47 protein-coding genes and 4 tRNA genes (2 of these 51 only partly in view) are annotated in these 57,671 nt (G+C 49.9%); 34 read left to right on the top strand and 17 right to left on the bottom strand.

Features of this window, described 5'->3' with window-relative positions:
- The 3 genes from HRU73_RS08685 to HRU73_RS08675 form a co-directional block, all read right to left on the bottom strand.
- Positions 1-8 (bottom strand): IS3 family transposase gene (locus tag HRU73_RS08685; RefSeq protein ID WP_502709290.1); it reaches 1,221 nt to the left of the window's first position. Within the gene, positions 1-8 belong to an annotated coding region that runs on past the window's edge; the region does not span the whole gene.
- Positions 9-38: 30 nt separating this feature from the next.
- A complete protein-coding gene (locus tag HRU73_RS08680; protein ID WP_287398426.1) occupies positions 39-773 on the bottom strand; it encodes a restriction endonuclease subunit S in 735 nt (244 codons plus the stop codon).
- Positions 763-1,308 carry an N-6 DNA methylase gene (locus HRU73_RS08675; RefSeq protein WP_287398425.1) on the bottom strand — a complete coding sequence of 182 codons (546 nt, stop codon included), beginning with the start codon at positions 1,306-1,308 and terminating at the stop codon, positions 763-765. The genes HRU73_RS08680 and HRU73_RS08675 overlap by 11 nt, the downstream gene beginning before the upstream one ends.
- 45 nt (positions 1,309-1,353) lie before the next feature.
- Here HRU73_RS08675 and HRU73_RS08670 point away from each other — a divergent pair.
- Positions 1,354-2,117 (top strand): IS5 family transposase gene (locus HRU73_RS08670; protein WP_144039592.1). Its coding sequence is split into 2 segments (ribosomal slippage): positions 1,354-1,714 and positions 1,714-2,117, totalling 765 coding nucleotides; the frame shifts between segments, so codons are not numbered across the junction.
- 5 nt (positions 2,118-2,122) lie between these two features.
- Here the strand turns inward: HRU73_RS08670 and HRU73_RS08665 are convergent.
- The 6 genes from HRU73_RS08665 to rpmH all read right to left on the bottom strand — a co-directional run bounded on the left by HRU73_RS08665 (position 2,123) and on the right by rpmH (position 7,565).
- Entirely contained in the window at positions 2,123-3,313 is a 1,191-nt protein-coding gene (locus HRU73_RS08665; RefSeq protein WP_287398424.1) for a class I SAM-dependent DNA methyltransferase, read from the bottom strand.
- A 161-nt stretch (positions 3,314-3,474) separates the two neighbouring features.
- Positions 3,475-4,830, bottom strand: coding sequence for a tRNA uridine-5-carboxymethylaminomethyl(34) synthesis GTPase MnmE (gene mnmE / locus HRU73_RS08660; RefSeq protein WP_287398423.1), 1,356 nt, complete (start codon positions 4,828-4,830; stop codon positions 3,475-3,477).
- Positions 4,831-4,888: 58 nt separating this feature from the next.
- Positions 4,889-6,733, bottom strand: a complete 1,845-nt coding sequence (gene yidC / locus HRU73_RS08655; protein WP_281870490.1) for a membrane protein insertase YidC — start codon at positions 6,731-6,733, stop codon at positions 4,889-4,891.
- A 92-nt stretch (positions 6,734-6,825) separates the two neighbouring features.
- Positions 6,826-7,035: a membrane protein insertion efficiency factor YidD gene (gene yidD / locus HRU73_RS08650; protein ID WP_276677313.1), complete on the bottom strand. Its 210-nt coding sequence runs from the start codon at positions 7,033-7,035 to the stop codon at positions 6,826-6,828.
- Positions 7,032-7,322 carry a ribonuclease P protein component gene (rnpA, locus tag HRU73_RS08645; protein WP_347889052.1) on the bottom strand — a complete coding sequence of 97 codons (291 nt, stop codon included), beginning with the start codon at positions 7,320-7,322 and terminating at the stop codon, positions 7,032-7,034. Before rnpA ends, yidD begins: the two co-directional genes overlap by 4 nt.
- Before the next feature lie 108 nt (positions 7,323-7,430).
- Positions 7,431-7,565, bottom strand: a complete 135-nt coding sequence (gene rpmH / locus HRU73_RS08640; protein WP_011111025.1) for a 50S ribosomal protein L34 — start codon at positions 7,563-7,565, stop codon at positions 7,431-7,433.
- 283 nt (positions 7,566-7,848) lie between these two features.
- Here rpmH and HRU73_RS08635 point away from each other — a divergent pair, with 283 nt between their 5' ends.
- From HRU73_RS08635 to HRU73_RS08490, 30 genes are all read left to right on the top strand, one after another.
- On the top strand, positions 7,849-8,310 hold the full coding sequence (locus HRU73_RS08635) for a DUF5658 family protein (protein ID WP_276818629.1): 462 nt from the start codon (positions 7,849-7,851) through the stop codon (positions 8,308-8,310).
- Positions 8,311-8,349: 39 nt separating this feature from the next.
- Positions 8,350-8,565 (top strand): DUF2905 domain-containing protein, encoded by a 216-nt coding sequence (locus tag HRU73_RS08630; protein WP_011111027.1) that lies wholly within the window; start codon positions 8,350-8,352, stop codon positions 8,563-8,565.
- Between the two features lie 76 nt (positions 8,566-8,641).
- Positions 8,642-9,454, top strand: coding sequence for a pyrroline-5-carboxylate reductase (gene proC / locus HRU73_RS08625; RefSeq protein WP_287398421.1), 813 nt, complete (start codon positions 8,642-8,644; stop codon positions 9,452-9,454).
- A gap of 57 nt (positions 9,455-9,511) precedes the next feature.
- On the top strand, positions 9,512-10,072 hold the full coding sequence (locus HRU73_RS08620) for a YggT family protein (protein ID WP_276677315.1): 561 nt from the start codon (positions 9,512-9,514) through the stop codon (positions 10,070-10,072).
- Positions 10,072-10,374, top strand: coding sequence for a DUF167 domain-containing protein (locus HRU73_RS08615; RefSeq protein ID WP_011111030.1), 303 nt, complete (start codon positions 10,072-10,074; stop codon positions 10,372-10,374). The genes HRU73_RS08620 and HRU73_RS08615 overlap by 1 nt, the downstream gene beginning before the upstream one ends.
- 114 nt (positions 10,375-10,488) lie before the next feature.
- The gene (locus tag HRU73_RS08610) at positions 10,489-11,571 is read left to right on the top strand and encodes an ADP-ribosylglycohydrolase family protein (protein ID WP_287398420.1); all 1,083 of its coding nucleotides are present in this window, start codon (positions 10,489-10,491) and stop codon (positions 11,569-11,571) included.
- A gap of 79 nt (positions 11,572-11,650) precedes the next feature.
- Entirely contained in the window at positions 11,651-12,565 is a 915-nt protein-coding gene (gnd, locus tag HRU73_RS08605) for a phosphogluconate dehydrogenase (NAD(+)-dependent, decarboxylating) (RefSeq protein WP_287398419.1), read from the top strand.
- The gene (zwf, locus tag HRU73_RS08600; protein WP_287398418.1) at positions 12,562-14,052 is read left to right on the top strand and encodes a glucose-6-phosphate dehydrogenase; all 1,491 of its coding nucleotides are present in this window, start codon (positions 12,562-12,564) and stop codon (positions 14,050-14,052) included. Before gnd ends, zwf begins: the two co-directional genes overlap by 4 nt.
- 107 nt (positions 14,053-14,159) lie before the next feature.
- Positions 14,160-14,244, top strand: a tRNA-Tyr gene (locus HRU73_RS08595).
- A 77-nt stretch (positions 14,245-14,321) separates the two neighbouring features.
- Positions 14,322-14,395 (top strand) — tRNA-Gly (locus HRU73_RS08590).
- 45 nt (positions 14,396-14,440) lie between these two features.
- Positions 14,441-14,515: transfer RNA gene (locus tag HRU73_RS08585), tRNA-Thr, on the top strand.
- Positions 14,516-14,565: 50 nt separating this feature from the next.
- Positions 14,566-15,756, top strand: a complete 1,191-nt coding sequence (tuf, locus tag HRU73_RS08580; RefSeq protein ID WP_287398415.1) for an elongation factor Tu — start codon at positions 14,566-14,568, stop codon at positions 15,754-15,756.
- A gap of 65 nt (positions 15,757-15,821) precedes the next feature.
- Positions 15,822-15,897 (top strand) — tRNA-Trp (locus HRU73_RS08575).
- 101 nt (positions 15,898-15,998) lie between these two features.
- Positions 15,999-16,343 carry a preprotein translocase subunit SecE gene (secE, locus tag HRU73_RS08570; RefSeq protein ID WP_041356828.1) on the top strand — a complete coding sequence of 115 codons (345 nt, stop codon included), beginning with the start codon at positions 15,999-16,001 and terminating at the stop codon, positions 16,341-16,343.
- Between the two features lie 18 nt (positions 16,344-16,361).
- Complete coding sequence (gene nusG / locus HRU73_RS08565) at positions 16,362-16,895, top strand: transcription termination/antitermination protein NusG (protein WP_011112564.1); 534 nt, start codon at positions 16,362-16,364, stop codon at positions 16,893-16,895.
- Between the two features lie 124 nt (positions 16,896-17,019).
- Positions 17,020-17,451, top strand: a complete 432-nt coding sequence (gene rplK, locus HRU73_RS08560) for a 50S ribosomal protein L11 (protein WP_011112563.1) — start codon at positions 17,020-17,022, stop codon at positions 17,449-17,451.
- A 1-nt stretch (position 17,452) separates the two neighbouring features.
- The gene (gene rplA / locus HRU73_RS08555; RefSeq protein WP_011112562.1) at positions 17,453-18,145 is read left to right on the top strand and encodes a 50S ribosomal protein L1; all 693 of its coding nucleotides are present in this window, start codon (positions 17,453-17,455) and stop codon (positions 18,143-18,145) included.
- 304 nt (positions 18,146-18,449) lie between these two features.
- Positions 18,450-18,965: a 50S ribosomal protein L10 gene (rplJ, locus tag HRU73_RS08550; protein ID WP_011112561.1), complete on the top strand. Its 516-nt coding sequence runs from the start codon at positions 18,450-18,452 to the stop codon at positions 18,963-18,965.
- 70 nt (positions 18,966-19,035) lie between these two features.
- Positions 19,036-19,410 carry a 50S ribosomal protein L7/L12 gene (gene rplL / locus HRU73_RS08545; protein WP_011112560.1) on the top strand — a complete coding sequence of 125 codons (375 nt, stop codon included), beginning with the start codon at positions 19,036-19,038 and terminating at the stop codon, positions 19,408-19,410.
- A 335-nt stretch (positions 19,411-19,745) separates the two neighbouring features.
- Positions 19,746-23,819 (top strand): DNA-directed RNA polymerase subunit beta, encoded by a 4,074-nt coding sequence (gene rpoB, locus HRU73_RS08540; protein ID WP_287398413.1) that lies wholly within the window; start codon positions 19,746-19,748, stop codon positions 23,817-23,819.
- 146 nt (positions 23,820-23,965) lie between these two features.
- Positions 23,966-28,180 (top strand): DNA-directed RNA polymerase subunit beta', encoded by a 4,215-nt coding sequence (gene rpoC, locus HRU73_RS08535; protein WP_287398412.1) that lies wholly within the window; start codon positions 23,966-23,968, stop codon positions 28,178-28,180.
- Positions 28,181-28,395: 215 nt separating this feature from the next.
- Entirely contained in the window at positions 28,396-30,108 is a 1,713-nt protein-coding gene (locus HRU73_RS08530; protein WP_287398411.1) for a multiheme c-type cytochrome, read from the top strand.
- Positions 30,105-31,214, top strand: coding sequence for a hydroxylamine oxidation protein HaoB (gene haoB / locus HRU73_RS08525; RefSeq protein WP_287398410.1), 1,110 nt, complete (start codon positions 30,105-30,107; stop codon positions 31,212-31,214). Before HRU73_RS08530 ends, haoB begins: the two co-directional genes overlap by 4 nt.
- A 55-nt stretch (positions 31,215-31,269) precedes the next feature.
- Positions 31,270-31,977 (top strand): cytochrome c-550 CycA, encoded by a 708-nt coding sequence (gene cycA, locus HRU73_RS08520; RefSeq protein ID WP_011111569.1) that lies wholly within the window; start codon positions 31,270-31,272, stop codon positions 31,975-31,977.
- A gap of 253 nt (positions 31,978-32,230) precedes the next feature.
- Complete coding sequence (locus HRU73_RS08515) at positions 32,231-33,028, top strand: hypothetical protein (protein WP_276678691.1); 798 nt, start codon at positions 32,231-32,233, stop codon at positions 33,026-33,028.
- Between the two features lie 157 nt (positions 33,029-33,185).
- Positions 33,186-34,682, top strand: coding sequence for a DEAD/DEAH box helicase (locus HRU73_RS08510; RefSeq protein ID WP_276678689.1), 1,497 nt, complete (start codon positions 33,186-33,188; stop codon positions 34,680-34,682).
- Between the two features lie 480 nt (positions 34,683-35,162).
- Complete coding sequence (locus HRU73_RS08505; protein ID WP_287398409.1) at positions 35,163-36,677, top strand: peroxidase family protein; 1,515 nt, start codon at positions 35,163-35,165, stop codon at positions 36,675-36,677.
- 323 nt (positions 36,678-37,000) lie between these two features.
- On the top strand, positions 37,001-37,129 hold the full coding sequence (locus HRU73_RS08500) for a hypothetical protein (protein ID WP_256335824.1): 129 nt from the start codon (positions 37,001-37,003) through the stop codon (positions 37,127-37,129).
- Positions 37,130-37,512: 383 nt separating this feature from the next.
- A complete protein-coding gene (locus HRU73_RS08495) occupies positions 37,513-38,607 on the top strand; it encodes an efflux RND transporter periplasmic adaptor subunit (protein WP_276677765.1) in 1,095 nt (364 codons plus the stop codon).
- Positions 38,604-41,690 carry an efflux RND transporter permease subunit gene (locus tag HRU73_RS08490; protein WP_287398408.1) on the top strand — a complete coding sequence of 1,029 codons (3,087 nt, stop codon included), beginning with the start codon at positions 38,604-38,606 and terminating at the stop codon, positions 41,688-41,690. The genes HRU73_RS08495 and HRU73_RS08490 overlap by 4 nt, the downstream gene beginning before the upstream one ends.
- An 87-nt stretch (positions 41,691-41,777) precedes the next feature.
- Here the strand turns inward: HRU73_RS08490 and yedF are convergent, their stop codons facing one another.
- The 6 genes from yedF to glgC all read right to left on the bottom strand — a co-directional run bounded on the left by yedF (position 41,778) and on the right by glgC (position 51,449).
- Positions 41,778-42,020, bottom strand: a complete 243-nt coding sequence (gene yedF, locus HRU73_RS08485) for a sulfurtransferase-like selenium metabolism protein YedF (protein WP_011112551.1) — start codon at positions 42,018-42,020, stop codon at positions 41,778-41,780.
- On the bottom strand, positions 42,017-43,249 hold the full coding sequence (gene yedE, locus HRU73_RS08480) for a selenium metabolism membrane protein YedE/FdhT (RefSeq protein WP_287400049.1): 1,233 nt from the start codon (positions 43,247-43,249) through the stop codon (positions 42,017-42,019). The genes yedF and yedE overlap by 4 nt, the downstream gene beginning before the upstream one ends.
- 203 nt (positions 43,250-43,452) lie before the next feature.
- Positions 43,453-46,149, bottom strand: coding sequence for an MGH1-like glycoside hydrolase domain-containing protein (locus HRU73_RS08475; RefSeq protein ID WP_287398407.1), 2,697 nt, complete (start codon positions 46,147-46,149; stop codon positions 43,453-43,455).
- Positions 46,150-46,276: 127 nt separating this feature from the next.
- Positions 46,277-48,289, bottom strand: a complete 2,013-nt coding sequence (locus tag HRU73_RS08470) for an alpha-amylase/4-alpha-glucanotransferase domain-containing protein (RefSeq protein ID WP_287398406.1) — start codon at positions 48,287-48,289, stop codon at positions 46,277-46,279.
- Between the two features lie 70 nt (positions 48,290-48,359).
- Positions 48,360-50,081 carry a glycoside hydrolase family 57 protein gene (locus HRU73_RS08465; RefSeq protein WP_011112547.1) on the bottom strand — a complete coding sequence of 574 codons (1,722 nt, stop codon included), beginning with the start codon at positions 50,079-50,081 and terminating at the stop codon, positions 48,360-48,362.
- Between the two features lie 66 nt (positions 50,082-50,147).
- Positions 50,148-51,449: a glucose-1-phosphate adenylyltransferase gene (glgC, locus tag HRU73_RS08460; protein ID WP_287398405.1), complete on the bottom strand. Its 1,302-nt coding sequence runs from the start codon at positions 51,447-51,449 to the stop codon at positions 50,148-50,150.
- 116 nt (positions 51,450-51,565) lie between these two features.
- On the opposite strand from glgC, the gene glgB reads away from it, so the two are divergent.
- From glgB to HRU73_RS08445, 3 genes are all read left to right on the top strand, one after another.
- Positions 51,566-53,770, top strand: coding sequence for a 1,4-alpha-glucan branching protein GlgB (glgB, locus tag HRU73_RS08455; protein WP_287398404.1), 2,205 nt, complete (start codon positions 51,566-51,568; stop codon positions 53,768-53,770).
- A 372-nt stretch (positions 53,771-54,142) separates the two neighbouring features.
- A complete protein-coding gene (locus HRU73_RS08450; RefSeq protein WP_287398403.1) occupies positions 54,143-54,946 on the top strand; it encodes an NF038132 family protein in 804 nt (267 codons plus the stop codon).
- 300 nt (positions 54,947-55,246) lie between these two features.
- Complete coding sequence (locus tag HRU73_RS08445) at positions 55,247-55,495, top strand: type II toxin-antitoxin system Phd/YefM family antitoxin (RefSeq protein ID WP_287398401.1); 249 nt, start codon at positions 55,247-55,249, stop codon at positions 55,493-55,495.
- 129 nt (positions 55,496-55,624) lie between these two features.
- Here HRU73_RS08445 and HRU73_RS08440 read toward each other — a convergent pair whose 3' ends face one another.
- Both HRU73_RS08440 and HRU73_RS08435 read right to left on the bottom strand, forming a co-directional pair.
- The gene (locus HRU73_RS08440; protein WP_287398400.1) at positions 55,625-57,577 is read right to left on the bottom strand and encodes a nitric oxide reductase activation protein NorD; all 1,953 of its coding nucleotides are present in this window, start codon (positions 57,575-57,577) and stop codon (positions 55,625-55,627) included.
- 5 nt (positions 57,578-57,582) lie between these two features.
- Positions 57,583-57,671, bottom strand: the end of a protein-coding gene (locus tag HRU73_RS08435) for a CbbQ/NirQ/NorQ/GpvN family protein (protein ID WP_287398399.1). The gene runs 694 nt beyond the window's last position; 89 of the gene's 783 nt are visible here — the last part of the coding sequence; the start codon falls outside the window, past its right edge; its stop codon occupies positions 57,583-57,585.

The following is a 57,671-nucleotide window of genomic DNA, read 5'->3' as shown; positions in this document are numbered from 1 at the left end:
TTGCTCATGGCTCCATTCTCTCAAAAGTTGGAGCCTCCTCAAAACCCGGGGCGATTCATGCCGCTGATGGCGCGCATGGCGGCGCGCAGCGGGTCTTCGCCTTGCTCGATGGCTGCGATCCTGGCCTTGACCGGGTCGAAATCGACAAACCAAGACTTGAAGATAGCTTGCGCCATGGCTTCGAGGGTTTGGTTGATGCGGCGGTTGAGTGAGATTTTTTTGTCCAGCGAGGAAAGCACGCTAACGATTTGATTGCGGCATATCTCTGGCGGTAATGGAACACCAAGCTCACGAATATCTTTGAGGTTGAGTGTTTTTTGAACAGTTGTGTTCAATCTCGCACCAACCAAGTGTTTGGCCGGCGCACTCAGCAAAACAAATCGCAACCAAGGCCGCAAATCTGGATTTTTCAACTTCAAAATAGCCACGGCACGCGCCGCATTCCACCCGGCCATTTCATCTGTAGCGATTGCGCAATCTCCCGGTTCCCCAACTAAAGTAATTAGTAATTCGTCTCCACGAAGACGTGTTCGCTTGTACTCCTCATCGACCTCGCGACTGATGCAGAAGGAAGGTTTTCCTTGAACTTCGCCATTCTTGATATCAGAAACCTTAATGAGCGGCACACCATCAGCCGTATCCGATCCGGGATACATGACACCAACAGCGATTGATTTCGGATGTTCCAGTAAACTTTCGATCGTTTGAAAGTGCCAATTCTCTGGAACGCTACCTCCCGCAGCCCTCCACATAGAGCGCAGATCAGACCCCATATCCCAACCCCGCCAAACTCTTCCTGATCTCCGCTTCCAGCTTCTCACTCTCCGCAAACTGCTCGGCCAGTTGCGCCGTCAGCCGCTGCATCTTCTCGGCAAAGGGCTCGCCGTCTTCTTCCTGCTCCGCCGCGCCCACGTAGCGCCCGGGCGTCAGTACATGCTCGTGCTTGCGCACATCGTCCAGCTTGGCGGAATGGCAAAATCCCGGTACATCTTCATAGCCCTCGCCCTGCTGCCAGGCATGGAAGGTGTCGGCGATTTTCTCGATGTCGTCCGCAGTGAAGTCGCGCAGCACGCGGTCTTTCATGTAGCCCATCTGGCGGGCGTCAATGAACAGGAATTCGCCGCGCCGATCACGCTTCTTCTTGTCCAACGCAAAGCCGTTCTGCTTGTCGCGGGTCAGGAACCAGATACAGGCCGGTATCTGGGTGTTGGTAAACAACTGACCGGGCAGCGCAACCATGCACTCTACGTAGTCGTCCTCGATCAGCCGCTTGCGGATTTCGCCTTCGTTGTTAGATAGTGTAGTCATGAGATAAGAAATATGAGATCCTTTTAAGAAATTAAAGGGACTCGCATGACACATTCACATCGCAGGCATGATATTTCAGATAGGATATGGTCGCTACTTGAGGGGCATTTACCAGGCCGAGAAGGGGCATGGGGAGGGGTAGCCACAGATAATCGTCAGTTTATCAATGCTGTTTTCTGGATTATACGGACAGGAGCCCCATGGAGGGATTTACCGCCGGACTACGGGGGTTGGAGCAATACTCATCGCCGTTTCATTCGCTGGCGTGACAAAGGTATCTGGGAAAAATTGCTGGAAATCCTGATTGATGATCCAGATTATGAATGGCTGATAATGGATGCCAGTCACTGTAAAGTTCATCCACACGCCAGTGGAGCCAGAGGAGGTAATCAGGATATGAATCGGACAAAAGGGGGCTCAACACCAAGATACATCTGGCCGTGGATGCGCATGGTATGCCGGTCAGAATCCTTGTTACACAAGGTACCACTGCTGATTGCACGCAGGCTGGCCGCCTGATCGAAGGGATTGATGCAGATCATCTGCTGGCAGATCGTGGCTATGACAGTAATGCCATTGTTGAACAGGCGGAAAAACAGGGAATGGAAGCTGTTATCCCGCCAAAAAAGAATCGAAAAATACAAAGACCTTACGATAAAGAACTGTATAAGCTGAGGCATCTCGTCGAAAATGCTTTTCTTCATCTCAAAAGATGGCGTGGCATCGCTACAAGATACGCCAAAAACACCTCTTCTTTCCTTGCTGTCGTGCAAATTAGATGTATCGCCCTCTGGGCTGATATCTTGTGACTACGCTATATAGTGTTGGAACTCATGGAACCGTTGGCCAGCAGCAGCGCCATGCTGCCGGTGGGCGCCAGATGCCAGAGCATGTGCTGCAGCCAGGCGAAGTTGGCGTTGCCCTGCGGCGGCGTGCCGGCGATCCAGCGCGGGTCGGCGGCCAGTTTTTCGTTCCACCACTCCTTCATATTGAAGGGCGGGTTGGCCATCACGAAATCGGCGCGCAGGTCCGGGTGCAGGTCGTTCAGCAAGGTATCCGCCGGGCCGGTGCCGAAGTTGAAGTCGATACCGCGAATGGCCATGTTCATCGCCGCTAGCCGCCAAGTGGTGGGATTGCTCTCCTGTCCGTAGACGCTGATCTGTCCGATCTTGCCGTTCGCGGCCTTACCGCCGTGCTGTTCGATGAATTCCTCGCTTTGCACGAAGAAACCGCCGGAACCCATGGCCGGGTCATAGACGCGGCCCTTGAACGGCTGGAGCATTTCCACGATCAGGGTGACGATGCTCTTGGGCGTGTAGTACTGGCCGCCCTTCTTGCCTTCGGCCAGGGCGAACTGGCCGAGGAAGTATTCGTAGACATGGCCGAGGATGTCCCTGGATTTCAGGTCCAGCGGCTGGCCCTTGTATTCGCGGGCAGCGAAGTCGGTATCCGAGAAGTGGCTGATCAACCCGGCCAGCTTGCTGGAGTCGAGCTGGACGCGGGCGAAGTCCTTGTTGAGCACGTTCTTCAGGCGGGCGTTCTCACGCTCGACAGCTTCCATGGCGTTGTCGATCAGCCAGCCGACCGAGCGCATTTCCTCGGGCTCGTCCTTGCCAGGCTTGTTCCATGGTAGCGCCGCTTTTGGCGGCAGTTGCGCGCAGTCGCGCAGGATTTGCCAGCGTGCTTCGACCGGCACCCAGAACACGTTTTTCTCGGTGTAGTAGTCGCGGACTTCCAGCTCGGCGGTGATGTTTTCCTCGTATTCCTGCGTGCCTGCGCCACCGTATTCTTCCGGGTCCATGGTGTAGTCATGATTCGGATCGGTGAACTGCGCGCGCAGCTCTCTCTGCCGTTCTTCGAAAGCATCGGAGACGTACTTCAAAAAGATCAGCCCGAGCACGACGTGCTTGTACACGGCGGCGTCGAGGTTGGAGCGCAGCTTGTCGGCGGCGGTCCAGAGTTTTTTTTCCAGATCGTTGAAGAATTGCTGTTCGATAGATTTCATACCAGGAGAATGATGAATTTATGCAGTTTGAATGAGGCGGTGGCTATCATTAACCTTATCACACGGGCCTGATTTCATATTTTTCTTTATGCCTGTGATTTTCCCACTTTTTATCCGGTTGATCCGGATTCGAGGTACTTCGATACCGCCAGGAAGGCTTGTTATTTTCCGATGCAGAAACTGGAAAAAATCTCGCCTAGCAGGTCATCGCTGGTAAATTCGCCAGTGATGGAGGATAGGGCTTGTTGCGCGAGGCGTAATTCTTCGGCCAGTATTTCCAGCTGATCTGCACGATGCAGCCAGGCGGCTGCTCTTTCCAGCAGTTCTTTTGCCTGTAGCAATGCCTGCAGGTGGCGCTGGCGAGCCATGTAGGCACCTTCTCCGGCAATGTTGGCCTGCCAGCCGGCAGTTTTGAGCAGTGCAGTCCGTAACAGCTCCATTCCTTCCCCGCTTCTGGCTGAAAGGTAAATGGTTGTTCCTGATGTGTTTTCTTCCAGGCGGGGAGGCTGGGCTGACAGATCGATCTTGTTGTGGACGGTCAGTACCGGCAACCGTTCCGGCAGGCGCGCCAGCACAGAGCGATCTTCTTCTGTTACACCGTGGCGGCTGTCCACCAGTAACAATACCAGATCAGCCTGTTCGATTGCAGCGTAGGTGCGGGCAATTCCATGTTGCTCAACAATGTCGCTGGTTTCTCTCAGTCCTGCGGTATCGATCAAGTGCAGTGGAATTCCTTCGATTTCGATTGATTGCCGGACAGTGTCTCTTGTCGTACCGGGAATATCAGTGACAATGGCAACCTCGTCTCCGGCAAGACGGTTGAGCAGGCTGGATTTGCCTACGTTGGGCTGACCGACCAGTACGACTTTGATGCCTTCCTGCAGCAGATTGCCCTGGCGAGATGCAACCAGTACCTGTTCCAGTTTGGCTCGGATCGTCGCCAGTTGTTCTGCGGCATGGGCTGACTGGAGAAAATCGATTTCTTCTTCCGGAAAATCGAGTGTTGCTTCGACCAGTACACGCAGATCGATCAGAGCACTGACGAGCTGGTGAATCGTTAATGAGAATTCTCCGTGCAATGAGCGTACTGCACAGCGCGCGGCATTGGCGGTGCTGGCTGTGATCAGATCAGCGACGCCTTCTGCCTGTGCGAGATCGAGTTTATCGTTGAGAAAGGCTCGTAACGTAAATTCACCCGGTTCCGCCAGGCGGGCACCCAATTGAAGGCAGCGATCCAGTAGCAGATTCATGACGGCGGGGCCGCCATGCCCCTGCAGTTCCAGCACCTCTTCGCCGGTGTAGGAATGGGGAGAAGGAAAGTAAAGTGCGATTCCCTGATCGATGATCTGACTATTCTGATCAAGGAAGCTGAATAACCCGGCATGACGCGGGTCGGGAAGCTTGCCCAGGATTTTCCGGGCAAGCGATTCCAGATTTGTTCCGGAAATCCGGATGATGCCTATTCCGCCACGACCGGGAGGCGTGGCAATTGCCGCGATGGTGTCATTACTTGTCACCAGAGAGGGCAGGGTTTTTTGATCCAAAAGGACAAAGAGCGATTAAAGCGATAAATATCTATTTCTTTCTCGTTCTTTTGTACATTTTCCTTGGATTATTGGCAGGAGTTTGAGGCTGTTTAGGGCTATCAGCCGGACTGCTGGCAGTTGTTTCAGGATTTTCTGAACTATTTACCTGTTTACTGACGGGTGGTTCAGGCGTGTCCTTGCTGGGGGCAGTCCCGTACATTTTTGTAATCTTCCATTGCTGTGCAATCGACAGAATATTGTTGACCAGCGAATACAGAACCAGGCCGGCCGGGAAGAAGAAGAAAATGGCGCTGAAGGCAACAGGCATAATTTGCATTATTTTTGCCTGGAGCGGATCTGTCGGCGTCGGGTTAAGCTTGGTCTGCACAAACATGGAAATACCCATCAGCAGCGGCAGCATGTAGAAGGGATCTGGAGAGGATAAGTCATCGATCCAGAGCGCCAAAGGAGCATAACGCAGCTCTACCGCTGCAAGAATAGTCCAGTACAGAGCGATGAAAACCGGAATTTGCACCAATATAGGAAAACATCCTCCCATCGGGTTGATTTTTTCCTCTTTGTAGAATTCCATCATGGCCTGGTGCATACGCTGCCGATCACCTTTATATTGATCCTGAATACGCTTCAGTTTGGGTGTTACCAGGCGCAACTTGGCCATGGATCGATAGCCGGCTGCAGATAGCGGGAAGAACAGAAGTTTGACGGTCATTGTCAACAGGATGATTGCCACCCCCCAATTGTCCGTCCATGAATGATAGAACGAAAGCAGGCGGAATAGCGGTTTGGCAATCACTGTCAGCCAGCCGTAATCAACTGTGAGATCCAGACCGGGAGCCAATCCTTCCAGATTATCCTGCTCTTCGGGGCCTGCATAAAATGGCATGGTGGTGGCTGCAATTTCACCAGGCGCGATGACACCAGCGGGTACAATCACCCCGGCACTGTAGAGATTGTCACTCTGCCGTTTGGCAAAAAATTCACGTGGTGTCTGCTGTTGTGGCAGCCAGGCAGTCAGGAAATAATGTTCCAGCATGGCAATCCAGCCATTGTTCGCATTGGCCGGATAATCTGCCTTGTTCTTGTCCAGATCGGAAAAAGGAATTTTCTGATATTTACCTTCCTCAGTGTAAACGGCTGCCCCCAGGAATGTGGGGATCATCATGGTCTTGGCGGGTGGCGGATTACCGTCACGCAGCATCTGGAAATAGGCAAACGGGCGAACTGTGGCGTCACCTTTGTTTTCCACTTCGAAACCGACATCGATCACATAGCTGTCACGGTGGAAAGTATAGGTTTTGATGACCTGAACACCTTGGGCCTCAGGTGCCAGCAGGCGGATGACGATTTTATCCTCGCCCGAGGAGAGCTCGTAGTTGCGTATATCCGACTCTGCCCGGAAAGTTGTTTTATGGTTGGGCAGGCCTTCTCCAACCAGGCCGGATTGTGCAATATAGGTACGCGCAGCCTCGCTGTACAGCAGAGCGTAAGGTGTGTCTTTGTCTTCTGACGAAGGTTGCTGCAGCAACTCCAGACGCCGTAAATCGCCGCCGATCGTATCGATTTCTGCAATGACCTTGTCGGTGACGACACGTATCTGTTCTCCTGATGGCAGGAGGCGTGGAGTAACCGAGTCTCCATTACCACCGCTTGCAGGTATTCCATTTGTATCCGGACTTGCTTGTGATGATGTCAGCTCACTGCCAGGAACAGGGAGGCTGTCGTCATTTCTGGATTGTGTCGATCCGGCTGAAGAATCAGCCTGGGTAATGGCGGGAGGATTGTTGAACTTTTCCTGCTCCTTTATCCATGCATCCCATAAAAACAGCAATGATGTCGAAAAAATGATAAGCAGTACGATTTTTTTATTGTCCATTTCTTTGGAGCTCGGAAAAGCAGAAAATTTTTAGTGCAAAATATTAAATGACTGGAATCTGATAATTGGTGGAAGTGCATTATCCACTTTTTCTATGGAACAGGGTCATATCCCCCCTGATTCCATGGGTGGCAGCGCAATATTCGTTTCATACCCAGCCATAGCCCCTTGATGAGACCATGTTTCACCAGTGCTTCATGCATATAGTTCGAACAGGTTGGATAAAATCTGCAGGAAGGCGGGATCAAGAGCCCAATACTATACCGGTAGAGTTTGATGAGACCGATGATCAGTTGTTTCATAATTGTCTGGCTGCTTTGTTGAGAAGCATTACAGCTTCCTGATAGATGCGGGTCGAATCTAACAGTTCAACGGGACGCCGAAGCTGCATGACACAATCCAGACCCATGAGCATTTGCCGGTGTCTGCGGAATGCTTCCCTGATCAGGCGTTTGATACGATTTCTCCTGACAGCTTTTCGTTCAACCCTTTTTGCCACGATCAGACCAATACGCGCATAGTCAACATCGATGGGCTTTACATATAATCGCAGCGAGAGACTTTCGAACACGATCCGATTCCGCAGCACAGCACGAAATTCATCAGCTTTTCGCAGCTTGCACTGCCTGGGTAGCGTACAAATTTGCCTGGTTGTCAAGAAATGCAGTTCGGGCAGTGGCCAGACTTATATTTATGATTACACGCTAAGCTTGGCTCGTCCTTTTGCTCGGCGTGCACGAATAACTGCTCTGCCGCCGCGCGTTTTCATGCGGACGCGAAATCCATGGGTACGTTTTCTGCTGATGACGGATGGTTGGTAGGTACGTTTCATTTTTAATGATGTCTGTTTGTACTTGCGTAAGGAAACTAAGTGAAGTCAGTAAAAGTCCTGGTATCTACTTGCCTGCAGAAAATTACTAACCTGTCCCTTTTTGGGCCGAACATTATAGCCCAATCTGAAAAGATTGCGCTATACGTGTTTTTAATTGGCCTGGTATGCAGTGTTGCGCTGCTGAACGGGTGGCTTTACACTTGGTTCTTGTATAAATGAGGTAGAGTACCGGGTCGATTTCCCGAGAAAACGGATCAGATCTTATACCCAGGGAGAGTGAATTGTGGCGAACCAATTGACGATAGATCAGCGATTACAGGAAAGACGGGCCGGAGCTTCTTTTGTTTGTCCTTACCAGTTGGGAATTAAACAGGGGAGGCGGGTTACTCGCAGACGTTCCGGTAAAGGTGCGGCTTATGTTGATAAGTATGGCTGGCCTTTGGTGATCTGCTGCCTTGCCATAGTATTATTCAGCGCAACAGATGCCTTTTTGACGATCAATATATTGTCCGATGGTGGTACGGAACTCAATTATTTCATGGCAGTGCTGATTGAAGAAAGTACACAGAAATTCGTTCGTTTCAAACTGGCGCTTACCTCTCTGGCAGCAATTATTCTGACCATCCACCATGAAGTGCAGATTCGTGGTGGATTCCGGTGCCGGCACCTGCTCTATATGATCTCAACCGGGTATGCTGGTCTGATTGGTTATGAGCTGGTGTTGTTACAGATCATTGATATCTGATGATTTTCAGAGGTATCTCTGAGGTTTTTCGTTGATTGAATGGAACAGATTACACGTTGGTTGATGATAGCGGGTGCTGCGCTACTTGTTATTGGCGTAGTGCTGCACTTTGCGCCCTGGTTATTCAATTGGTTCGGAAAGCTGCCGGGCGATATTCGAATTGAAACCCGGCATAGCAAGATATTTATTCCCATCACGTCCATGCTTATTGTGAGCATCGTATTGAGTGTGATAATCAATCTGTTCAAAAAATGATCCCTGGCAGCTGCACTATCTGCCGGGTGTGTTCAGTCTTGCTGTTGCCATTTATTTATATAAGTCAGAGTCATTCATGAAAATTACTTTTATTGGTGGCGGAAACATGGCTGGAGCCATGATCGGCGGCCTGATACATCATGGAAGCACACCTTCACACATCTGTGCCGTGGAAACCGATGCGATGCGACGACAGCAACTTGCCGAGGCATGCGGTGTCACGGTTACGGTATCGATACCTGATGGAATTCATGGCAGTGAGATTGTTATTCTTGCCGTAAAGCCGCAGCAGTTACGTGCTGTGGCCAATCAGGCTGCACAATTTCTGCAGAATAAACTTGTAATTTCGATTGCAGCGGGAGTTCGTGCAAGTGATCTGAGCCAGTGGCTGAACCGGCATGAATTTATCATTCGTGCCATGCCTAATACGCCAGCTCTGATTGGAGAAGGTGTTACCGGCTTATATGCGTTACCTTTGGTCGATAGCCGGCAGAAGGAACAAGCCACTACGATTCTGGAGGCAATCGGTACAGTAATTTGGGTGGATGAAGAAGCGCAGCTGGATGCGGTGACAGCTTTATCTGGCAGTGGCCCGGCGTATGTTTTCTATTTTCTGGAGGCCATGCAGGAGGCCGGAACACAGTTGGGACTGACAGCAGATACGGCGAAACAGCTTGCAATGCAGACATTTCTGGGCGCAACACATCTTGCCGCACAAAGTAATGACACACTTGCAACGCTGAGGATGAAAGTGACTTCGCAAGGTGGAACGACTGAACAAGCTTTACTCAGTATGGAACAAGCCGATATCAGAGGGGCGTTTATTCGTGCCATGCATGCTGCCTGTGATCGTTCCCGGCAAATGGGTGAAATATTCGGACGTACATAATCCGGCCTGTAACCGGGTCACGACTCGGCAATAACCCTAACTTTCAATGGAAAAGCCATGCCCAATCAAATAATGATATTTTTGCTGGATACCCTGCTGAGCTTGTTTTCACTGGCCCTGTTATTGAGATTTTATGTGCAGTGGTCTCGTGTACCTTACTATCATCCGTTTACGAGATTTCTGGTAGCGGTAACGGATTTTATCGTCAGGCCAGCACGCCGGGTGATACCCAGTTGGCGGGGTCTTGATCTATCTACTTTTGTACTGGCCTGGCTTGCCCAATTTATTATTCTGGTGGGCGTCAATCTGCTGGGAGGTTTCGGTGCGGGAAGCAGCATGTTCGCATTTGCATTGCTGGCATTGGTGAAACTTGCCAGCATGACACTTAACATCCTGTTAATTTCAATTATTGTACAGGCTGTATTGTCGTGGATTAATCCACATACTCCACTTGCACCCGTGTTGGAAAGTTTTACCGGGCCTGTTTTGGGGCCGATACGCCGGTATATTCCTCCCATAGCCAACTTTGATCTTTCTCCGATATTTGCCTTTATTCTGTTGCAGGTACTTATGATGGTCGTGGAGAATTTGCAGCGCCAGATCATACAGATGTTTTAATGAGCTGGTATAGCTTTGGCAACGATCGCAGTCTCTTGATATTGAAACTTTACGTTCAGCCAGGTGCCAGACAAACTGAAGCAGTTGGCATTTGCGGAGAAGAGCTGAAAATAAAACTGGCAGCTCTTCCTGTGGACGGAAAAGCGAATCGTGCGCTGACGGAATTTCTGGCGAAACGCTTTAATGTTCCCCGGAAGAACATCACGCTGAAGCGCGGCGAACAATCCCGGCATAAAGTTGTTGAAGTCTGTCAGTCATCCAATGGACCCGAGGTGTTATTCAGTGAAATGAGAGCTGAATAACCGGCCGTTTGATGATACTGCCGGGTAAGATTTGATGTTTTCGAATTTGCGTCGATGGTACTCCGGGTTTACTGAATTTGTTTTTCAGAATGTAGAACAGGAGGTTGTTTATTCATGTCAGATAAAAATATACAAGACCGTGCCGCAGGGGCCATCATGGGAGCATTCATCGGGGATGCTTTAGGGTTGGGCCCGCATTGGTACTATGATCTTTCCGAGCTTCGTCGAGATTATGGTGACTGGATTACCGGTTACACCGACCCCAAGCCAGATCGATATCATGCTGGATTGAAAGCAGGGCAGTTATCGCAGTCTGGTTTCATTTTGAAGATGATGGTTCGTTCACTGGTTGAATGTGGCGGTTACGATGCTGAAGATTTCTGCCGTCGCATGGATGAAGAGCTGTTTCCGTTACTGGATGGTACGCCGGTCAATGGTCCTGGTGGCTATACCAGCCAGTCGATTCGTGAAACGTGGCGGCGGCGTGTGCAGCAGATGTTGCCTTGGGGGCAGACGGGTGGCCATGCGGATACGACCGAGGCAGTGGAGCGTACACTTGCAATTGCTGTTCGTTATGCATACCAGCCGGAGCAGCTTGCTGCGGCGGTTTCAGCTAATACAACGCTTACTCAGACAGATGAAACAATCGTTTCGATGACCGTTGCATATGGTGCGGTGCTGGGTTTGCTGATTCAGGGGCATGCGCTTGATACCGGTTTATCGGGAAAACTCATGGATCTTGTAAAAAGTGGCGCACTGCCATTCCATGCTGTGACTGGCGATGATCTGCAACCTCCGCGCCCTGGTGATCCGGATCCACCGCGTGCGGGCCGCTTTGCTTCCCCGGATGCGTTGCTCACACCTTCTTATATGGCTGCGGCAGCCGTAGATTCTGGAATTTGTATTGAGCCGGCATGGAAAGTATCCATTGTGTATGGTATGCCATGTGCGATTTATCATCAGTTGCCGGCTGCCTATTATCTGGCAGCAAGGTTTCGTGACGATTTCAAATCAGCCGTCCTCCATGCGGTCAATGGCGGGGGGCAGAACCAGGCGCGTGCCATGCTGACCGGAGCACTTGCCGGTGCACAAACCGGCTTGTCCGGGATTCCACAGTATTTGCTTGACGGACTCGATGATTCGGCGGTGCTGGGCAAGCTGGCTGTGGAACTTGCTGCCAGTGTGAATCCGATCTGAGGTTGCATCCGGAATGATCATCGGAATCCCTGATTGACCGGATGTTTCCTTCTGATCATCTCTGTTGAAGGGGGGAAGTATGGAATTCGGTATGGTGGGTTTAGGGCGCATGGGGGGCAATATGGCACGCCGTCTTGCCCGACAGAGCAGAAAAATTGCAGTGATGAACCGTAGTTTTGATGTAGCCGAGGCATTGGTGAAGGAAACGGGGCACATCGCGTGCAGGGATTACACCGAGCTGGTTGCTGTACTTGAGAAACCACGGATTATATGGCTGATGCTGCCAGCGGGTGACGTGACTGAAACGGCGCTTTCCACACTATTACCATTATTGTCCCCGGGTGATCTGATCGTGGATGGTGCAAATGCCCATTATCAGGATGATGCGCCACGTGCGGCACGCTGTGCAGAACGGGGTATCGAATTTGTCGATGCCGGGGTTTCCGGAGGAATATGGGGATTGGAAAATGGTTACTGCATCATGTTTGGTGGATCAGATACAGCAGCTGCGCGACTGAAGCCTTATCTGGAAGTATTGGCACCGACCCCAACGACTGGTTGGTTGCATACTGGGCCGGTTGGCTCAGGGCATTATGTGAAAATGATCCATAACGGGATCGAGTACGGCATGATGCAGGCCTTTGCCGAGGGATTTGCGCTGATGAAAGACAAATCCGGGTTCAATCTCGATCTTGCCGAGATTGCCGAGTTATGGCGGCATGGTAGTGTGGTGCGCTCGTGGTTACTCGATTTGTCTGCTGATTTTCTGGCTGAAGATCAGATGCTTGATGATATTGTTCCTTTTGTGGCAGATTCGGGTGAAGGTCGCTGGACGGCACTTGCTTCTATTGAGCAGGGTATTCCTGCCTCGGTAATCATGCTTTCACTGATGATGCGTTTTACCACACAGGGCAGAAATGATTATGCGGCTAAAATGCTTGCCAAGATGCGCCACGGTTTTGGTGGCCATGCCATCAAAAAAGGTGAGCAATGAATGATGCAAAAATGAGCCAGACTGAAAAGCTTCCCTGTTTATTTGTCATTTTTGGTGCAACTGGGGATCTCGCCTCAAACAAGTTGCTGCCTGCGTTATTTGAGTTGGAAAATGCTGGCCGCCTGGCAGATAATTTTTCCATCGTTGCTTTCTCGCGCCGCGAGTGGACAACTGACGATTGGCTCGAACATCTGCGCGAAATACTGAAGAATAGGATTGATCAATCTTTTCCGGAAGGAGTGCTGGAGCGTTTTTTTGCACGTTTCCGCTATCAGCAGGGAGATCTCAACGATATCGAATCCTATCGTGTGTTAGCTGCCGGTCTGGCGCCCGGATCGGCTTGTTCTCGTACGGTATTTTATCTTGCGATCAGGCCTGCTGATTTCGTTGCGGTGATCAGGAATCTCAAGGCTGCTGGCCTCAATGAGCCGCGAGGAATGAACCGTGTAGTGATTGAAAAACCATTTGGAGAGGATCTTGAATCGGCACAGGTACTGAATCGCTTATTGCATCAGCATTTTGATGAAGAGCAGATTTATCGTATCGATCATTTTCTTGGTAAGGAAACCGTACAGAATCTGCTTGTTTTCCGGTTTGCCAATACGTTGATTGAACCACTGTGGAATCGTAATTTTATTGATCATATACAAATTACGGTGGCGGAATCGGGTGGTATTGAAAAACGTGCAGGGTATTATGATCGTGCTGGTGCGTTGCGTGATATGTTGCAGAATCATTTGATGCAATTATTGACCGTAGTTGCCATGGAACCGCCACCTGCTCTTGAGGCAGATGCTTTACGTGACGAAAAGGTCAAAGTACTACGTTCGATTCGCCCCATTGCCAAGCGCGCGATACATGCCCATGCTGTGCGCGCTCAATATACTCACGGCAATATTGATGGGCAGGTGGTGGCAGGTTATCAGCAGGAAGATAATGTCGAACGGGATTCGATTGCTGAAACTTTTGTGGCAGCCAAGTTCTACATTGATAATTGGCGCTGGCGGGGAGTGCCGTTTTATCTGCGTACAGGTAAGCGTATGCCGAAACAGAATTCGATGATCGCAATTCGTTTCAAGCATCCTCCCCAGCAACTTTTCCGTGAAACACCATTGGAATGGATTGCACCAAACTGGGTGTTGCTTTCGATTCAGCCTGAAGAATCGATGCACATGGAAATTCATGTTAAACAACCCGGTCTCGATATGAATACCCGGGTGATGCAGATGAACGCAAGTTTTCTCAAAACCGATGAACAGGCGCTGGATGCTTATGAAGCGCTACTGCTCGACGTCATTGAAGGCGATCGCTCACTTTTCATTCGTTTTGATGAAGTTGAATGGGCGTGGCAAGTGATTGATCCTATTCTGAAACATTGGGTGGTAGAGCGCGAATATATCCCGACTTACCCTGCTGGCAGTTGGGGGCCGGCAGAGGCTAATCGCTTGTTTGACAACGATGATCAGACCTGGCGCAACGAGCTTTAGCGGTTTTCGCGATGGTAGTGAAAGCAGCAATTATGTACCGAGTTAAAGGGCAGGATTTATTGGCATTGACTTGGTCTGGCTAAACGTTCATAATGCCCTGCTATTTTGGAGGGGTTCCCGAGCGGTCAAAGGGATCAGACTGTAAATCTGACGGCTCTGCCTTCGAAGGTTCGAATCCTTCCCCCTCCACCAATTTAGGAAGCACAGCGAAATGGCTTGGCGATAGCTTGTGGCGAAGATTGGTTGATGTAGTGCTTCCAGTGAATAGTGCGGGTGTAGCTCAATGGTAGAGCAGAAGCCTTCCAAGCTTACGACGAGGGTTCGATTCCCTTCACCCGCTCCAATTGAGGGTTAGAAGGTAAACGGTTAATGGTTGTTGTTTATGCTTGCCCATGTAGCTCAGTGGTAGAGCACTCCCTTGGTAAGGGAGAGGTCACCAGTTCAATCCTGGTCATGGGCTCCATAGGTTGTATGTAAGTTGTATGGTCAAAGCACGCAAAGGGGAAACAGGACATGGCAAAGAGTAAATTTGAGCGGTCGAAGCCACACGTAAATGTTGGTACGATAGGACACGTTGACCACGGAAAGACGACGCTAACGGCGGCGATCACGACGATATTGACGAAGAAATTTGGCGGCGAAGCGAAGAGCTACGATCAGATTGACTCGGCACCGGAAGAACGTGCGCGTGGAATTACCATCAATACGGCGCATGTAGAATATGAGACAGCGAGTCGCCATTATGCGCATGTGGACTGTCCTGGGCACGCGGACTATGTGAAGAACATGATTACCGGTGCGGCGCAAATGGATGGAGCGATTCTGGTTGTGTCCGCAGCCGACGGACCGATGCCGCAAACGCGTGAGCATATATTGCTGGCGCGTCAAGTAGGTGTTCCGTACATTATCGTATACATGAACAAAGCGGATATGGTTGATGACGCCGAGTTGATTGAGTTGGTGGAGATGGAGATACGTGAACTGTTATCGAAGTACGATTTTCCAGGTGACGATACGCCAATCATTGTTGGCTCAGCGCTGAAAGCGTTAGAAGGAGACCAAAGCGATATCGGTGAACCTTCCATATTGAAACTGGCGGAAGCGCTGGATAGTTATATACCGCAACCGGAACGCGCGATTGACGGCGCATTCATTATGCCGGTTGAGGATGTGTTCTCGATTTCTGGCCGCGGAACGGTAGTAACCGGGCGTGTGGAAAGAGGTATTATCAAGGTAGGTGATGAAATTGAGATTGTTGGTCTCAAGCCCACACTGAAGACGGTTTGTACCGGCGTTGAAATGTTCCGCAAGTTACTGGATCAAGGTCAGGCTGGTGATAATGTGGGAATATTGTTACGGGGTACAAAACGGGAAGAGGTTGAGCGAGGTCAAGTGCTGGCAAAACCGGGCAGCATATCCCCTCACACCAAATTCACGGCAGAGATTTATGTGTTGAGTAAGGATGAAGGCGGAAGACATACACCTTTCTTTCCTGGCTATCGGCCGCAATTTTACTTTAGAACGACGGATGTTACGGGAGCGATAGAGTTGCCGGCGGGTACGGAGATGGTGATGCCTGGGGATAATGTATCGGTGACGGTGAATTTAATTGCGCCGATTGCGATGGAAGATGGGTTAAGGTTTGCGATACGTGAAGGCGGAAGAACGGTAGGTGCTGGTGTAGTCGCAAAAATTATTGAGTGATTTTTGATATATTTTTAAAACAATTGTTTTGGTGTGGTTTTAACCTTAGATACGTTCCAGTTAGAAGGCCAGTAGCTCAATTGGCAGAGCGTCGGTCTCCAAAACCGAAGGTTGGGGGTTCGATGCCCTCCTGGCCTGCCATCAAATAGATGAAACAGATCTGATATCCTTAGTTTGAGTTAAGGATAAAAGACTAGTATTTCTGTTTTTTAAGAGTCAGATGTAATTTAAGAGATAAGAGAGTGAACAAATTTAAGCTTGGGTTGGCAACACTGTTGGCGGTGGCTGGCTTTTTCAGCTTTTATTTTTTTCAAGACAGTCCTACAGTAATCAGAGTGGTAACCCTATTATTAGGGTTGGTTCTTGCATTTGTGGTCATTTTATTTACGACACAAGGAAAGCAATTATTCTTATTTTTTCAGGATTCAGTAGAAGAAGTAAAAAAAGTTGTTTGGCCCAGTAGAAAGGAAACATTGCAAATGGCCGGTGTGGTCTGTGCGTTTGTCATAGCGATGGCACTTTTTCTATGGGTCGTGGATTCGGGTTTAATGGCGGTTGTTAGATACGCAGTGGGTCAAGAGAGTTGAAAATGTTCCGGGAGGAATATGAGTAAGAAATGGTATGCCGTTCATACCTATTCGGGTTTTGAAAAGAGTGTAAAAAGAGCTTTAAAGGATCGGATAGCGCAGCATAAACTTGAGGATAAGTTTGGTGAGATTTTGATTCCTGTTGAAGAAGTTATTGAGATTAAGGGTGGTCAAAAAAGTATAAGTGAAAGAAAATTTTTCCCAAGTTATATTTTGATTGAGATGGAGATGACCGATGAAACTTGGCATTTGGTTAAAGGTACGCCAAAAGTAACGGGATTCGTTGGTGGGACATCTACGCAACCTGTTCCAATAAGTCACAAGGAAATAGAAAGTATATTTAATCAAGTGAGGGAAGGGGTAGAAAAACCCAAGCCAAAAGTAATTTTTGAGGCAGGTGAGGCAGTACGTATCAAAGAAGGGCCATTTACTGATTTTCACGGGAATGTAGAAGAAGTTAATTACGATAAAAGTAAGTTGCAGGTATCCGTATCCATTTTTGGGCGGCCGACTCCTGTTGAATTGGATTTTCATCAGGTTGATAAGGTTTAGTAAGAAATATAAGTCGTTATTTACAGCAAACATAAATCTGTGTTTGCTGTGGATTGAGCAGTAACCCAATAAGGGGAGAGTGTTATGAGAGTAATGCTCGCTTGGACCCAGATAGGAGAATATTTTGGCAAAAAAAATAGTAGGTTATATAAAGCTGCAAATACCAGCAGGTAAAGCAAATCCAAGTCCTCCAGTGGGGCCAGCACTTGGGCAGCGCCAGCTGAATATTATGGAATTTTGTAAAGCTTTTAACGCAGCAACTCAAAAAATGGAGCCTGGATTGCCCGTGCCGGTGGTAATTACAGCTTATGCAGATAAGAGTTTTACATTCATCCTGAAAACAACCCCTGCATCTGTTTTAATTAAGAAATTAGCCGGTCTCAGTAAAGGTAGCGCACAACCTCATGTAGATAAGGTGGGTAAATTAACCCGCAGTCAGGCAGAAGAAATCGCGAAAATAAAAATGGCTGATCTTACTGCTGCAGATATGGATGCAGCTGTCCGGACAATTGCCGGTAGTGCCCGGAGTATGGGTGTGGAAGTCGATGGGGTATGATATGGCCAAAACTTCAAAGCGTTATAGAGAAATAGTACAAAAAATTGACCGTAGTCAGCTGTACTCGCTGGTTGATGCATTAGCACTTGTGAAAGAAACTGCGGTAGCTAAATTTGATGAATCAGTTGATATTGCAATAAATCTTGGTATTGATGTACGTAAATCTGACCAAGTGGTAAGAGGATCGGTAGTTTTGCCATCGGGAACCGGTAAGTCAGTCAGAGTGGCAGTGTTTGCACAAGGAGATAAGGCTAAAGAGGCTTTAGATGCAGGTGCAGATATTGTGGGGTTTGAAGACCTTGCTGAACGTGTGAAAGCAGGGGAGATCAATTTTGACTTGGCTATTGCTAGCCCTGATGCAATGCGGGTGGTTGGGCAATTAGGGCAGATACTTGGCCCTCGGGGATTAATGCCAAATCCAAAGGTGGGTACGGTAACAGTTGATGTTATAAACGCAATTAGAAATGCCAAAGCAGGACAGGTTCAATTCAGAGCTGATAAAGCCGGTATAGTACACTGCACAGTGGGTAGGGCTTCTTTTGATGTAGAAGCCTTGAGAGCAAATATTATGGCATTGGTTGATGCGTTAAATAAATCCAAGCCGACAACATCTAAAGGTGTTTATCTACGTAAGATGGCTATCTCAAGCACCATGGGTGTGGGTGTGCGTGTAGATCATACGGCAATAGTTTAAGTGTAATAAAAGGCTTTGGGCTGCTGATATAGGCAAATCAGCAGGTTATCAAAGACCGTTGGGGCTGTTTAAATCATAAATCAATATTCTATGCTGATTTATGAAATAAAAGCTTAATTGCAATCAAAAGGCGATGCCGGCTAGATAAGCGGTAAGCTTAATAGTTGTGCCCAACGCAGATGGCGTGCCCATAAAGCAGGCAGAAGAAGATTTCTCCTGATTAGGACGCCGTTGTATAGCAGAAGGATATCGTTGTAAATAACGGTAGGTTTTTATTGGCTGAATTCTAACTGGAGAATATCTTTTGAGTCATAACCTCGAGGGAAAGAAAGCGATTGTAGCCGAGGTAAGTAGTCAAGTTGCAAAAGCTCAGGCCATTGTAATAGCTGAATACCGTGGGCTGGGTGTTGATCAGTTTACTCGACTGCGAGTCAAAGCACGTGAGTCTGGAATTTATTTCCGAGTAATCAAGAATACCTTCGCAAGAAGGGCTGTTGCCGATACCCCATTTTCTGGATTGGCAGAATCGATGGTGGGGCCGCTTGCTTATGGGATAGGTAGCGATCCTGTTGCTACTGCAAAAATTCTTCATGAGTTTGCCAAGGATAATGATCGTTTTGTAATCAAAGCTGGTGCTATGGCTGGAATAGTAATGTCCGATAAGGATGTGGCTGCTCTGGCTGTGTTGCCCAGCCGAGAGGAATTGCTGTCCAAGTTGCTTGGTACCATGCAGGCTCCTATTGCAAAATTTGTTAGAACACTTAATGAAGTACCTTCAAAGTTTGTACGTGGACTTGCTGCGGTGCGTGATAAAAAATAATTGGCACATATAGTCGGCTAAAACGATTTATATCAGATTGGTTAGAATTTAATTTATATCAGGAGTAGAAATGGCTATAGCAAAAGCGGAAATTTTAGAATCTATTGCGAATATGACAGTTCTGGAATTGTCTGAGCTGATTAAGGAAATGGAAGAGAAGTTTGGTGTTTCAGCCGCTGCTGCAACGGTTGCTGTCGCTGCAGCACCCGCAGCTGCCGCAGCTGTCGAGGAACAAACTGAATTCTCCGTAATCCTTACTGCAGCAGGTGATAACAAAGTTAACGTTATTAAGGTTGTCAGAGCTGTTACTGGATTGGGTTTGAAAGAAGCGAAGGATTTGGTCGATGGTGCGCCTAAGACAGTTAAGGAAGGTATTTCTAAGGAAGATGCCGAGTCACTTAAAAAGCAATTAGTTGAGGCTGGCGCTGGTTGCGAGATCAAATAAGGCTATTAGTTATTGAGGCTGGCAAGTGCGTATGGTGTACTGCCAGCCTTTGTTATTAGAGGCAAGAGTTTGCTTCCACATAATAAAATAAGATCAGTTAGTCAGGCGATAATAAGCACCTTCAATTTTACGTGATTATCCTAACGATCTGATTTAGTTGTATAAGCTTTTGAACATCTTTATCTATAGTTAATGAACTGTCTGGATGGAGTGTTTCTCTACATCGCCCACGCGCCTTTGGCAGATAGGTTAAGGTTATAACCTTATTCAGATTTGGTGTAATCAGATAAATCACCCCGCAACCCGATCATATCTTCAGTGCACGGAGAAATTTAATGAGTTATTCGTTTGCCGAGAAAAAACGTATTCGGAAGAGCTTTGCCAAGCGTGCCAGTATTCTACCATTTCCGTTTCTCCTCGCTACTCAAATACAGTCTTATACTGATTTTCTGCAGGCAGAAATTGCGCCTGGTAAACGCAAGAATCAGGGGCTACAGGCTGCATTTAACTCAGTTTTTCCAATAGAGAGTCATTCTAATAATGCTCGTCTGGATTTTATAAGTTATATGCTTGGTTCTCCTGTATTTGATGTCAAAGAATGCCAGCAAAGGGGCTTGACTTACGCAGCTCCGTTACGTGCCAGGGTTAGATTGACAATTCTGGACAAGGAAGCGTCAAAGCCGACAGTCAAAGAAGTCAAAGAGCAGGAAGTGTATATGGGAGAAATTCCTCTCATGACTGATACTGGTTCTTTTGTTGTCAATGGTACAGAACGCGTTATTGTTTCACAGTTGCATCGCTCGCCTGGTGTATTTTTTGAGCATGATCGAGGCAAGACTCATTCATCCGGAAAATTATTGTTTTCTGCCCGTATTATTCCGTATCGTGGTTCATGGCTGGATTTTGAGTTTGATCCCAAGGATTATGTTTATTTCAGGATTGATCGTCGCCGCAAAATGCCGGTTACGACTCTCCTAAAAGCGATGGGGTATTCTCCCGCACAAATTCTCGCGGATTTTTTTGAATTCGATCATTTTACCCTTGTGGACAATAAGATTTTCTTCAATCTTATACCTGAGCGCTTGCGTGGAGAGTTGGCTGGTTTTGATATAGTTTCTGAAGATGGCAAGGTTTTTGTACAGAAAGACAAACGAATAACGGCCAAGCATGTTCGTGATTTGCAGCAGGCTAACCTTACTAAAATTCCTGTACCTGAAGAATTTCTGCTGGGAAAGATTCTGGCTGCGGATCTCGTAGATAAGGAAACAGGGGAAATTATTGCGCTGGCCAACAGTGAAATAAGTGAAACGTTACTTGGACGAATCAGGCAAACTCAGAGCAGTGAAATCAGCACGCTGTTTGTAAATGATCTTAACTATGGTCCTTATATTTCACAAACATTGAGGATTGATGAGACCACTGACCAGATGTCTGCCCAGGTTGCTATTTACAGGATGATGCGGCCAGGTGAGCCACCCACTGAAGAAGCCGTTCTGGCTTTGTTCAATGGTTTGTTTTATTCCCCAGAGCGTTATGATTTGTCCGTCGTCGGGCGGATGAAATTCAATCGTCGGGTGGGGCGCGAGGAATTAACGGGATCTACGACTCTATCAAATGACGATATCATCGATGTTATCAAGATACTGGTCGAGCTGCGCAATGGTCGAGGAGAGATCGATGATATTGATCACTTAGGTAATCGTCGTGTTCGTTCTGTGGGTGAGTTGGCGGAAAACCAGTTTAGAGCAGGGCTGGCACGAGTCGAGAAGGCGGTCAAAGAACGTTTGAGTCAGGCAGAATCCGAAAATCTTATGCCACATGACTTTATTAATGCCAAGCCGGTCTCTTCCGCGATTCGTGAGTTTTTTGGATCGAGTCAGCTATCACAATTCATGGATCAGACTAACCCTTTGTCTGAGGTTACGCATAAAAGACGGATTTCAGCATTGGGGCCTGGTGGTTTGACACGGGAACGTGCAGGTTTTGAGGTGCGAGATGTGCATCCAACTCACTATGGTCGTGTTTGTCCGATTGAAACACCTGAAGGTCCCAATATCGGTCTGATCAACTCACTGGCTCTTTATGCCAGAACCAATGAATATGGATTCATAGAAACTCCGTATCGAATGGTCAGAAATGGACGGGTTACTGAAGAAGTCGTATACCTTTCAGCAATCGAAGAAAGTCAATATGTGATCGCACAGGCGAATGCGAATTTTGACCAGAATGGGGTATTTACCGATGAAGTCGTTTCCTGCCGCCACAAAAATGAGTTTACTCTGGCATCAAGAGATCAAATTGAATATGTAGATATTGCACCTGCACAAATTGTTTCTGTAGCAGCATCTCTGATCCCCTTCCTGGAGCATGATGATGCTAACCGTGCACTGATGGGATCAAATATGCAACGTCAGGCCGTACCCTGTTTGCGTGCCGAGAAACCGTTAGTGGGCACGGGGATAGAGCGAGTAGTTGCCGTGCATTCTGGAACTGCCGTCAGAACGATACGTGGTGGTGTGGTGGATTATGTGGATGCCAGTCGTATAGTGATCCGTGTGCACGATGCGGAGGCTCGTGCTGGTGAAGTGGGTGTGGATATCTACAATCTTACAAAATATACTCGTTCAAACCAGAATACCAATATCAATCAAAGACCTATTGTAAGAATGGGTGATGTGCTCTCTCGTGACGATGTAATTGCAGATGGCGCATCGACGGACTTGGGTGAACTGGCTCTTGGTCAGAATATGCTAATAGCATTTATGCCTTGGAACGGACTTAATTTCGAGGATTCTATTCTGATATCTGAACGGGTTGTATCTGATGACCGATTTACTTCAATCCATATTGAGGAATTGGCAGCAGTCAGTCGTGATACCAAACTGGGTACCGAGGAAATAACTGCGGATATACCAAACCTGTCTGAACGCCAGCGTGCACGGCTTGATGAGTCTGGGATAGTTTACATTGGTGCTGAAGTTGAAGCCGGGGATGTATTGGTGGGTAAAGTAACACCAAAGAGTGAAACACAGCTGACACCGGAAGAAAAGCTTCTGCGAGCCATTTTTGGAGAAAAGGCTTCTGATGTCAAAGATACATCTTTGCATGTGCCGGCTGGTATTTCGGGGACAGTGATCGATGTACAGATTTTTACCCGTGAGGGAGTGGATCGCGACAAACGTTCCAAACAAATAATCGCAGATGAACTGGGCCGCTTTAAAAAGGATCTTGCTGATCAGATGCGTATCGTTGAAGCAGATGCGTTTCAACGTGCAGAGCGCTTGCTTACTGGCAAAGTTGCTGCTGGTGGACCTAAAAAACTGGCAAAAAATTCGACCATCACTTGTGATTATCTCGAAAGTGTGGAAAAGCATCACTGGTTTGATATACGTCTGGTCGATGAAAACACAAGTCTTCAACTGGAACAGATCAAAGATAGTCTGGTTCAGAAGCGAAAACTGTTTGATCTTGCATTTGAAGAGAAACACCGAAAACTTTCTCAAGGCGATGAATTGCCGCCTGGTGTACAGAAAATGGTGAAAGTCTATATCGCTGTAAAAAGAAGATTGCAGTCTGGCGATAAGATGGCTGGTCGACATGGAAACAAAGGTGTTATTTCCAAGATTGTACCGATAGAAGATATGCCTTATATGGCGGATGGCACACCAGTTGATGTTGTGCTGAATCCATTGGGTGTTCCTTCACGTATGAATATTGGTCAGGTACTCGAAGTGCATTTGGGATGGGCTGCCAAGGAGCTGGGTAAACGGGTGAATGAAATGCTGGCCTCTCAGCGTAATGTTTCTGATATCCGCGATTTTCTAAATAAAATTTATAACAATAGTGGTAAACAGGAAGATCTGACTTCTCTGGAGGATGATGAAGTACTGGCATTGGCAAGAAATCTGTCGAGTGGAGTGCCTTTTGCTACTCCGGTATTTGATGGTGCGCATGAGTCAGAGATCAAACAGATGCTGAAACTGGCTGGATTGCCTGAATCTGGTCAAACTACACTCTATGATGGTAGAACGGGAGAAGCTTTTGATCGCCCGGTTACTGTAGGTTATATGCATGTGCTAAAACTTCATCATCTGGTAGATGACAAGATGCATGCGCGCTCAACAGGTCCATATAGCCTTGTTACTCAACAACCATTAGGTGGTAAGGCCCAATTTGGGGGGCAGCGGTTTGGTGAAATGGAGGTTTGGGCACTGGAAGCTTATGGCGCATCCTATACCCTTCAGGAAATGCTTACTGTGAAATCTGATGACGTTAATGGACGGACCAAGGTTTATGAGAGTATCGTCAAAGGTGATCATAAAATTGATGCGGGTATGCCGGAATCATTCAATGTACTGGTTAAGGAAATCAGATCTCTGGGGCTTGATATTGACTTGGAAGAGCATTGATACGTTCTTGATCCGATACATGATGTTTTGCCGGCTATGTACGGCAACCTTGTCCTGATGGGGTTTCATATTAAATTCCTCAAGGCTGAGATTCAGAATTTCCTTGATCCATTTCAGGTTTATACGTTGATTCACAGGAGTGACACGTGAAAGCACTGCTTGATTTATTCAAACAAGTTACACAAAAAGAAGAATTTGATTCCATAAAAATAGGTTTGGCTTCTCCTGAAAAAATTCGTTCATGGTCATACGGGGAAGTGAAAAAGCCTGAAACAATCAATTACCGGACCTTCAAACCCGAGAGAGATGGTTTATTCTGTGCCAAAATCTTTGGTCCGGTCAAAGATTATGAATGTTTATGCGGTAAGTATAAACGGCTCAAGCACCGGGGTGTGATATGTGAGAAATGTGGTGTGGAGGTTACTTTATCCAGAATCAGACGTGAGCGGATGGGGCATATTGAATTGGCTTCACCCGTTGCTCATATATGGTTTTTGAAATCATTGCCTTCGCGTCTAGGTCTCGTTCTGGATATGACGTTACGAGATATCGAACGAGTTCTGTATTTTGAAGCTTATGTCGTTACCGATCCCGGCATGACCCCGCTGAATCGTAGTCAACTTCTGACAGAAGACGACTACCTGAATAAAACAGAAGAATTTGGGGATGATTTCAGTGCTGTGATGGGCGCAGAAGGTATCCGTACCCTGCTAAGCAACATGGATATTCCATTGGAAATTGAATCCTTACGTTTGGAAATCCAGACGACTGGTTCAGAAACCAAAATCAAGAAAGCCGCCAAGCGGCTCAAGGTGCTCGAAGCATTCAATAAATCCGGTATGAAGCCGGAATGGATGATACTGACGGTATTGCCTGTGCTTCCGCCTGAGCTGAGACCATTGGTTCCATTGGATGGAGGTCGTTTTGCAACCTCTGATCTCAATGATTTATACAGGCGTGTTATCAACCGCAATAATCGTTTGAAGCGGTTGCTGGAACTGCGGGCACCGGAAATTATCATTCGTAACGAAAAACGTATGTTGCAGGAATCGGTGGATTCGTTGCTTGATAACGGCCGCCGAGGAAAAGCAATGACCGGGGCCAATAAGCGGCCCTTGAAATCACTTGCAGATATGATCAAGGGTAAGGGTGGTCGTTTTCGCCAGAACCTGCTGGGTAAGCGAGTAGACTATTCCGGCCGATCCGTAATCGTGGTGGGTCCGCAACTCAAGCTTCATCAGTGCGGTTTACCGAAAAAAATGGCACTGGAGTTATTCAAACCATTTATTTTCAATAAATTGGAAACGATGGGGGTTGCAAGTACGATCAAAGCTGCCAAGAGGGAAGTTGAGAACGAAAGTCCAATCGTATGGGATATCCTGGAGGAAGTTATCCGTGAACATCCTGTAATGCTTAATCGTGCCCCTACCTTACATCGACTCGGTATTCAAGCGTTTGAGCCTATCCTGGTCGAAGGAAAGGCGATCCAGTTACATCCGCTCGTATGTGCTGCTTTCAATGCCGACTTTGACGGTGATCAGATGGCTGTACACGTTCCTTTGTCGCTCGAAGCTCAGATGGAATGCCGTACGCTGATGTTATCGACCAATAACGTCCTTTCACCAGCTAATGGTGATCCAATCATTGTTCCTTCTCAGGATATTGTGCTGGGTCTTTATTACATGACCCGCAAGAAGATAGGTGCTCAGGGAGAGGGAATGGTTTTCTCGGATATTTCGGAAGTTGTGCGTGCTTACGAAAATAAGGTTGTGGAGCTGAATGCCGGAATTATCGTCAGAATCAAGGAAAGAAAAAAATCTCGTTCACATGGCGAAGAGCCTGTTGAAGCAATAACACGTTATGAAACCACCGTTGGTCGAGCACTTATTTCTGAAATTTTGCCAGCAGGGCTTCCTTTTTCCATAATCAACAAGGTACTCAAGAAAAAGGAAATTTCGAAGCTTATCAATGCGAGTTTCCGTTTATGTGGTTTACGGGAAACCGTTATATTTGCTGATAAGCTTATGTACTCTGGTTTTTCCTATGCTACTCGAGGTGGTATTTCCATCTGTCTGGATGATCTTGTTACCCCATCGCAAAAAAATGACATTATCCATGCTGCTGAGCAGGAAGTGCATGAAATTGCAAATCAGTATATATCCGGTCTGGTGACACAAGGAGAGCGTTACAACAAGGTTGTAGATATATGGGGTCGAGCCGGTGATCAGGTAGCTAAGGCGATGATGGATCAGCTGAGTGTCGAGCCGGTTACAGATCGTGAAACCGGACAGGTCAGAGCCGATAAGAATGGTCAGGTTGTTACTCAGGAATCATTCAACTCAATTTACATGATGGCGGATTCGGGTGCTCGAGGATCTGCTGCACAAATTCGTCAGCTTTCCGGTATGCGTGGTCTTATGGCGAAGCCCGATGGTTCTATCATTGAAACACCGATTACAGCCAATTTCCGTGAAGGCCTCAACATTCTTCAATATTTTATTTCGACACATGGTGCAAGGAAGGGATTGGCCGATACAGCGCTCAAGACTGCAAATTCAGGGTACCTCACTCGTCGTCTGGTTGATGTGACTCAGGATCTGGTTATCACAGAAGATGATTGTGATACAGATGGTGGCGTAATAATGAAGGCGCTGGTGGAAGGTGGTGATGTCATTGAGTCTTTACGAGAGCGTATATTGGGTCGTGTGGCTGCGACAGATATTGTGAATCCGGAAACTGGTGCAGTCATTTATGCGGCGGGTATGTTACTGGATGAAGATGCGGTTGACGAGATCGAAACTTGTGGTATCGATGAAGTAAAAGTAAGGACACCACTCACCTGTGAAACCCGATATGGGTTGTGTGCAAAATGCTATGGGCGCGATCTGGGTCGAGGAATGCTCGTCAATGTTGGAGAGGCGGTGGGAGTAATCGCTGCTCAATCGATTGGTGAGCCGGGTACACAGTTGACCATGCGGACCTTCCATATTGGTGGTGCGGCTTCAAGAACAGTTGTGGCTAATCAGGTTGAAAGTAAATCCAACGGGGTTATTCGTTACTCTCATCATATTCGTTATGTGAAAAATGCCCAGAATGAGCTGATAGTCATTTCACGCAGTGGTGAAGTTTATATTCAGGATGAAAATGGTCGTGAACGTGAGCGGCATAAAATTCCTTATGGTGCAACATTACTTGTTCAGGATGGTGAAGTAATCAAGGCGGGACAGATTCTGGCATCATGGGAACCACACAAACGTCCGATCATAGCGGAATATGCGGGTAAGGTACGTTTTGAGAATGTTGAAGAAGGCGTAACAGTCGTCAGGCAAATCGATGAAATAACCGGCCTGGCAACTCTGGTGGTTATCGACCCCAAACGGCGCAATGTTGCGCAATCTAAGGGATTACGGCCACTTGTCAAATTCCTGGATGAGAATGACAATGAAATCAATATCCCTGGAAGTGACCAGCCTGTCAGTATTACATTCCACGTCGGATCGATTATTACGGTACGGGACGGACAGCAGGTGAACATCGGTGAGGTTCTGGCGCGTATTCCTCAAGAGACATCCAAAACTCGTGACATTACGGGTGGTTTACCCCGTGTGGCTGAACTGTTTGAAGCCAGAGTGCCGAAAGATGTGGGTTTTCTGGCAGAAGCCACCGGTACAGTTGCTTTCGGGAAGGATACCAAAGGAAAGCAACGACTGGTCATTACTGATCTCGACGGGGTTGCGCATGAATATCTTATTCCCAAGGATAAGCATGTGACAGCACATGATGGACAAGTCGTAAATAAAGGAGAAGTGATCGTTGATGGGCCGATCGATCCCCACGATATATTGCGGTTGCAAGGTGTCGAGGCATTAGCCCGGTATATCAGTAACGAAGTACAGGATGTTTACCGCTTACAGGGGGTGCGTATCAATGATAAGCATATCGAGGTGATTGTTCGTCAGATGCTGCGCCGAGTTCAGATAATGAATGCGGGTGACTCAAGTTTCATTCCGGGCGAGCAAGTCGAGCGGGCAGAAGTACTTACTGAGAACGAGAAGCTCATCGCCGAAAACAAGATGCCTGCCACCTATGAATATGTACTACTAGGTATAACCAAGGCATCGCTTTCTACAGATTCATTTATTTCTGCGGCTTCCTTCCAGGAAACAACCCGGGTTCTGACCGAAGCATCCATCATGGGTAAGAAGGATGATTTACGTGGTTTGAAAGAAAATGTGATTGTGGGTAGATTAATACCGGCAGGAACCGGGCTGTCTTTTCACAATATCCGGAAAAAACAGAGATTATCGGAGAGCGCTGCTTACCTGGATACTGATTTAACGGAGAATGAAGTGACGGAATGATGGAATAGTTTCTGAACGGATTCATTGGAGGGGCGTGATTGGTTTTCCAGCATTGTTAAAATCTTGACTTAGCCCTGCTGAGGAAGTAGTCTTGAGAAGATGAGTAGTAAGTGATTAGGAGTAGATAAAGCTGGTTACCTGAGAGGGATCGGGTAACCGGTTATTGTTTTGTATCTGGTAAAAGCCGACGAACAGGTAGATTACGGAGGAGAGAGATGAGAATAGGGGAGTGGATGAGGGGTTTATTGCTCTGTGCGGGGTTGATGATGTGCGGGGTGGTTCATGCGGACATATCGACGGTACCGGACGAGACGTATGATGCGTTGAAGCTGGATCGAGGTAAGGCGACCCCGAAAGAGACGTATGAAGCGCTGGTCAAGCGTTACAAGGACCCGGCGCATGGAGCGGGGAAAGGGACGATGGGAGATTACTGGGAGCCGATAGCGATCAGTATATACATGGATCCCAATACTTTTTACAAACCACCGGTATCTCCCAAAGAAGTTGCGGAACGCAAAGACTGCGTGGAATGCCACTCGGACGAGACCCCGGTATGGGTAAGAGCCTGGAAGCGCAGCACCCACGCCAATCTTGACAAGATCCGCAATCTCAAATCGGATGACCCGCTGTATTACAAGAAAGGGAAGCTGGAAGAAGTTGAAAACAACCTGCGCTCGATGGGCAAGCTTGGTGAAAAAGAAACCCTCAAGGAAGTAGGCTGTATTGACTGTCACGCTGACATCAACAAAAAAGACAAGGTAGATCACACCAAAGACATCCGCATGCCGACGGCGGACACCTGCGGAACTTGTCACTTAAGAGAATTTGCCGAACGTGAATCGGAACGGGACACCATGGTCTGGCCGAACGACCAATGGCCTGCCGGACGCCCCTCCCACGCACTGGACTACACCGCCAACATCGAGACCACTGTCTGGGCGGCGATGCCGCAACGTGAAGTTGCCGAAGGCTGCACCATGTGTCACACCAACCAGAACAAATGTGACAACTGTCATACCCGTCATGAATTCTCGGCGGCAGAATCGCGCAAACCGGAAGCCTGTGCCACCTGCCACAGCGGGGTGGATCACAACAACTGGGAAGCGTACACCATGTCCAAGCATGGCAAACTTGCCGAAATGAACCGTGACAAATGGAACTGGGAAGTCCGTCTCAAGGACGCCTTCTCCAAAGGTGGACAGAATGCACCGACCTGTGCAGCCTGCCACATGGAATACGAAGGAGAATACACCCACAACATCACCCGCAAGACTCGCTGGGCGAACTACCCGTTCGTTCCGGGCATTGCAGAGAATATCACCAGCGACTGGTCGGAAGCCCGTCTGGACTCCTGGGTACTGACCTGCACCCAGTGTCACTCGGAACGGTTTGCCCGCTCCTACCTGGATCTGATGGACAAAGGCACCCTGGAAGGGCTGGCCAAATACCAGGAAGCGAACGCAATCGTACACAAAATGTATGAAGACGGCACCCTGACCGGACAGAAGACCAACCGTCCGAATCCGCCGGAACCGGAGAAACCTGGATTTGGTATCTTCACCCAGCTGTTCTGGTCGAAAGGCAACAACCCTGCCTCACTCGAACTGAAAGTTCTGGAAATGGCAGAAAACAACCTGGCCAAGATGCACGTTGGACTGGCTCACGTCAATCCGGGTGGCTGGACCTACACTGAAGGCTGGGGTCCGATGAACCGTGCCTATGTTGAAATCCAGGACGAATACACCAAAATGCAGGAACTGTCAGCCCTGCAGGCCCGTGTAAACAAACTGGAAGGCAAGCAGACCAGTCTGCTCGACCTCAAGGGAACCGGAGAGAAAATCTCCCTGGGAGGCCTGGGTGGTGGTATGTTGCTGGCAGGAGCCCTTGCTCTGATCGGCTGGCGCAAGCGTAAGCAGACCCGAGCTTGACCGCACTGACAACCGACCGGCGTGCACAGACACGCTGGTCCGGCCGACTCCTCCCGTCACTGGGGATATTACTGGTGACGGGAGGTTTGGTTTTACTGACCTGGTATACCTGGCTGGTACTGACTCCGGACACAGCGCCGTATCGTTATCAACAGGTAACCACTGGCAATGTCAGTGAATTTCCCGAACTGGAACTGGACACCTGGCCTGATCTCACTATCAGCCAGTACGACATCCATGTCGAAGGTACTGAACAACCGGTTGCACAAGCCTGGTTTGGCCAGCGCGCAAATCAACCGCAAGTACTGCTCAACTGGAAGAACCAGACGAGAGAACCCCTCCTGGCACTGGACCAGAAAGCATCCGAACTGAGTGCTCTTGCAGCTGCGATCGACAAACACGCCTCCCGTGATGCCCTGCTGCTGGGCTGGTGGGACACCTCACGCCAACTGGCCCTGCTCACCGGACGGGATGTACTGTTTCATACCCCGTTACACGAACCCCTGATCATCCCGCTGGAATGGCAGCCCCATGAACAAGCCATTCGCGCGTATGAAAACCAGCAGGCTGGCACCCCGGCTGACCCACAGGAACAGGAATTGTTCATGCGCTTTGCACAAAGCCTGGTGAATCCGCCGGCAAACGGACTGGACGACCTGCGACAACTTGCCGGCACGCGGGACACCTACCTCATCGTACACGTCAGCGACCTGTACAAACTCGGCCTGATGTACCCGGACAAATTCGGCATTGCCTACAAGCACTACCGCATGACCGGCAACCTGCATGGCATGATCAGCCACCTGAAGACCGAAATGCGTACCCGCGGTTACTACACCTACACCCTGCAATCACTGTCGGACGAACTCATCCGTGCTTTCTTCCTGATCGACGAAGCAAGCTATGACACCCTGCTGGCGAAACTGCTGCCGTTTACCAGCCAGCCATCGCCGGTGGAACGCACCTCACCGCGACTGATCTACCAGCAAGGCGGATACTGGGTATATCATCTGACAGCAAAAGCACCGGCGCACAATACTTTGCAGTCGGGAAAAGACTCTAATGAAACGACGGATTCAACCGTTTCGGTCGATCAGGTACAATGACGAACTGGGAAAACGAAATGTAACCCGTGTTCAAACATCAATGAGAGGAGAGACCATGAAAATAATGATAGCCTGCGGGCTGGTTGCTGCAGCTTTGTTCACACTGACGAGTGGACAAAGTCTGGCAGCAGACGCCCCGTTTGAAGGCCGCAAGAAATGCAGTTCCTGTCACAAAGCCCAGGCGCAATCGTGGAAAGACACAGCGCATGCCAAAGCGATGGAATCGCTCAAGCCCAATGTCAAGAAAGAAGCCAAACAGAAGGCCAAACTGGATCCGGCCAAGGACTACACCCAGGACAAAGACTGCGTAGGTTGTCACGTGGATGGATTTGGTCAGAAAGGGGGCTATACGATCGAATCGCCCAAACCGATGCTGACGGGTGTAGGCTGTGAATCCTGCCATGGACCTGGACGTAACTTCCGGGGAGATCATCGTAAGAGCGGACAGGCCTTTGAGAAATCGGGCAAGAAAACGCCTCGCAAAGATCTGGCAAAGAAAGGACAGGACTTCCACTTTGAAGAACGCTGCAGTGCGTGCCATCTGAACTACGAAGGTTCACCGTGGAAGGGAGCCAAAGCGCCTTACACCCCGTTTACACCGGAAGTGGATGCGAAATACACCTTCAAGTTTGATGAAATGGTCAAGGAAGTCAAAGCCATGCATGAACATTACAAACTGGAAGGCGTATTTGAAGGAGAGCCGAAATTCAAATTCCATGATGAATTCCAGGCTAGTGCCAAACCCGCCAAAAAAGGAAAATAGTGATTTTTTTCCTGACGGTTTGATTATGAGGTTTGTTCCGGAGGAGTAGTCATCGGCTTTTCCGGAATGAGCCCGAATTGATTTTTTAATATCCATGAATACCTCGGACATTGTCCGGGCAGACCAACAGGCATTCGGAATTTGTGTACTTTACTGTCTATCTGCTTATATTTGTTTCCGGCCTGGCAGACAAAATATACCGGGAGTTGCTGTTTTCAACCGTCGGAAGAGGCGGTTTTTTTATTTTTAGAATATGTTGAACATATTTCATAGATTCCCGGAAGTGACCGGGAATCCGGCTCACAGGAAACGTGATTATTTCATTGCAGCATTTACCTTCTTCTGTGTTGCAGTCAGTCTTGTAATCGATGCGCATGGGACGCTGCTGCTTCAGAACGTGCTGGGTGTCATTGCCTGGATTTTCCTGGTTGCGTTACTTCGTGGTGAAAACCGAGAAATAAGGATGCAGGTGGTGATTGCTGTTGCTTTTGCAACAGCAGGCGAGCATTTTGCATCCATTTATATGGGAGGATATACCTACCGCCTGGAAAATGTGCCGCTCTACGTACCACCAGGCCATGGCATGGTTTATTTGACTGCAGTGGCATTGGCCCGATCCGGTTTTTTCCTCCAACATGCACGGAAGATTGCAGCTTTCGTGGTGATTTCCTGTGGTTTGTGGTCAGCATGGGGTATTAGCGGGTTACCTGAACATGGTGATCAGGTAGGCGCATTGCTGTATGTGGTATTCCTGATTTATCTATTCAAAGGCAGATCGCCAATGGTGTATCTGGCTGCGTTCTTCATTACAACCTGGCTGGAACTGATTGGTACCGCCGCCGGAACCTGGCAGTGGGCAACGCTTGAACCAATATTCGAGTTGACACAAGGCAATCCGCCGAGTGGGGTCTCTGCCTGGTATTGTCTGGTGGATGCCGTTGCTATTAGTGGAGCACCTGTATTTCTGAATGCCTTTAACAGAATGAATGGTTTGCTCAAATGGCTTAAAACCAATGGAATCAGTCTCAAAGTGATTTTGAGCAGGAAATGAGTGTGATTTCTACTTTCTGGATTACGAGTAGCTGCGGTTTACGGGTTATCTTCAAACAGATTGTTGAAGATTGATGATGATTCAGGGCTCAACTCATTTGTGCTGTGGGAGTAATGCCTGTAGATTTTTGTGTTTCTACTTGTTGTAAAAATAGACTATGAGTAATGATGTGACGTTTGCCCAACTGGGCTTGTCCAGTGAAATTCTCCATGCAGTTAATGATGAAGGGTATGTGAATCCCACTCCGATCCAAGCCCAGGTCATTCCTTCGATTCTGGCTGGTAAGGATGTGATGGCCAGTGCGCAAACAGGTACCGGTAAGACAGCCGGCTTTACATTGCCGCTGCTGTACCGTCTGCAAGCATACGCCAATACGAGTGTGTCTCCTGCCCGGCATCCTGTTCGTGCCCTGATCATGGCACCGACTCGTGAACTGGCGATGCAGATCGACGAAAGTGTCAGGAAATATGGAAAATATCTTGCCCTGAGAACGGCTGTCGTTTTTGGTGGTATCAATATCGAGCCCCAAATCGCAGCGCTGCAGGCCGGGGTGGAGATACTGGTGGCTACTCCCGGTCGCCTGTTGGATCTGGTCGAACAAAAAGCAGTCAATTTTTCCAAAACCGAAATTCTGGTACTAGATGAAGCTGATCGTATGTTGGATATGGGTTTTCTGCCGGACATCAAGCGGGTGATGGCGCTGTTACCTCCACAACGGCAAAGCCTGATGTTTTCTGCAACATTCTCCGGTGAAATCAGGAAACTTGCCGACAGCCTGCTGAAGCAGCCGGTCCGAATCGAAGCAGCGGTACAAAATACAGTGAATGAATCTATTTCACATGTCATTCACTGGGTAAAGCCAGATAGCAAATTTGCCTTGCTGCTACACCTCATCCGACAGCAGAACCTGAAACAGGCACTTATTTTCGTCAAAACGAAACATGGTGCTTCCCATCTGGCGCAGATGCTTTCCCGCCACGAAATTTCGGCGGTTGCCATTCACGGCGACAGGAATCAGCAGCAGCGTACACAGGCACTCGCTGAATTCAAGCATGGTGACGTGCAAATACTGGTTGCTACCGATGTCGCCGCGCGCGGTATCGACATTGAAAAGCTGTCACATGTCATCAATTATGAATTACCTGGTAACCCGGAAGATTATGTCCATCGGATCGGACGTACCGGCCGGGCCGGTAGTAAAGGAAAGGCTATTTCTCTGGTTAGCGAACATGAAAAAGAACTGCTGGCCAATATCGAAAAACTGCTGAACGCCAAACTGGAAACAGAACAGATTGCCGGTTTTGATGCGGAACAGTTTGCTCGCAGCCTGCCAGATCGGAAAAACCGGATGTCGGCCGGTAACTCCCGCTACGGTAATAAGCCGATGGAAAATGGGAGTGAGAAAAGCAGAAGTGAGAAACACAGGAAACTGCCATCATCCCAGAAATACTCCGGTTCTCGCCGAGGGGGAACGCAAAAATACAGCGACCCCATCTTTACCCAGCCTTACGTGCCACAGGCTAATTCGACACAGTCGACAACGCCCAAGCAGCCAGAAATCCAATCTCTGTTCCTGACATACAGGCAGGAAAAAAAGACCATTCCGGCGTTGTTTACGGCCTTGTCGAAAAGTAAAGCTGGCCAGGAGAACTGAATACACCTACATTCCCGGTTTTTCCCGTCTTTTTAGTTCATTACCTCCGTTTCAAAGAGTCGGCTGTCTCCAGACTGCGCAATCCGTATTACCAATCCCTCTTTCGTCATGCCGGGAAATTTCCAGTATCTCTGTGCAGTCACTTTCGGCACTTTAGTAGCCCCTGCCTAACGTCTGAATACAAGTAACCGTTGTGAGATTGGTCACAGAGCAACATTGCTGATGTGGCTATGCTTCCCGCCGTACATCGTGTCGATGCACTATCAGCAATATGTGCGAAGCATGAGTGGCCCGATGACAGAGATGTGGGGAGGCAATAGAGTACTCTCCGGCATTGCTGACTATGCACGCATGACTGTTTCCGGGATCAGGTACTCTCAAATATACAAGGGATCGTATGAAAGATTCAATCGGGAGATTCTGTCAAACGGTCTGATCTTTTTCCACCGACCAATGACTCAACTGGAGAATGAATAAAAAATGACATGGCATGGCTCGAATAAATCCGGCGGGTATAACCCTCCGAAATCCATCTCCTATGACCAAGGTAAATTCGGCCGGATGTTTCCTTCCCTTCCACCTTTTGCGCAGGATACCCGGCAAATCAGGGAAGCTCTGAAAGAGCTCGGCAGGAAGGGCGGTATCATGGATGCCAAAGAAGATACAGACATTGCTGTCAACCCCAATCTTGCCCGCGATCTGATCATTGATCCCGCGTTGAGCCTCATTAACCCGAATAATCCGAATCTTGTGGCCGGTATGACTTTCCTGGGCCAGTTTCTCGACCACGACATCACGTTTGATCCAGTCTCCAACCTGGAAAGACAGTCAGATCCGGAATCCATCCGCAATTTCCGCCGGCCCCTGTTTGAACTCGACAGTATGTATGGTTCCGGGCCAAGTGCCTCACCTTATTTATACGACCAGAGTGCTGATGGAGAAGGCATCAAGTTCTATGTTGAGGAGATATCCGGTGCAGCTGCAGTGTCTGCAGGCGGCTTCGTACGTTATGATTTGCCGCGCAACAGTCAGGGAACGGCGTTGCTGGGTGATCCACGCAATGACGAGAATCTGATGGTTTCCCAATTACACCTTGCCATGCTGCGTTTTCACAATGCAGTAGTGGATTATGTGAAAGCACAATCCAGCCTGACAGACCTGGATGAAGTGTTTACTGAAGCCCAAAGGCTGGTGCGCTGGCATTACCAGTGGATCATCATACATGAGTATCTGGTAAGAACCGTTGGCAAGCCGCTGGTTGACAATATCCTGATCAACGGGCGTAAATTTTATAAATGGCACAATCAGCCCTTCATCCCGATTGAATTTTCGGCAGCTGCTTATCGTTTCGGCCATTCGCAGGTTCGCCCCTCATATCGCTCCAATTTCGGGCCGATACCTTCCGATATCAATTCGCAAATTTTTCGACTGATCTTCAACGATAATCTGGCAGACGAGCCTGACCCTGATGATTTGCGTGGGGGAAAACGTGCGCCATCCCGTTTCATCGACTGGCAGACATTCTTTGATTTTGGCGATGGCAAAGTGCGCCCAAGTAAAAAAATCGACACCAAACTTTCTACCACCCTGTTCGATTTGCCGGCTGTGCGTGGAGATATCCAATCTCTCGCACAGCTCAATCTGCTCAGAGGATTGACTTTCAGTCTGCCTTCCGGGCAAAGCGTGGCAAAAGCGATGAATCTGCCGATACTGAATACCACTGACCTTGCCGATCTGGTTGATTTTAAACTGCACCAGCGCACGCCACTCTGGTTTTACATTTTGCGTGAGGCGGAGGTGAAAGAGAACGGGGAACGGCTGGGGCCGGTGGGTGGACGTATCATCGCCGAGGTGTTTCTTGGCTTGTTGCAGGGAGATTCCATGTCTTACCTGCGGCAGGATCCGCGATGGATACCCACATTGCCGAGTGCAGTGGAAGGCACTTTCAGGATGGCCGATCTACTCAGGTTTGCTGGCGTAGTGGCTCCATTGTAAGGGCGAACCATCACGATACATTCGTACCCGGCTGATCCCCGGGTACCGGTGCTTCAGCCTGCTTTATCACAGCTCTGATCGACGCAGCCGTTGTCGCGTAATTATGGTGAGGACACATCAATCTGTACTGTATCTGACGATGTTCAGGACGGTAGCATAAATCACGCTATCCTCCATTTCCTGTTTACCTGGTCATCTAAAAAGCTTCCGGAACCAGGGTTATTCCTGTTTTGTTTCTAATACATTTATTGACATAAATCAATGAAATGTGAGCCGATCGGGTGCATGATTTTCCCGGGTTTAAACGAAAAGGAGTAATGAAAATGAGCGAAGTAGTAAAAGGTAGTGATACTGAAACCTTTAGGAAAATGATGGTTGCCGTCGTATTGATTATGACGGTACTGGCTTCGTTGATTGTGGTTTCAGCATACTTTTCACCGGCTGTACATTGATTGCACTGAAAAACTGCGCAGAAGTTGTATCGCTGCGCAGTTTCTTTTATCTAAGTATCATCTCTGCCAGTTTTGCCTGACTGGCGGGAATATCAGTAGTAAAAAATCCGCAACAAAAGGTCTTGCAGCAGGAAGTCTTCTCCAGGGTGCATTTTATTCTTTCCGGCTTGCCCCGTTCCAGCCCAATCGTTTCTTTTTTCCCATCCTTCCGGTTCCATTTCCTGATTCTGATTTATCTGTCGAAACAGCGGGTAGAACATTTACTTGTTTTTAAGCAGATGGAAGACATATTTTGATAATATCTCCAGTTATTTATCTTGGTCCGGTAGAACGCTCCGGGTTGCCGATTTGTTCATGTGTATTGCAAGGAGAGGGTCGACTTGATGTTGAATAGAGCAGGAAAATTGCTGTGCATGGCTCTGGTGCTATTGCTATCTGCCTGCGGCAAGCAGGAGGAGACGGTAAAAGTCGCCAGCCCGCCCTCGGTCAGTGTGATTACCGCTGAACAGATCTCGATGGAAGTACGTGAAGAAACCATTGGCTCGCTGGAGGGGATGATGGATCCGACCGTTGCAGCGGAAGTTTCCGGGCGGGTACTCAAGGTGCTGGTGCGTCAAGGTCAGCATGTGAAGAAAGGGCAGGAAATTGCTTTGCTGAACCCGATCGATTACCAGTTGCAGCGACGGGAAGCACTCAGTGAAGTCGCCCGGCTGGAAGCTCTGTTGGAAAACCAGCAACGTTCGGTTGAGCGTAATGCCCGGCTGGTCGAGCGGAATTTCATTTCCCAGATCGTGCTGGATGATGTCAAGACCCAGGAAATTGCTTTACGCCGGCAGCTGGAAGGTGCCAAATCCCGGTTGGCCTCGATTGAACATAATCAATCCAAGACACGCCTGCTTTCCCCTGTGGATGGAACGGTTGAATCCCGGCTGGTTGCTGAGGGAGATTATGTCAAGGTGGGTGATCCATTGTTCCAGATCATCAGCAATCAGCGTTTGCGTGCTCATTTGCCATTTCCCGAAAGCATTGCCTCATCTATCAGGCCGGGTCTGGAAGTTCGGTTGAATACGCCTACTTCCAGTGTCGAGATCGTTTCTCGCATCAGAGAATTGAAGCCTGCCATCGGTGCAGGTAACCGGGCGATAGACGTACTGGCTGACGTGGAGGATCAGCCTGGTTGGCATACGGGTGCCAGTGTCAGTGGCGTGGTCGTGCTCGGTGTGCGCGAGAATGTGGTGGTAGTGCCGGAGCAGAGCGTAGTATTGAGACCGGCAGGCGAAGTGGTGTATGCCATCAGCCAGGATCAGGCACAAGCTCATCAGCGGGTGGTGCGTACCGGATTGAGGCAGGATGGCATGGTCGAAATCATTGATGGTATACAGGCGGGTGAGCAGATCGTGCTCGATGGTGCCGCTTTTCTGACGGATGGTGCCAGAATTTCTGTACAAAAAGAAATGTCAGTGCAGGCTGATTCATGACACTGCCGGAGCTGTCGATCAAACGCCATGTACTGGCGTGGATGGTTTCCGGGTTATTGGTATTGCTGGGCGTAATCAGTTATCAGCGTATCGGTGTGGACCGCTGGCCATATATCGAATTTCCCATGATTTCGGTAACGACGACTCTGATCGGAGCCAATCCCGATATCGTCGATGCCAGTATTACCAGCATCATCGAGACGGCAATCAATACCATTCCCGGCATCGAGCATGTGCAATCCAGCTCTTCACCGAGTGTTTCGGTCACCACCATTACCTTCAGTCTGGACAAGAATATCGATGTTGCCTATAACGAGGTGCAGGCGAATATCAGCCAGGTTCTGCGGCGATTGCCGGATGATACTGATCCGCCGGTCGTGCGCAAGATCGAAACCAACGCGCAGCCGGTGATGTGGTTGTCACTGCAGGGGGATCGTACCCTGCAGCAGCTCAATCTGTATGGTTTCAACGTCATCAAGAAAAAACTGGAAACGATCGATGGTGTCGGTGAGGTTCGTCTTGGCGGACGCCGTGATCGCACCATACGTGTCAATATCCTGCCCGAGCGCATGGCCTCCTATAATCTGGCTGCCAGTGATGTCATCAGTGCTTTCCGACGCGAGCACATCCAGTTGCCGGGTGGTTTTCTGGTGGGCAGGAATACAGAAAGGCTGATCAAGCTCGATCTGGAATTCCATAATTTAAAGGATATGAGTAACCTGATCGTGGCTTATCGTGATGGTGCTCCGATCCGGCTGAAGGAAATTGCAGAGATCGAAGATGAGCTGGCTGATTATCGCCAGGTGGCACGCTTTAATGGCCAACCTTCGCTGGGAGTGGGAATCGTCAAGGTTTCGAATGCCAACACAGTGGCCATCATCGAGGAAGTTGAACGCAGGTTGAAAGAAGATATCGTTCCCAGCCTGCCACCCGGAATGCGTATCGGTGTTTCCACCAGTGATGCGATTTTTATCAAGGAACTGGTGAATTCACTGCAGGAACACCTGATCGAGGGGACGTTACTGGCTGCGCTGATCGTCTGGCTGTTCCTGCGTTCGGTCCGATCTACGCTGATCATTGCGACAGCCATTCCAGTATCGCTGCTGGGAGCGGTTGCGGTGATGTATTTCTCAGGATTCACCTTCAATACCATGACATTGCTGGCATTGCTGTTGCTGATCGGGGTGGTGGTGGATGATGCCATCGTCGTGCTGGAAAGTATTTTCCGGCACATGAGCCGGGATCAGGCCAGGTATGGCAAGGTGGATACGGCGGCTGCGTCGGTCAGAGGCAGCCATGAAGTGGTATTTGCCGTGATTGCGGCCACACTGTCACTGGTTTGCATATTTGCACCGGTCATTTTCATGGATGGCATCATCGGCAAATTTTTCAAATCGTTTGCGGTGGTCGTCACGTTTGGTGTGTTGATTTCCCTGCTGGTTTCCCTGACACTGACGCCGATGCTTTGCTCGCGTTATTTGCGAGTCGATCGTAAACACGGGCGCCTCTATCACTGGTTGGATAACTGGTTTCATCGCATGGATCGGATATATGGCTCGTTGCTCGAGTTTTCCATCCAACATCGCTGGAAGGTCATCCTGATTACTACCCTTACGGTACTGAGCAGCAGTTTCTTTTTTGGCAAGGTGGAAAAGGAGCTCTCCCCGGAGGCCGATGAGGGGGTATTCATGATTACTTTCAGAACACCGCTGGGTTCAAGTATCGACTATACCGATTCCCGTCTCAAGTTGATCGAAGGTGTACTGGCTTCCTATCCTTCGGAAGTGATCAGTTATCTTGGCATGGTCGGAGCTGGGCAGGATGGCCAGGTGAACAGAGGATTCGTCAATGTCCGCCTGTATGACCGCAATGATCGTACCATGACCCAGAAAATGCTGATTCGCGAATTGAGGGAACGTTTCGACAAAATCCCGGGTGTACGGGCATTTCCTGCACCGGTCGCCATCGTGCGCGGCCAGCGCCCGGAGAAATTGCAGTTCAATCTGACCGGTCCCAATCTGCAGGAAGTGGGTCGACTGGCCAAGGAAATGCAGCGGCGGCTCGGTGAAATACCAGGAATGGGTAAGGTGGATCTGGATCTCGACCTCGATTTGCCGCAACTGGTAGTGGATCTGGATCGGACACGAGCCGCCAGTCTCGGTATCTCGGCTACTGATGTCGCCATGGCAATCAATATGTTTACCGGCGGAGTGGATGTGGCCCGGTTCAGTGATGAACCAGGGGATGGGCAACGTTACCAGATCAGAATCAAGGGTAAGGAAAGCCGGTTCAATCAGCTCGAAGATCTGAAAAAAGTTTATTTGAGAAGCGCCGGAAATGAGCTGGTGAGGCTGGATACGGTTGCTAAATTCCGTGATAACCTCGGTGCTGCAGTAATCGGACGATTCGACCTGCAATATGCGGCAATGTTCTATGCCAACCCGGCATTCTCGCTGGGCAATGCGACTGATATGGTATTTCAGCAGGCCGCCGAGTTCATGCCAGTGGGTTATACGGTGAAAATGACCGGGCAGGCGGAAGAGCTGGCCAAAACGATGACAAATACACTGTTCATTTTTACACTTGCACTGATTCTGCTCTACATGGTACTGGCCAGCCAGTTCAATTCCTTTTTGCAGCCGCTCATCGTCATGGTGGCGCAGCCGTTGGCAATCATCGGCGGTATTTTTGCCTTGTGGCTGACGGGGAACTCGCTCAACATATTTTCCATGATCGGTCTGGTGCTGCTCATCGGTCTGGTGGCAAAAAACTCGATTCTGCTGATCGACTTGACCAATCAACTGCGTGAACAGGGTAAATCTGTGGATGACGCACTGAGAGAAGCCTGTCCGGTTCGGTTGAGGCCAGTATTGATGACCTCACTGACCGTCATTCTGGCGTTGCTGCCTGCAGCGATGGGGTTGGGTGCCGGTGCCGAAACCAATCGTCCACTTTCCATCGCGGTGATCGGCGGCATGATTTCCTCGACATTGCTGACACTGGTGGTGGTGCCTGCGGTTTATTCTCTGGTGATGCAGGCAGTGGATAAATTACATCTATCCCGGCACGGACCGGCTGATTGATCCGGGCTGTGTAGTTGATCGAGGTACGATTTGTGCCGGGTGAACGGTATTTATCCTGATTTTCTGATCCGTACCACGTGTGAGTGATTAACCGGGCACGCGGATCAGAAAGCGAAACAGCGGTCCGTGCTGTTCTACTGCCAGGCAGTCATAACCTTTGGCGCGCGCATCTTCAGGGATACCGTTGACTGACTGGGCACAGTCGGTGATGACTTCCAGCACCTGGCCGGCCGTCATATCGGCCAGGGCTTCAAGGGTGGCAATGGCGTTGTACGGGCAATGTTCACCCCGCAAATCCAGTGATAAATCCGGTTGATGATTATGATTCATCGTGCAAGGCCTTCTCTGACAGCAAAACGTCGGGCGTTGAGGTATACCAGCAGCATCGCCAGCATCAGGCCGGCCAGACTGAGTAACAGGCCGGTGCCTGCTCCCAGGTACTCCAGCAGATTGATTTTCGGATAGGGCAGGGCCAGTGCACCGCCCAGCTCATCCCAGAAGATGGCTACCAGCGTGCCACCGATGACGTTGCCGATACCAACTATCCAGAAATGTACCTGGCCTTCCATCGCCCGGTACATCCAGCCGGTTTCGCAACCACCGGCCAGCACGATACCGATACCGAACAGCAATCCACCGAGGGCTGCATTGGGGCCCATCCAGAAGATTTTGGGTGTTGCGCCCAGGGCAATTGCACCGAAGGTACCGAGGCAGGCTACCACCATGCCTAACAGAATACCGTAGGCGATGCGGGTGCGCCCGGTAGTCCACAAATCACGCGCAGCACTGGTAAAACAGATTTGCCCGCGTTCGATCACTGCTCCGAAAAACACCCCGAACAGTACTGCCAGGCCCAGAACCAGCGATGTCTCAAAGCGCCAGGCAGCAAAACCCAGCACCAGTACGGCAATCAGCAGACCAAGGCGATTTTGCAGGCGGGCACGTCGCGCCAGGCTGGCAGTATCAGCGAATAGTGAGCTGGGTGCCGTATCCAGACGCAGTGGTGTGCGCAGAAATGGTAACAGGCAGAGTTTTACGCCAATCCAGGCACCGATTACCGTGGTCAGCATGAAGGCCCAGGCGTGCAGTGAGAACATGGGGATACCGGTGAAGAAGGCCGCCAGGTTGCAGCCCATCGCCAGGCGTGCGCCAAAGCCGGCGATGATTCCGCCGATCAGTCCCTGCGCCAGCCGGCGCCGGCTGGTCGGCCAGCGCAGTTGCACATTGCCAGCCCACAGCGCAGCACATAACGCACCGGCAAACATGCCGATGATCATGACGCCATCGATGCGTTCGAGTGGAGAGCCGTTCAGGCCGATCAGTTGAAAATAACTCCATTGCTGCGGGGAGAAGCCGAGCAGCGCGGCAATATGCCCGCCCCAGCGGGTGAATTCGCCGGTGACGGCCCAGAAAGTACCGGTAATGGCGAAGTAATAAGCAGAAGCCACTCCCAGCGCCAGCAGTGCTGGAATGGGAGACCAGAAGCGCACCAGATACTGGGCACGAAACTCGGCAAGGGACATTTTTGAACTCCAATCGTGGGACTGTAAACGCCGTATCAGAACGCGGAATGATGATTATTTTAACGGTAACTTGCCGCGTGCGAAGCTGTTTATGCTGCCAATGGCTGTTTGAACGGGAACGTGAGATTCAGCGTTCATTCGTACGAATCATAGTTGCCAGGCATATTTCTTTTGTGATTGCTTATATTTTGATGAAAGCCATTTTGGACAGCAGGAAAAGATTGATTGGCTGAATGGCATCAGATACCGTTATTTCCCGCCAGGATGGCCGAGATTTCCTGCATACCCAGTTCTGTCAGCTCTTCCTGCTCCAGAGAGCCAAATATCGTGAGCAGGGCGGCCAATGCGCCTGTCCAGCCGGTTTGGTGACTGGCTCCCAGCCCGGAGCCGTTTTCGCCGTGAAAATATTCATAAAACAGCAGATTGTCCCGCCAGTGGGGATCGGTCTGAAATTTCTCTGTGCTACCAAAAACTGGCCGCCTGCCTTGTTCATCCGGCAGGAAGATATGGAGTAATCGTCCGGCAATCATTCTGGCAATCCGAAACAGATTGTATTGTTTGCCTGAGCCAGTGGGGCATTCCATCTGGAAATCTTCTCCATAGTAGGCGTATAGCGTTAGTAACGCGCGAATGATCAGGATATTGATCGGCACCCAGACGGGACCGCGCCAGTTGGAATTGCCTCCAAACATGTTTGAAGTGGATTCACCCGGCTGGTAGTCTGCGGTGAAAGTCTGTCCGTTCCAGTGAAACTGGTAAGGATGTTCCAGATGGTATCTGGAAAGTGACCGGATTCCGTAAGGACTCAGAAATTCCTGTTCATCGAGCATTTTTGACAAAATGCGGCGTAGCTTCTCTTCATCTACGATGGCCAGCAGGCGACGGCCTTCGATTCCGGGTGTGGTCGGACAAAAGATGTGATCAGCCAGGAATTGCCTGCGCCGGACCAGATTCTCAAAATGTTCTGCCACCAGTGGCAGTTTGTCCAGTGTGGTTCGTTCGATGACTGTCACGGCACATAAAGGCAGCAGCCCGACCAGCGAGCGTACCTTGATGCGGGTCGAGTGACCGTCCGGAAAACGCAGAACATTGTAGAAAAAGCCATCCTCGTCGTCCCACATATCCCGATGTTCATCGCTGATATCCTGCATGGCTGCAGCGGTTGCCATGAAGCGATTCAAATAGGAAAGTACTCTCTGTTCGTAATCCGGATCATGGAGGCTCAGTTCCAGTGCGATCTGCAGCATATTCTGCGAGAACAGGGTCATCCAGGCAGTAGCATCCGATTGTTCCAGATGACCACCAGTCGGCAGTTCGATGCTGCGATCGAATACACCGATGTTGTCCAGACCCAGGAATCCACCTTCATATACATTCTTGTCCGGTTCGCGATGTGTTTCCCACCAGCTGAAATTCCGCTCCAGGCTGGCAAAGGCAGATTTCAGAAATGACAGATCGTTCTGGTCATGGTAATCCTGACACACCTGATAAACCATATAGACAGCCCAGGCATGCACTGGCGGATTTACATCACTGAAATTCCACTCGTAGGCCGGAATCTGCCCATTCGAGTGCTGGTAGCGGTTTTCCAGGAACAGGCCGAGCTGCTGTTTGGCAAAGGCAGGGTCTATCATCGCCAGCGGCAGAGTGTGGAAAGCCGTATCCCAAACAGCAAACCATGGATATTCCCATTTATCCGGCATGGAAATGATATCCCGGCATTTCATGTGCGCCCAGCCGGCATCGCGTGCATTGTGTCGGGGGTGCTCGTTCAGCCAGCGTTTCACATCGAACTCGTAATATTGTTTGGTCCATATCATGCCAGCCAGTGCCTGCCGCAGAATACGCTGCTGTTCCTTGTTCAATCTGCCGCCGGACAGGGAGGCGTAAAAATCATCTGCTTCCTTTTTTCGCTGATCGATAAGCGTATCGAAGCCGGCAAAAATTTTGTCTGTAGCGGGAGCGGAGGATTCAGCGCGGCGCAGGCGCAATCTGAGCACGCGAGTTTCTCCGGGAGGAATATTCAGGGCATAGTCTGCCGCCGCTTTGGTACCGTGGTTAGCAGGGTTGACGGCATCTTTCTGGCCGCAGACGATATGATTATTGATACCGTCTTTGGTGTAGGAGCTCGCGTTGTCTGTATGAAAGAGTCGACAGGTGTTGGTTTCGTTTTCACAGAACAACAGAGTCGGTGCATCCGCGCAATACAGCCGGTAATCTCCCGATTCGTTTTGCTGAGTACGGATGATCCGGCAATCGTCCTGGTTTTCTTCCTGATACAACGCCGGTTTGGCCAAACCCGGCGCCCACGACCAGGTATTACGAAACCAGAGTGTCGGCAGTATTCGCAAATCTGCCGTTTCAGGGCCACGGTTGACAGCACTGATCCGGATCAGAATATCTTCCGGATCAGCCTTGGCATATTCTACAAAAATATCGAAATACCGGTTTTCATCGAAAATCCCGGTATCCAGCAACTCGTACTCCGCTTCCTGCCGTGAACGCCGTTCGCTGGTAGTAACCAGATCTTCGTAGGGATAAGCGGCCTGCGGATATTTGTAGAGGTATTGCAGATAGCTGTGGGTGGGAGTGGCATCCAGGTAAAAATAATATTCCTTGACGTCTTCACCGTGGTTGCCCTGCAGATTGGTCACGCCAAACAGGCGTTCTTTCAGCACCGGGTCGTGCCCGTTCCACAATGTCAGTGCGAAACAAAGCAGCTGATGGTCATCGCTGATGCCTGCCAGACCATCTTCCCCCCAGCGGTAAGCACGTGCGCCTGACTGGGAATGAGGGAAGTGGTTCCAGACATCGCCATTGTCGCTGTAATCCTCTCGCACCGTGCCCCATTGTCGCTCGCTCAGGTAAGGCCCCCATTTCTTCCATGAGGCTTTGCCTTCATCACATTGTCCGAGACGACTGGATTCTTCTGACATGGTGCTGTTCCCTTGATATCGCTTTATTCGGTTTTTCGACCTCCGCAGCGGATCCGGCAGAAGTTCTGCGGGAAAAGCACCTGCCGGATAAAGACGGGGAGAGAAGATGACCTCCGGTGGTGGATGTTTACCTTTTTTTGTCGAATTGCAAGGTGATGCGTTGCTCGCGGGTAGTTACCGGCCAGGTCAATGTCAGTTTGGCCGCCTGCATGATTTTCTCAAACCCGCCTTCCGACTGTGAAACCGTGAAATGAGGGCAGGCGTGGAATGTTGCTGCAGAGCTGATTTTGAGTGACAGATTGCCGCCCAGTGTGTCATCTTCCAGCGTGAGTGCAGTCAGATCGCCGAGTTCGATGGCGCTCCCGAAGCCGGACAGAGCGATACGATCTCTGACATAACGTCCCCCCGGTCCGTCACAACTGGGCATGGCCAGATTGATTTCCGTCTGCATATGCCCTGCTACTTCATTTGTGCATTCATACGTTACCAGCAACCGGTTGGCGGAAATCCGAAAGTATTTGTGTATCAGCCCGGCGCCTGCCACTGCCTGGAAAATGATTTCATCCTCCCGGGTTGAGGGTTGCAACTGGTAGTGTAATGATTCACCGTTCAGGCGGTCGATGAAGAGAGATTGCGCATGCGGATCCGGTTCGAGATCAGCATGACCGATTTTATGTTTGAAGCTGACCCGATCATGTGCCGAAGCGATCCCTGATTGGTCATGTGTCGAATTTTCCCCGGAATTCAGCCGGATTTTACGGTAGTAATGTTCCGTCTGGCGAGTGAGTGTGTCAGCAAAATTGTGTTTGAGTGGGTAAGTGTCGAGTTCACAGATACTGGCGCTGCCATCCAGTTTCAGGATGATTTGCACGATTCCGTTCTGCAGATGAATTTCTTCAATACCATCCAGATCGATATCTTCCTGATACCGGGCAGTGCGGGGGACGCACTGATCGAGCAGTGCTTCCAGCTCGATCAGATTATTGTAGACGGCGCGTCGCAAATGGGGGAGATACAGGCCGCCGAATAATCCGTGCCAGTAGGCATCGTTGGCCTGGGAAGCGTACAGGCATTGCTGCATGGCATCCGTGCGCTGGCTTGCCGGCAGCCGCGCGTAACGTGCGGAAAGGCCGAGCATGCGCTTGTGCATCCAGTTGGATTCAGGGTAACGCGAAAAAAAGTTTTTCCAGATTCCGCCACGCAGAAAAGATTTGTTGGGCTCATACCAGCCCGCTGCCTTGGCCTGTTGAACCAGATCGGCATAGGTGTGAGCGGGCTCGGCAGGCAGCGTCCACTCGTTCATCTCGATGTAGGATGTGGTAGGAAGGTAGAGGATGCCGCGGGTTTTCTCGCCGGCATGGTAATCCCGGTAGTGTTGCATCCGGATACGGGGAGAGGCGAGCACACCCTGAATGAATTGTTCCAGCCAGCCTCGTTCATAAACCCACTGATAGGTTTCCGGCCAGATACCGAATTTCTCGATGTCATCAAAATAGACCGCGGCGGGCTGACGTCCGGTGGTGGCCTGATCAGTCAGTGATTCGATATAGGCGATGGCTTCCTGTGCGGGAGAAAACGGGAGCCGGTAGCGCAGGGCTTCTGATATCGGAAAAAGATCCAGAGAGTGACGATCTTCTTCAGTGGTGAAAAAGCCATCCAGTTCCGTTTTACGTTTGCCGGCACAGATGAAGTGGTAGTCATCCACGATCACGTAACGGATACCGCATCTTGTCAGCGCGGGAATGACCGTGGATTCCCAGACACGTTCGGTCAGCCAGGCGCCTTGCGGTCGCTGGCCCAGTTTTTTCTTGAGCTTGGTCGAAAAGGTTCTGAGCTGGCCGACTCGGTCGCGCTCGGGGATGGCTGCCAGTACCGGCTCGGTATCTCCTGCGCCGAACAGCTCGACTTGCCCGCGTGTGACCATTTCACGCAGCAATGCCATATCCTGCGGATAATGTTCGAACAGAAAATCCAGCAGCCAGCCTGAAAAATGGACAGCGAAACGAAATTCCGGGTAACGGTGCAGAGTATGCAGAAACGGCTTGTAACAGCGCTCATGTGCGTCGATGACGACTTCCGGAAAATTACCGATCGGCTGGTGGGCGTGGACACCAAAAAGGAATGATACGGAAGAAGTCATCGGAGTATCCTGCAGGTCAAGTGTTTATCGGCTATTTCATAGTGTCTGTACCAGGTTCTATGTATCTGGATCAGGAAGCGGCATGTCGCATCGCGCCACTTTCGCCGGTTGATGTTCCCCCCCGGCTGATGGGTTCGAGTATGGTGACCGGAGCAGGGATTTTCAGCAGGCGATAAAGGTTGGCGAGATTTCGGCGGAAAGCGAAATCAAAGCTTTCCACTGAATGCGGTGAATTGTAATCACCGAACCACCAGAACCAGTCTGAACTTTCACATGAAGCGAGCTGTTTTCCGGCTGCTGTCTTTTCTTCGTCCGTCAGACGCGGACCCTGCATGACGAGATCATAACTGTGTTTGGCGGCACATAACAGTTCCCAGGCAAGATTTTTATCGTGATCACCAATCCAGGTGGAAAAGCTGCCATATACCCAGCTTCCGGCGGTAAGCGCTGGTAAACGGGTTACTTTAACCTTGCTCTCAGACAGTCCGGCACTATATTCTCGGAAGGTTGTGGTACGGATATCAGGGCTTTTCTCCAGCATTTCGTACAGATCGTTCAGGAAGTAGTAGCCATTGTAGGGATAGGATTCCCAGGCATTTTCACCATCCAGAATCACACTGACGACCGGGGCGGGATTGTTATGGATCTCGTTGCGAATCTGTTTGAGCCGTTGCATGAAATTTTCGGCAGCATCATGCCCAAACCATTTGGAGTATTCGAATCCGATCATGTCGGATAACTGATCATCCCGGTAAAAGCACAGAATACTGCTGTTTCCGGTTTCAAACCGGTATGGACGGTAAAGATATTCGTTACGGGCCGGCAAAGGTTGATCAGGATGGGATTTGCGCAAGCTGTTGGCCAGAACGCCTTCACCGCTGGCACACCACTGACGGCCGTGCTCGATCAGGATGTCGAGCAATGGCTCCGATACGGCTCCTTCGGCTGGCCATACGCCAGCAGGATCGCTGCCAAACCGTCTCCGATGGCTGTCGATGGCGGATTGCAAATGGAATGCCACTCGCTTGCGTCCGCCCGGATAGACGGGACTGGTGGGCAGCATGGCTTCAGGCAGGCTGTCCCGCGCGGAAGTGAAATCGATCAGCAGGGGTGCAAGCGGATGATAGTGTGGTGTGGTGGAAAGCTCGATCTGGCCGGATTCCGCCAGTTTGCGGTAGCGCGGAATGATATTCTGAATGAGCTTGCCAATGAGATGAAACAGCAGCATCCGGTCACCATGGCTGAACAGTTTGCCCTGCGACATGAGGTTGACGACGCATTCATTTTCCCGGCGCACACTTTCGCCTGTCCATGCGAGGTGATACCACACCAGCAGATCGGCCAGATACTGGCCGGAGATGTACATGAGTTCCTTGTCGCCCATTTTCAACAGATGATCATACAGATCACGCAGATACTGATAGGACGGATAGGGCCTGAGCATGGTGTCATGATTGTTCAGGAAGCAGCTGTTCAGGATCAGCCGGCGCTCAGCAGGAGAAATCCGGTCGAGATCAGGTACCGCGAGCAGGCGCAGTAACGGGTCACGAATCGTACCGTGCGTAAATTGGTCAGCATAGTCTTCCAGCTGATCCAGCAGGACAGGAACGAAATTCACGACCAGCCTGATATTCGGATGCTTTTCAAGATGATGCGCCATGTCGGTATAGTCCTTGATGGCATGCAGATAGACCCACGGCAGCATGTATTCACCGGTTTTATAGTCCCGGTAATCCGGCTGGTGCATGTGCCAGAGCAGAACGAGATCAAGTGTGGAAGAACGGCTGGTCATCGTGTATCAGTTCATGTATATAAAGTTGCTGATAGTCATCCCGGTTTTACGGCCGGACTGGAAAATTCAGCGGATGTAGTGGATGCCCTGTCCCAGCATTTCCGGCGTAATCAGCGTAATCCCGTCATCCGTGACATAAAAATGTTTCCTGTCTTCATCAGGATTGAAACCGACTTTAAGGCCTTCTGGTATCTGGCATTCCTTCTCCACCACTACCCGTTTGAGGTAGGCGTGTCGGTCGATGCTGACATTGGGGAGGATGACCGAATCTTCGATAGTGCTGTAGCCACGTATCTGAACATTGGAAAACAGCAGGGAGCGGCGTACTGTTGCACCACTGATGATGCACCCGCCGGATACCATTGAATCCAGCGCCTGACCACGACGATCATCATCGTCGAACACAAATTTGGCGGGTGGCAGTTGCTCCTGATGAGTCCAGATCGGCCAGTCTTCATCGTACAGATTCAGATCCGGCGTGATAGTCGTGAGATCGATATTGGCTTTCCAGTAAGCATCCACTGTTCCCACATCACGCCAGTAAGGCACACCTGAAGCCATATTGACACAACTGTTCTGGAAGCGGTGTGCGTATACCCGGGCATTACTTGCCACCAGACGGGGTATCACATCTTTGCCGAAATCGTGTGAGGACTGATCCATATCGTGATCCTGGATCAGTTGCTCGTACAGAAATTTTGCATTGAAGACATAAATGCCCATACTGATCAGAGCATAACCAGGCTTTCCGGGAATCGGAGCCGGATGTTCAGGTTTCTCGGCGAAGCTGGTGGTACGCCAGCTGTCATCTACTGCCATAACACCAAATGCGCTGGCATCTTCCACCGGAACTTCCAGGCAGGCAATCGTCAGATCTGCCTGTCTCTCGACGTGTTCGGCCAGTATCCGGCCGTAATCCATTTTATAGATGTGATCACCGCCGAGGATCAGCACATAACCGGGATTATGCGTGCGGAGAATGTCGAGATTCTGGAAGACCGCATCAGCCGTGCCCTGGTACCAGGTTCCTTCTTCTGTACGCTGCTGTGCAGGTAACAGCTCGATGAATTCCTGGAACCGGCCATCGAGAAAACTCCAGCCGCGCTGGATATGGCGTATCAGGCTCTGTGCCTTGTATTGAGTGACCACACCAATGCGCCGGACTCCCGAGTTGACGCAATTGGACAGCGTGAAATCGATGATGCGGAATTTACCGCCGAACGGAACGGCCGGTTTTGCACGCCAGTCCGTCAGGTTTTTCAGACGTGTTCCCCGACCACCTGCCAGAATCAGTGCAAGTGTATTGCGGGTAAGTGTACTGACGAAACGCGGATTATCATTCGTCTGGACAGCTGGTTGAACTTTCATGGTCTCCTCGCTGATTTGCAGTGTTTTAAAAAACCGCATACCCTGTTGGTCATCTTACTTGATCCGAATAACCATTACCAGCCACCATTACCAGCCATTATGGCAAATCCATATCAATGAAATCCTTATCTTCTTCATCCCCGGGTTCGTCGGAGGATTCTGCACAATCATTACTGCTGACCGCCAGGCTGTACGATCCCTGTTCTTTCCTGGGAATGCACGCTGCTCCAAATGGCAGGCTGATCAGGGTGTTTCAGCCTTATATGTCACGTGTATGGCTGCACACTTTGTCGGGCTATCAGCCAATGCGAAGCGTACATCAGGACGGGATCTTCGAATGGGAGGGGGAAGGGGTCATGCACCCCTATCTGCTGCGTATGGAAAATACGGCAACCGGGGTGATCGAAGAACGGCATGATCCCTATGCCTTCCCCATGCAGATTTCAGGCCACGACTTGTATCTGTTCAATGAAGGGCGCCTGCTTCAGGCTTATCATATGCTGGGTGCTCACCGGGTCAGGAATCATGGTGTCACCGGCACACGTTTTGCCGTATGGGCACCGAATGCCGAACGGGTCAGCGTCGTTGGAGATTTCAATCGCTGGGATGGCAGGGTATATCCCATGATGGTGCATGGCCACAGCGGGGTATGGGAGCTGTTCATTCCGGATTTACCCGAGGGAGCGATATATAAATATGAAATCCGCAATCGGATCAGCGGTGAGATCCTGCTCAAGACCGACCCTTATGCAATGACATATGAACTGCGCCCCAATAATGCCGCACTGACTCCGATCGAGCAGAAATACGACTGGAAGGATGACGATTGGATAGCCCGGCGCAAAGGCTGGGACTGGCTGCATGCCCCCCTCAGTATTTATGAACTGCATGTCGGCTCATGGAAGCGCCATCCGGATGGCAGATTCTATTCCTATCATGAACTTGCCGATCATCTGATTCCTTATCTGCAGGACATGGGGTATTCCCATGTCGAATTGCTGCCGATATCGGAGCATCCGCTGGATGAATCATGGGGGTATCAGGCCACCGGCTATTTTGCGGTAACAAGCCGTTATGGCAGTCCGGAAGCATTCATGAGCTTCGTGGATAGATGTCATCAGGCCGGGATTGGCGTGATCCTCGACTGGGTTCCCGCACATTTTCCGCAGGACAGTTTTTCACTGGCACGGTTTGACGGCACCGCCCTGTATGAGCATGAAGACCCGCGGCTAGGCTACCACCACGACTGGGGAACATATATCTTCAATTATGGCCGCAACGAGGTGAAATCCTTTCTGCTCTCCAGCGCCCATTACTGGCTGTCTGCTTTTCATATCGATGGTTTACGTGTGGATGCCGTGGCTTCCATGCTTTACCTAAATTACTCACGCAAGGAAGGAGAATGGCTGCCAAACCGCTATGGCGGACATGAAAATCTGGAAGCGATCGAGTTTCTGCGGGCACTGAATACCATGGTGCACGGGGAATTTCCGGGTGCGCTGACATTCGCCGAGGAATCCACTTCCTGGCCGGCGGTATCCCGCCCGGCCTACCTTGGCGGATTGGGCTTCTCCATGAAATGGAACATGGGCTGGATGAATGATACGCTGAGTTATATGCAGCATGACCCGGTGCATCGGCGCTATCACCACAACGAGCTGACGTTCAACCAGCTCTATGCCTACACCGAAAATTTCGTGCTGCCGCTTTCGCATGATGAAGTGGTGCATGGCAAGAAGTCCATGCTGGACAAGATGCCGGGCGATGGCTGGCAGAAATTTGCCAATCTGCGCCTGCTGTTTACCTATCAGATGACCTGCCCGGGCAAGAAAATCAACTTCATGGGAAATGAACTCGGCCAGGGACATGAATGGCGCGTGGGTCATGAACTCGACTGGTACCTGCTGGAACGTGATCCGCATCGCGGCATACAGGCGCTGACGCGCGATCTGAATCACCTTTATCTGAATACACCGGCGCTGCATGAACTGGATTTCTTTGCCGAAGGTTTTTCCTGGATCGATTGCCATGACGTGGAGCAATCGGTCATCAGCTACCAGCGCCGCGCCAGGGATGGATCATTTGTGCTGGTAGTGCTCAACTTTACCCCGATACTGCGTACCGGTTACCGTGTCGGCATCCCGGGATCGAGTGCTTACCAGGAAGTGTTCAACAGTGATTCAATTTATTACGACGGCAGTAATGCCGGAAATGCCGGAAAAATCAGCCCGACCGGGCAACCCTGGTCCGGCCAGCCTGATTCCATCATCATTACACTGCCTCCTTTGGCAGGTGTCATTCTGAAAACGGCAGATGACTGAGTACTTTGCCTGAGTATTCCGTTTGTCCACCACCCAACCGATAACCCGGCAAAAAAGACGATCTGATATGATTTTTGTCGGAATTTTTTACATTCCTTCTTTTCTGTTCATTCGTCTTTGAAATCCCACATCATTTTTCTCGTTCTTGTGAAAAAGAACAGAAAAGTTCGTTGAAAATCCCGTAAAAAATTCAAAAGAAGTTTGCAGAGCACCAAAAGTGTGTCGACAATTTTTACATGACATGACATGACATGACATGACATTGCCATTATTTCGTCTTTTATTGTTGTTATTCAATTAGTTATTGTTATGGCATGAAATTTGCTTATTAATGAATGACAATTTTGTCAATAATTCAGAGGGGAAGAAGTTATGAAAAATAGGAGTTGGGTGGCCATTGGTTTGACGGGTGCTATAGCAGTGTTGTCACTAGGTGGTAATGCAGTAGCAGCTCCACTGCCGGACAGCTGGACATGTGTTGGTAATTGCGGAACGAATACCGCGGTTGATGGTGTGGTAACGCTGGCGCCAGGTTTTAATTCTTATCAGTGGATTTCAACAAATAATGGCCCTAGTGGTGCTGGCGCATTACCAGTCGGTCCGACTGGCCAGGAAACCAACGGTTCTGCAGCACACACGGGGACGTTTTCTGTAAATGCAGGTGATACGTTAAATTTTTATTTCAATTACATTACTTCTGATGGAGCTCAGTATACAGAATATGCATGGGCCGGTTTATATCAGGACTCAAGCACATTTGATTCCTATCTGTTTACCGCGCGAACGACTCCTTCTGGCGATACCGTACCGGGATTCAGCCTGCCGGGCTTGGGTGATGGCGTGACACTTATACCTAACACGACTGAAATTATTTCCGGTGGCCCAGCATTCTCACCGCTCGGCAGCTCCTCGGGTACCTGCTATTCGACGGGGTGTGGCTACACTGACTGGGTCCAGATGAGCTATACATTTACCACAGCTGGAATCTACTCACTCGGATTTGGTGTTACTAATGCGCTGGATAACGCTTTTGATTCTGCCTTTGCGATCGCTGGCGTATCGATTAACGATGTGCCTATCGACGATAATAATACCGTACCTGAACCAGTGACACTGGCGTTGTTTGGTATCGGCCTCGTTGGATTGAGTGCATCGCGGCGCAAGCGCATGGGTTGATAAATAAGCTTTTGTTCTGGCGAGGGTGCAGCAGCCAACCGAATTGGTGCAAGCTGCTGCACCCTGTCTCACATTGTTTACTGCCTATAAATTGCCTTGCCGGATTGCTTCATCCTTCCTTCCAGGGTTTGCGATGACGATCGGAGCCAAATGAGGTTTCGCGGAACCGGGTATGTTCAATCTGTATGCGTGAGACTTTTCAGGTGGGGGATGAAGGTTCAGTGGATTCATTCGTTCCGATTTGCCAAAGTATATTAGCCAGACCAGATTAATACTCTTATTGGATTTGAGGAGTTCACAATGCAGTTTGTCAATATGCTGGAGGCAAAATCTTCCTTGTCCCGTTTGATAGAAGCTATCGAACAGGGGCGAGAGCGTGAAATTATCATCGTTCGTAATGGTCGTTCGGTTGCCCGCCTGGTTGAAATTCAAGAAACATTTTTCGGCCAGCGTATCGGTATCGCCAAAGGCAAGTTTGAGGTACCAGATAATATTGATGTGTGTAATGAAGAAATTGCACAGCTATTTACGGGGGAAGTGGCGCCTTGAGCCTGCTGCCGGATAAGCATTTAGCGGGCTGCAATCATTCTGGATTGCTTCATGCCTGTGGCATTCGCAAAGACGGTAAGGGTGATGGGTTTGATCACTTCTTAAGGTGATCTGGGAAGCAGATGGCAGTCAGCCGGTTAACTGCCGGTAGAGTGCCGGGACGATTTCGATGAGCCGTTCCGGCCGGTTGATGATGGCGTAGCCGCCACGACCGAACAGATACGGAAAATAGTCCTTCGCTTCACGATCGATCGTGATACCAAACAGTTTCAATCCCAGTCGCCGGGCTTCCATGACGGCCTGACGAGTATCTTCGATACCGTAACGTCCTTCGTAGTGATCCAGATCGTTCGGTTTGCCATCGCTCAGCAGCAGGAGCAGACGATGGCGTTCCGGCCGCTGCGCAAGCAACTGGCTGGTATGGCGTAATGCTGCCCCTATCCGGGTGTAGTACCCCGGCCGTAAAGCGGCAATCCGTCGCAGTGTGCGGCTGCTGAAAGGGGAATTGAAATCCTTGATGGTGGTCAGCTTTACAAAATGGCGCTTGCGGGAAGTAAAGGCATGAATCGAGAAAGTATCCCGGCACGCGGCAATTCCCGTCGCCAGTGCGACCAGTGTTTCTTTCTCGATATCCAGTATGCGCCGATTGTTGATCCAGCTGTCGGTGGATAGAGAGACATCCACCAGAATCATCACCGCCAGATTCCGCGTCTGCTGCCGTACAGCGAGATACAGTCGATCGGAACCTTTGCCGCTGGCAGTCTGATCAGCGCGGGCACGTACCAGTGCATCCAGATCCAGTTCTGCGCCATCGAGCTGCCGGGGCAGAATTTCTTTGTCGGGGCGGAGTGCCTCGAATTGTCGTCTAACCCGACGAAACTGCTGCCGAGCGCGGTCATCGGGCTCCCATTGTTCTCCGGTTTCGCTGGCAGTCTGGCACCATATCTGGCAATGGGCGGCATGATACTGCTTGCGCCGATAATCCCATTCCGGGTAGGTCAGTTGCGCCAGCAGACTGGCCGGGTCGGTATCTTCCGGTGATAGATCGAGATCGAATTTCAATACGGTGGAAGCGCTGCGCGGATGAGAGGTGATCGCCAGTTCCTCCATCGATTCGGCCGCATTTCTGGCATCCGTTTCATCATCATCTTCTACTGCCCGGTTGACATTTACCATTTCCGACCAGGTGATCAGTTTCTCGAAACGATTCAGCAGCAGGGGATCATCGCGTTCGCTCTGATCGAATCTTCCGCGTCTGGCTTTTCTGCGGCGTTTGTCTTCCTCCTGGCGGGCAGATCGATCTACGTGGTCTGTATTGGTATCTGCAGGCATTGTCTGATGAGCATCTTGCTGCGATGAATTCGGCTGGACTACTCCCCATAACGGTACGGGCAGGAACGGGTGGTACCCTTTATCCGCCCGCAGATCATTGAAATCGGGTTCGGGTTGCTGGATACGGGCAAGCAGATTCGCTCCTGCCGGATCGATGCACGGTTGCCCGAGCAGTGCGAGAACAGCTGTTTCCATCACCTGTTCCTGTGGCGGCAGGGAACGATGCGGGCGCGATTGCAGCACATGGGCACACAGTGTGTGGTAAGTGCTTTCCAGTCCCGGATAGCGTTTACAAACGTGGAGGCTGATCCGGTCAGCGTAATGCAGGAAAACGAGATCTGCCTGCAGCGGATCATCCGGGAATGATGCTGGCATGGATTCCGGCGCTGATGCAAAGAAAGCGGCCAGCCAGAAGTAGCATTGCCGGTTCAATGATGCCTCCGGAAAGAGGCTGATCGAGGCTGGCAACATCAGCCGTTCCCGATCGAGCATTGCCAGCGGCAGTTTCTCCACATCCCCGCCCAGGCGCTGTTTCAGATTTCTGCGGTGGGGTGTCGTCTGCGGCATTCCGGCAACCAGTGGCAGGCCATGATGACCCCCCATGCCATGAAAGAACGTGCATAACGAGGTATGGATGGATTCGAGTGAAACAACTGCTGACGGATATTCGGGGTAGCTATTCGCGGCCTGCCCGACCAGCCGGTGCCAGAAACGGCCGATTTGCTCTTCCAGTTCCAGCCATTGCCACATGATACTCAGCCGAAAGTAGCACGGATCAGTTCGAGCAATCCCTGTTGTACTTCCGTTTCATCACTCAGCGGTTCGACCAGTGCAGCCTGGGCCG

Source organism: Nitrosomonas sp. H1_AOB3 (assembly GCF_015709435.1).
GTDB lineage: Bacteria > Pseudomonadota > Gammaproteobacteria > Burkholderiales > Nitrosomonadaceae > Nitrosomonas > Nitrosomonas europaea.
The sequence above is the reverse complement of the archived record's forward strand: the minus strand, read 5'-3'. Positions and strand labels throughout refer to the sequence as shown.

Bases quoted from the DNA above. Each gene is read 5' to 3' on its own strand.
- HRU73_RS08680 (WP_287398426.1), bottom strand. From the start codon at position 773: ATGGGGTCTGATCTGCGCTCTATGTGGAGGGCTGCGGGAGGTAGCGTT.
- HRU73_RS08675 (WP_287398425.1), bottom strand. From the start codon at position 1,308: ATGACTACACTATCTAACAACGAAGGCGAAATCCGCAAGCGGCTGATC.
- HRU73_RS08665 (WP_287398424.1), bottom strand. From the start codon at position 3,313: ATGAAATCTATCGAACAGCAATTCTTCAACGATCTGGAAAAAAAACTC.
- yidC (WP_281870490.1), bottom strand. From the start codon at position 6,733: ATGGACAATAAAAAAATCGTACTGCTTATCATTTTTTCGACATCATTG.
- yidD (WP_276677313.1), bottom strand. From the start codon at position 7,035: ATGAAACAACTGATCATCGGTCTCATCAAACTCTACCGGTATAGTATT.
- rpmH (WP_011111025.1), bottom strand. From the start codon at position 7,565: ATGAAACGTACCTACCAACCATCCGTCATCAGCAGAAAACGTACCCAT.
- HRU73_RS08630 (WP_011111027.1), top strand. From the start codon at position 8,350: ATGGAACAGATTACACGTTGGTTGATGATAGCGGGTGCTGCGCTACTT.
- proC (WP_287398421.1), top strand. From the start codon at position 8,642: ATGAAAATTACTTTTATTGGTGGCGGAAACATGGCTGGAGCCATGATC.
- HRU73_RS08620 (WP_276677315.1), top strand. From the start codon at position 9,512: ATGCCCAATCAAATAATGATATTTTTGCTGGATACCCTGCTGAGCTTG.
- HRU73_RS08615 (WP_011111030.1), top strand. From the start codon at position 10,072: ATGAGCTGGTATAGCTTTGGCAACGATCGCAGTCTCTTGATATTGAAA.
- HRU73_RS08610 (WP_287398420.1), top strand. From the start codon at position 10,489: ATGTCAGATAAAAATATACAAGACCGTGCCGCAGGGGCCATCATGGGA.
- gnd (WP_287398419.1), top strand. From the start codon at position 11,651: ATGGAATTCGGTATGGTGGGTTTAGGGCGCATGGGGGGCAATATGGCA.
- zwf (WP_287398418.1), top strand. From the start codon at position 12,562: ATGAATGATGCAAAAATGAGCCAGACTGAAAAGCTTCCCTGTTTATTT.
- tuf (WP_287398415.1), top strand. From the start codon at position 14,566: ATGGCAAAGAGTAAATTTGAGCGGTCGAAGCCACACGTAAATGTTGGT.
- nusG (WP_011112564.1), top strand. From the start codon at position 16,362: ATGAGTAAGAAATGGTATGCCGTTCATACCTATTCGGGTTTTGAAAAG.
- rplA (WP_011112562.1), top strand. From the start codon at position 17,453: ATGGCCAAAACTTCAAAGCGTTATAGAGAAATAGTACAAAAAATTGAC.
- rplL (WP_011112560.1), top strand. From the start codon at position 19,036: ATGGCTATAGCAAAAGCGGAAATTTTAGAATCTATTGCGAATATGACA.
- rpoB (WP_287398413.1), top strand. From the start codon at position 19,746: ATGAGTTATTCGTTTGCCGAGAAAAAACGTATTCGGAAGAGCTTTGCC.
- HRU73_RS08530 (WP_287398411.1), top strand. From the start codon at position 28,396: ATGAGAATAGGGGAGTGGATGAGGGGTTTATTGCTCTGTGCGGGGTTG.
- cycA (WP_011111569.1), top strand. From the start codon at position 31,270: ATGAAAATAATGATAGCCTGCGGGCTGGTTGCTGCAGCTTTGTTCACA.
- HRU73_RS08515 (WP_276678691.1), top strand. From the start codon at position 32,231: ATGTTGAACATATTTCATAGATTCCCGGAAGTGACCGGGAATCCGGCT.
- HRU73_RS08510 (WP_276678689.1), top strand. From the start codon at position 33,186: ATGAGTAATGATGTGACGTTTGCCCAACTGGGCTTGTCCAGTGAAATT.
- HRU73_RS08505 (WP_287398409.1), top strand. From the start codon at position 35,163: ATGACATGGCATGGCTCGAATAAATCCGGCGGGTATAACCCTCCGAAA.
- HRU73_RS08500 (WP_256335824.1), top strand. From the start codon at position 37,001: ATGAGCGAAGTAGTAAAAGGTAGTGATACTGAAACCTTTAGGAAAATG.
- HRU73_RS08495 (WP_276677765.1), top strand. From the start codon at position 37,513: ATGTTGAATAGAGCAGGAAAATTGCTGTGCATGGCTCTGGTGCTATTG.
- HRU73_RS08490 (WP_287398408.1), top strand. From the start codon at position 38,604: ATGACACTGCCGGAGCTGTCGATCAAACGCCATGTACTGGCGTGGATG.
- yedF (WP_011112551.1), bottom strand. From the start codon at position 42,020: ATGAATCATAATCATCAACCGGATTTATCACTGGATTTGCGGGGTGAA.
- HRU73_RS08475 (WP_287398407.1), bottom strand. From the start codon at position 46,149: ATGTCAGAAGAATCCAGTCGTCTCGGACAATGTGATGAAGGCAAAGCC.
- HRU73_RS08470 (WP_287398406.1), bottom strand. From the start codon at position 48,289: ATGACTTCTTCCGTATCATTCCTTTTTGGTGTCCACGCCCACCAGCCG.
- HRU73_RS08465 (WP_011112547.1), bottom strand. From the start codon at position 50,081: ATGACCAGCCGTTCTTCCACACTTGATCTCGTTCTGCTCTGGCACATG.
- glgC (WP_287398405.1), bottom strand. From the start codon at position 51,449: ATGAAAGTTCAACCAGCTGTCCAGACGAATGATAATCCGCGTTTCGTC.
- glgB (WP_287398404.1), top strand. From the start codon at position 51,566: ATGAAATCCTTATCTTCTTCATCCCCGGGTTCGTCGGAGGATTCTGCA.
- HRU73_RS08450 (WP_287398403.1), top strand. From the start codon at position 54,143: ATGAAAAATAGGAGTTGGGTGGCCATTGGTTTGACGGGTGCTATAGCA.
- HRU73_RS08445 (WP_287398401.1), top strand. From the start codon at position 55,247: ATGCAGTTTGTCAATATGCTGGAGGCAAAATCTTCCTTGTCCCGTTTG.
- HRU73_RS08440 (WP_287398400.1), bottom strand. From the start codon at position 57,577: ATGTGGCAATGGCTGGAACTGGAAGAGCAAATCGGCCGTTTCTGGCAC.